The following is a 56,388-nucleotide window of genomic DNA, read 5'->3' as shown; positions in this document are numbered from 1 at the left end:
GCTCGTCACCGGCACGGCGCTGACGATCGGGTTCGCCGCGGCCAGCGTCCTTGTCGTGGCCCTGTACGGCGTCCCCGACGCGGCGACGTTCGTCGGGTTCGTGGCGGTCGGCGTCCTGCTCGGGCTGACGTTCACGGCCCTCGCGGTCGGCGGATCGGCCGCCGCGTCGACTCGGGGACGGGCGCGGACGCTCACCATCGGCTCGTTCGTGGGTATGGTGTTCTTCTGGAAACCGGTCGTCGTCGGGATCTACTACGCGGTTACCGGCTCGCTACCGGGGGTTCGGGCCGAATCCTGGTACTTCCTCCTGAAGCGACTCAATCCGCTCGAGGCCTACCGCGTCGTCGCCGGCGCGGTTCTCGACGAGCGGGTGGACGCGGTTCCCGAGTTTCCGCTGGAAGACGTTCCCGCGAACGCGCCCGCCGAGACACTCGAGCTCTCGAACCGGCTCGCGGGCGAGGTGCCGTTCTACCTCGCGGACTGGTTCTCGGTGGTCGTATTGCTCGCGTGGGGGCTCGTCCCCGTCCTCGCGGGCTACCGGCTGTTCGAAGACGCGGATCTCGGGTGAGCCGAACGGACTGCACGGAAAATCGGGAGTCGGGCGCTGATCGGGACTACGCGCTCGCGTCGTAGCCGGCCTCGTCGACCGCCTTGACGAGCGCCTGCGGGTCCGCGTCTCCGTCGACGGTGGCTTGCTCTGCTTCGCGGTCGACGTCGACCGACTCGACGCCCGAGACGCCCTCGAGCACGTCTTCGACGGTCTGTTCGCAGTGTTCGCAGGACATCCCTTCGACGGTGATCGTCTGACTCATAAGAGGGTATAGGGACGCCTGGTCTTTGTGCGTTACTCCTTTCGATGCCAGCGCGTCGACGGATCTGACTTCGGATTCCAAAGCCACCGTCGCTACTCTCTTTGGCGGCCGGTCCGAACGAAGCGTATGCGCGACCTCGACGAGACCGACATGGAAATCCTGCGGCTGCTGGGCGAGAACGCCCGGCGGCCGTTCAGCGAGATCGCCGACGAAGTCGACCTCTCCGGGCCCGCGGTTTCGGACCGCGTCCGGCGCCTCGAGGAGGCCGGAATCATCAACCGGTTCACCCTCGACGTGGACCAGTCCCAGCTTCGTGCTGGCGTTCCGGTGTTCGTGCAGGTGACCGCTCCCGCAGGCACGGTCGAGGACTGCCGGACGGCGGCCGCCGAGGCCGACGCCGTCGAGCACGTGTTCGTCACCGCCGACGGCGAGATCTGGTTCTACGCCCGCGCGCAAGTCCAGCGCGTCCGCGAGTGGCTCGAGGGACTGCTCCCCGACGGGGCGGACTGCGAGTACGACGTGACGCTGCTGGACGACGCCGAGTGGACGCCCTCGCTCGAGGGGACGCAGTTCGCGCTCACCTGCGCGGAGTGTGGGAACACCGTCGACAGCGAGGGAGAATCGACGCGGATCGACGGCGAGGTGTACCACTTCTGTTGTCCGTCCTGCTCGAGCCGGTTCGAAGGCCGATACGATCGGCTCGAGGAAGGCGTCTGAGTTTCGACTCGAAAGAAACCGCGGCCCGAAACTTTGCGTTCGAACCAATAAAGGGGGTAAGTCACCACCGCGTAGTAGCTAGTAATGAGCACCCGGACCGCACACCTGGATATCCGGGGCATGAGCTGTGCGAACTGTTCGCAGACGATCAGCGATGCCCTGGAGTCCAAAGACGGCGTCAGCGAGGCGACCATCAACTTCGCCACCGATGAAGGCACCGTCGAGTACGACCCCGACGCCGTCTCGCTCGCCGAGATTTACGCGGCGATCGACGAGGCCGGCTACGAGGCCGACCGCACGAGTCGGTCGATCGGGATCACGGACATGTCCTGTGCGAACTGCGCCGAAACGAACGAGTCGGCGCTCGAGTCCGTCCCCGGCGTCATCGACGCGGAGGTCAACTACGCGACCGACGAGGCCTCCGTCGCGTACAATCCCGCCGACGCCTCGTTCGGGGACCTCTACGCGGCGATCGAGGACGCCGGATACACGCCCGTTCGCGACGATGCGGACGGGAGCGACGAGTCGGATCGGGACCGTCGCGACGCAGCCCGCCAAGCCGAGATCCGCAAACAGCGCCGGTTGACGATCTTCGGCGCCGTGCTGTCGGCCCCGTTCCTGTTGTTCATGGCCGATCGGCTCCTGCTCGACGGGGCGATTCTGCCCGAGACGGTCCTCGGCGTCTCGTTCGGCTGGGTCGAGTTCCTGCTCGCGACGCCGGTCTACGTCCTGCTCGGACGGGAGTTCCTCGAGAACTCCTACACCGCGCTCGCGAGGAACCGGACCGCCAACATGGACGTGCTGATCGCGCTGGGGTCCTCGACGGCGTACCTCTACAGCCTCGTGGTCCTGCTGGGCCTGCTGGCGGGCAATCTCTACTTCGACACCGCTGCGATGATCCTCGTGTTCATCACGCTGGGCAACTACCTCGAGGCCCGCTCGAAGGGCCAGGCCGGCGAGGCCCTGCGGAAACTCCTCGAGATGGAGGCCGAGACGGCCACGCTGGTCGACGACGAGGGCGACGAGCGGGAGGTGCCACTCGAGGACGTCGCGGTCGGCGACCGGATGAAGGTCCGTCCGGGCGAGAAGGTGCCGACCGACGGCGTCGTCGTGGACGGCCAGTCGGCGGTCGACGAGTCGATGGTCACCGGCGAGTCTGTGCCGGTCGAGAAGGACGAGGGCGACGAGGTGATCGGCTCGACGATCAACGAGAACGGCGTGCTGGTCGTCGAGGCGACCAAGGTCGGCGAGGACACGGCGCTTCAGGGAATCGTCCAGACCGTCAAGGAGGCCCAGTCGCGCCAGCCCGAGATCCAGAACCTCGCCGACCGCATCTCGGCGTACTTCGTCCCCGCGGTCATCCTCAACGCGACCGTCTGGGGGCTGGTCTGGTTCCTCTTCCCCGAGGCGCTCGCGAGCGTCGTGGACGCGGTGCCCGTGCTGGGGCTGGTCGGCGGCGGCCCGGCCGCCCTCTCGACGTTCGAGTTCGCCGTCGTCGTCTTCGCCTCCGCGGTGCTGATCGCCTGTCCCTGCGCGCTCGGGCTGGCGACGCCCGCCGCGACGATGGTCGGCTCCACGCTGGGTGCCCAGAACGGCGTCCTGTTCAAGGGCGGTGACGTCTTAGAGCGCGCGAAGGACGTCGACACCGTCGTCTTCGACAAGACCGGGACGCTGACGACCGGCGAGATGACGCTGACCGACGTGGTCGCGCTCGAGGACGAGGGAGAAGGCGCTCGAGCGGCCGCCGACGGCGGTGACGCGGCCGCAGACGGTGGCGCGGTGGCGACTCGATCGCAACTCGACGAGAGCGAGGTGCTCCGACTGGCCGCCAGCGCCGAGCGCGACAGCGAACACCCGCTCGCCCAGGCCATCGTCGAGGGCGCCGCGGAGCGCGGCCTCGACCTCTCCGCTCCCGACTCCTTCGAGAACGTCCCCGGACAGGGCGTCCGGGCGACCGTCGACGGCCGCGAGGTGCTGGTCGGAAACCGGCGGCTGCTCGAGGGCGACGGCGTCGATCCCGCGCCCGCCGCCGACGAGATGGAACGCCTCGAGCGCGAGGGCAAGACCGCCATGCTGGTCGCGGTCGACGGCGCGGTCGCGGGCGTGGTGGCCGACGCCGACACGGTGAAAGAGAGCTCGGCCGACGCGGTCGCCGACCTGCGCGAGCGCGGACTGGACGTCATGCTGATCACCGGCGACAACGAGCGGACGGCCCGCGCGGTCGCCGAGCGGGTTGGCATCGACCCCGACGACGTCCGCGCCGGCGTGTTGCCCGAGGACAAGGCCGACGCCCTCGAGGACGTCCAATCGACGGGTCGCAAGGCGATGATGGTCGGCGACGGCGTCAACGACGCGCCCGCGCTGGCGGTCGCCCACGTCGGCACCGCTATCGGCTCCGGCACGGACGTGGCCATCGAGGCCGCGGACGTGACGCTAATGCGCGACGACCCGCTCGACGTGGTGAAGGCGATCCGGATCTCGGAGGCCACGCTGGCGAAGATCAAGCAGAACCTCGTCTGGGCGCTGGGGTACAACACCGCGATGATCCCGCTGGCTTCGCTCGGGCTGCTCCAGCCCGTGCTCGCGGCCGGCGCGATGGCGCTGTCGTCGGTGTCCGTGCTCTCGAACAGCCTGCTGTTCCGGCGGTACACGCCGGACCGCGACTACGAACTGCTCGGTCGGCTGCGACGCTAGTCGCGTGTGGTATCTGCGAATTCTACCTTCTGGCGGACTTCACCTGATTCGGTGACGAACCGTCGAGCAACGGCGAGCGTTCTGCATACCGTGGTAACGGGGAATTCCACACCCTCCCCAGCCGATTCGCTCACGCTCTTCGAGCGTTCGGTCATCCCTCGCACGATAGTTTCGGCTGGTCTCGGTATCACTCGACCAGCCGACAGCGCGCGCCACCGCACAGCAAAGTTAGTTCGAAGCGTCGAACGCCGGGTGTCGAGTTCTGCTCTCACAGCGGGACGAGCGCGTCCGCGAGGAGCAGCGTCACGTAGGCCTCGACGAACGCGGCGAGGACGAGCAGCAGCCAGCCGAAGACGACCAGCGCGGTCGTCCGCGCGAGGTAGGCTTTGGTGAACAGCGCGTCGCGGGAGCCGGCGATCCGCTGGCCGACCCGGTGGACGAACCGGAAGCCGACGCCGGCGGCGATAAACAGCGCCGGGAGCTCGAAGATCCCGTGGGGGCCGATCAGAGCGAGGATCAAAACCGGTCCGGTTTCGGCGCCGAGGACGGCCGCGACGTTGCCGATGAGGAGTCCGTTGAAGACCATGATCAGCAGCGTCGCGAGCCCCAGGGTGAGTCCGCCGGCGATCGCGGCCAGGAACGGCGGCGTGTTGTTCGCGATGAAAAACGACGCCGTGGGCTCGAACGTGATCTCGCCGACGGGATCGACGCCGCCGCCGGGCAGTTCGCCCTCGCCGAGATCCTCCGTGAGCATCTCGAGCAGCAGCTCGGTCAGGTCGACGCCGGCGGCGTACAGCGCGACGCCGAGCGCGATCCCGACGGCGAACAGCGCCGCCGAGAACCAGACGTACGGCCGGTGCTCGGCCCACCCGGACTCGAGAGTAGAGAGCAGCGACGGTGCGATCGTCCGACCGACGAGACCGGCCGCGCCCAGTCCGACGCCGAGCACGGCGGCGCCGGCGGCCGCCGTCGGCGCGTCGTGGGCGACGAGGATCGTCCCCGCGGTGCCGACGGCGACGACTGCGAGCGAGAGCAAGAGCGCGGCCCAGACTCGATTCCGCCGGGAGCCGGGAGCGGCCGGCGGCTCCGAGTCGCCGCGGTCCGGCTCCGGACTCGAGACGGCTCGCTCCCGATCGTCCTGCAGGTCGACCGCCGGCCGGTCGGTCCGCGAGTCGTTGCGGCGATCGGCCGGCGGCCGCTCCTCGCGGCCGGCCGTCGCTTCGGACCTGCCCGTTCGGTCGTCGTCGCTCCCGCTCATGATGGCGGTTCATCGAAATAACGGATAAATCTCCGGGCCGTCGGCGGAGTCCAGCGGCGGACCCGTCCCGGTCCCGGGTCGACAGTATAAGGCACCTCCGCGCGAAACGCCGAGCCATGACGACGCTGGCAATCACCGGCGGGCAGGTCTTGCTGCCCGACATCACGGTGACCCGTGCGGACGTACTGATCGACCAGGACGACGGCGAGATCCTCGAGATCGGCGACGACCTCGCCGCCGACGCCGACGAGACGCTCGACGCGGCGGACTCCCTGGTCACGCCGGGGTTCGTCAACGGCCACTGTCACGTCGCGATGACCCTGTTGCGCGGGTACGCCGACGACAAGCCCCTCGACGCCTGGCTGCGGGAGGACATCTGGCCCGTCGAGGCCGAACTGACCGCCGACACCGTCCGCGCGGGCACCGAACTCGGCGCCCTCGAGATGATCAAGTCGGGGACGACCGCCTTTGCGGACATGTACTTCTTCGTCCCGACGATCGCCGAGGCGGTCGCCGACGCGGGGCTGCGCGCCCGCCTCGGCCACGGCGTGATCTCCGTCGCCAAGGACGCGGACGCGGCCCGCGAGGACGCCCGCGAGGGCCTCGAGGTCGCGGCGGAGATCGACGGGATGGCCGACGGGCGCATCGCGTCGGCGTTCATGCCTCACTCGCTGACGACCGTCGACGGGGAGTACCTGGAGGAGTTCGTCCCGCAGGCCCGCGATCTGGGCGTCCCGATCCACTACCACGCCAACGAGACCGAGGACGAGGTCGTCCCGATCGTCGAGGAGGAGGGCGTGCGGCCGCTGGCCTACGCCGCGGAAAAGGGGATGCTCGAGGACGGCGACTTCGTCGCCCACGGCGTCCACGTCGACGAGAGCGAGATCGGCCTGCTCGCCGAGGCGGGGACGAGCGTGATCCACTGCCCGGCCTCGAACATGAAACTGGCCAGCGGGATGGCCCCCGTTCAGCGCATGCGCGAGGCCGGCGTCACCGTCGGCCTCGGCACCGACGGCGCGGCCTCGAACAACGACCTCTCGATGTTAGACGAGGCCCGCGACGCGGCCATGATCGGCAAACTCGCGGCCGACGACGCCAGTGCCGTCCCCGCGGAGGCGGTCGTCGAGATGATGACTCGGGGCAGCGCCGAGGCGATCGGTCTCGACACCGGCCGCCTCGAGGAAGGCGCCCCCGCCGACCTCGCGGTGATCGACCTCGAGGAGCCGCACCTGACGCCGCGTCACGACCTCGTGAGCCACCTCGCCTACGCTGCCGCGGCGGCGGACGTCCGCCACACCGTCTGCGACGGGCAGGTCCTCATGCGCGACCGCGAGGTGCTGACGCTCGAGGAGGATGCAGTTCGAGCGCGGGCGAGCGAGGCCGCCGAGACGCTGGTCACCGCGGCCGAAGAGTGAGGCGGTTCGCGGCCGGCGAGCGCCGACGTCCGTCTCAAAATCTGAACGTTCAGAACTAGTTATAAACGTTAAAACGGTCTCTTGATACGTTTCGGTGCGAAAGAAACGTCCCGAACCGCCGCGGGGGTTTATTCACGAAACCCTGAATGTATCGACCGGAATGAAGAGCTATCGACTGCTTGCGGCGGCACTGGCTGCCGTCATGGTCTGTACGGCGCTCGCACCGATGGGTGCGGCGGCCGCGACGACTGACCACGGCGACCTCTCGGTGTCCGTCTCGCAGGCGGATGACGTGATCGTAACGGTAGACGCGAACGAATCGACCGCGAACGCGACCGTCGACGTAGCGACGGTCGACGAGAACGCGACCTACGCGGGCGCAGGCGAGTACGACGTGGCCGACGACGGCACGGTCGTCCTCCCGACGCCCGAGGAGAACGTGACGGTGGCCGTCACCGCGACGCTCGGCAACGAGACGGCCGAAACGACGGCGACTCTCGAGGCCTCCGAAGAATCGGGTAGCACCGGGATCGACGTCGCGCAGGACGGCGCCGACGTCTCCGTCACGGTCACCGAGGACGGCGAGGGCGTCGCGACGGACGTCGCCGTCTCGACGGTCGACGAGAACGCCAGCTACGCGGACAGCGGCACGCACGCGACCGACGAGAACGGCACGCTGACGCTCTCGGCGCCGGACGGCAACGAGAGCGTCGAAGTCGCGTTCTCGGCGACGGTCGGGAACGAGAGCCTCGAGACGACGGCGACGCTCTCGCCGGCCGAGGAGACCAACGACGGCCTCCCGGGCAACTTCGGCGCGCTCGTCGGACAGTTCATGGAGGAGAACGCCTCCGACAACGAGAGCGACGAACCGTTCGGCGTCAGGCTGGCCGGCTTCGTCGTCGAGCACAACCCGGGTAACGCGCCCGATCACGCGGGCCCGCCGGGCCACGCCGGCCCGCCGAGCGACGACGGTAACGACGTCGACGACGACGACGAGAAGCGTCAGGGTCCGCCGGAACACGCCGGTCCGCCGGACGAGGACGATGAAGACGACGAGGAGGACGTTGAAGACGACGGAAACGGCGGCGGTCCGCCGGCCAACGCCGGTCCGGACAACTGACGACCGATCGACGGACGGCGGTCGACGGCGCGGCGTTCGGCTCGTCAGAGGCACGAACTCCGTCGTCGCCGTCCGCTTCGATCGAACGCGCTCGAGGCGGTTCGGGCGCCTTCGATCGTCGACCGACACCCTGTAGTTGCCGTTCGAACGACTTTTTCGACCGAAATCGATACTGATCGAGCGACAGTTCCCGATCGGGAGCCGCTCGTCGACCGATCGTTTCGCTTCGGATAGCCGTTCCGCGCCTGACATCACTTCGGTAGCGTTTTGGCGCCCCTTCCACTCAGTCGACGTATGACCGACACTGCGTATCCGCCGATCAGCGAGCAACTCGACGACCTCGAGTTTGCGCGCGAGGAGGGTCGTCGAAAGATGGACTGGGCCGCCCAGCACATGCCCATCCTCGAGTCCGTCCGCGAGGAGTTCGTCGCCAACCAGCCCTTCGAGGGCGAGCGCATCGGGATGGCGATGCACGTCGAGGCGAAGACGGCGATGCTCGTCGAGACGCTCGCGGAGGGCGGCGCCGAGGTGGCCGTCACCGGCTGTAACCCCCTCTCGACCCACGACGACGTCTCCGCCGCGCTCGACACCCACGAGAACATCACCAGCTACGCGAAACGCGGCGTCGACGACGAGGAGTACTACGCCGCCATCGAGGCCGTCATCGCCCACGAGCCGACGATCACCGTCGACGACGGGATGGACCTCGTCGCCGCGATCCACGAGGACTACCCCGAGCTGATCGACGGCATCGTCGGCGGCGCCGAGGAGACGACCACGGGCGTCCACCGCCTGCGCGCGATGGACGCCGACGGCGCCCTCGAGTACCCCGTCTTCGCGGTCAACGACACGCCGATGAAGCGGCTGTTCGACAACGTCCACGGCACCGGCGAGTCCTCGCTGGCTTCCATCGCGATGACCACGAACCTCTCGTGGGCCGGCAAGAACGTCGTCGTCGCGGGCTACGGCTACTGCGGGAAGGGCGTCGCGAAGAAGGCCGCCGGCCAGAACGCGAACGTCATCGTCACCGAGGTCGAGCCCCGGCGCGCCCTCGAGGCCCACATGGAGGGCTACGAGGTCATGCCGATGGCCGAGGCCGCCGAAGTCGGCGACGTCTTCCTGACGACGACTGGCAACCGCGACGTCATCGTCGAGGAGCACTTCGAGAAGATGCAGGACGGCGTCCTGCTGGCCAACGCGGGCCACTTCGACATCGAGATCGACCTCGAGGCGCTCGACGACCTCGCCGTCGACCGCTACGAGGCCCGTGACGGCGTCGAGGCCTACGAACTCGAGGACGGCCGCAAACTGAACGTCATCGCCGAGGGGCGACTCGTCAACCTCGCCGCGCCCGTCTCGCTGGGCCACCCCGTCGAAGTGATGGACCAGAGCTTCGGCGTCCAGGCCGTCTGCGTCCGTGAAATGCTCGAGAACGGCGACCAGTACGACGCGGGCGTCCACGACGTGCCCGACGAACTCGACAAGGAGATCGCCGAGATCAAACTCGAGGCCGAGGGCGTCGACCACGACTCGCTGACGGACACCCAGCGCGAGTACATGGACTCCTGGGACCACGGGACGTAAGCCGGAGTCGATACCGCGGTTTCAGTAGCCGTTTTGGAGGGTCCGTTACAACGCTCGCTATGACTGCTCGAGCCGTTACGACCCCGACGTCGCGTCTCCCGCCCAGTCCGGTTTCTCGACGTCGGTGCTCCCCACGTCGGACAGCGTGTACGACTGCGTAATCCTCCGGGTCGTGGATTCGGCCCAGACGAATTCGTACTCGTAGTGGCGGATGACGCCGTCCTCGTCGAGCAGGAGTGTCGCTGCGAACTCCTCGTACGTCGAACTCGCGTTCTCGCCTCCCGCCCACGAGTCGGACAGCGCGTCGACGCCGGTGGCTTCGTACCGCATCACCGGAACGCCCTGGAACGTCTCGACGCCTTCGCGCTGGTAGGTGGCGTCAATCGCAGCGTGATCGAGCTGGCGCATGCTGTCGTTGCTGAACAACCCCCGCCAGAGGTACCGGTCGCTCGATTCGTTGAACACCGACGCGGGGGAGAGTTCCCGCACCGTCGTGCGGTCGTCCTCGAACAGCACGTACTCCGCACTTCCGTTCGAGTAGGTGCTCCCGTTCCCCGAAAAGTAACCGGTGGTGTGTACGAGGTACTGCGAATTGCTGGGCTCGGCGAGAAACCGGCTCGTGTCGTTCATGTGCCTGACGTCCTTCTCCGAAGGGTGGAGAACGCGATCCGTTCGGTTTTTCTCGGTCGAGAGCGTGAAACTCGTGTTCGCCATCATGGTTGCGTGTCTATCGAACACCGACTGGTCGATGGCCGACGCGTTCGGGAACTCGTCAGGGGACACGTCGGGAGACGCGTTAGTCGACGGGCTCTCGTCTGCGCCTGGAAGTCCAATACATCCCGCGAAGACCAGGAGGACAACGACGGCGATCGCTGAGAGCGGAGACGTACGCATAGGACACTATTCAACAATCCCACATTTAACGCTGGGGAACTCCACCTCTCGGCCAAAGGGGATGCGACCCAAACCCGATGTTGTGACTCTCAGGAGGATCAGTCCCGAACCGATCGCAAGATACGCGCTCTGTACTCGGCACGCCGTTTCTGACCGCTATCGGGGACGCGAATGGCCACACTGGTAACGCCCTCGCCGCTACTGAGACGGAGAAGGCGTCGGAGACAGAACAGCGGGAAACCGACCTAGCTCGAGTCGCCCGCGCCGCCTTCCCGTTCGGCGTCCGTCTCGACGGGTTCGACGACGAATACCAGCCCCCCGTCCTCGGGACCGCCCAGGCGGACCCGAACCGGAAACGTCACCCCCGAGTTTCGACGGCCGGTACAGCTTCCAGTCCAGCGCCAGCCGTCCGCGACCGTCGGCACCGCGGCCGTCTCGAGGCGATCGACGCTGTCGTCGGTAAACAGCGTCCGCCACGAGCGTCCGGCGAGGTCGTCCCGGCTGTAGCCGAACTGCATCGCGAACCCGCGGTTCGCGAACTGGACGGTGCCGTCGGGCGCGACGATAGCAATCGCGTCCCCGGCGAGTTCGATGCCGGCCAGCGAGCGCCGGGTGAGTCCGGCGAGGCGCCGCCGCTCGACGAGCGACCGAATCCGGCGACGCAGCCGCTCGCCGTCCTCGATCGCCGCGGCGCGGTCCACCCAGTCGAGCCAGCCGTGAGCGCGCACCTCGTCGCCGATCGTCGCTCCCTCGTCGACGAGGAGGACGACCGGGAGGTCGATCGCCCCTTCGGTGACCCGCTCGATGAGGCCGGTGCCGTTTTCCGGCGGGTAAGAGCCGACGAAACAGTCGACGTCGTCGAGCTCCGGGAAGGCGTCCGCCACCGAGGGCGCGGTCCGAACCGCGATCCGATCGTCGTCGTCGACTGCGGCTTCGACCCGCTCGGTGTGCCGTCGATCGCCGACGGCGAGGGCCGTGAGCTCCCCGGCGATCGGCGACGGACCGTCGAGGGCGGGCGCGACCGTCGCCGGCGTCATCGGCGTCCCCTCGATCGATTCGCGCCGCCGGGCTCGGTGTTGGAGGGGTCGATCGGCCCCGTCGTTGTTCGACCGCACCGCTTACGGGCTCTCATGGACCGTTCCGTCGACCAGGATGGTTCCGTCGCCTCGAACTTCGACGGTGTGCTCGCCGTAGCTGAACTGGACGCGCGCGGTTGCCGGCGTGGTTCCCTGAAAGAGCTGATCGAGCGCCTCGGGGTCGACGACGTGGTACAGCGGCTCGAGGTCGACGGGGTCGGTGTCGGTCGCGTCGGCGATGGCCTCGATCACTGAGAGACTGAGCGAATCGTTGTGGTAGTCGAGCGTCGTTCCGGACATGTTAGTCGTTCAAAGAGCAGCGGTGGCTATCCGGCTATTCATTATACACGTAAACCCGCCGCGATCGAGACACTACACATATAGAAACCGGGCCGAATCGGCCGAGTTGGACCGCTCGAGGGGGCGTCTCGTCGGTCAGTCGATCCGATCGCGAGCGGTCGTCGTGCCCGAGTTGCCGGACGGCCGCTACGGAGCGCAGTCGCGCGGTAAATTTCGCCAGCGAACGGGCGATACGATCCCTGCAGATCATGTACGGTCCTCGCATACGTCGGTTATGGCCAGTCGTTCGTTACGCAGCGGCATCCTCGACGGATCTCTCGACCGGCGGTTGCCGGTCCTCCTCGGGGTGATTTTCGTCGGTGCGCTACTCCTCGGTCTTGGACCGCAACTCCACGACCCGCTGATCGTTCCGCTCCCGTTCGTCCTCGGACTCGCCGCTCGCGGCGGCGCCGATCGGGAGTCGACGCTCGCGCGCCTCGCGGGCGAACTCGAGACGTTCGTCTCGCGGATTCGCGACGGCGAGGTCGACGAAGCGATCGCCGGCCCCGAAGCGGACGCCGAAGCCGTCGACTTCGAACTCGACCGCGAGGACGCCCTCGGTCGCCTCTCGACGGCGATCGACGAACTGACGACGGCGGTCCGGGAGCGCGAACGGGAGCTCCGAGAGACGAACGAGCGCCTCGGGGCGGTGATCGAGGCCTCCCCGTCGGCGCTGGTCGCGCTCGACACCGACGAGACGGTGACGCTGTGGAACCCCGCCGCCGAACGTGTCTTCGGCTGGAGCGAGGACGAGGTACTCGGCGAACCGCTGCCGTTCGTTCCGGACGACCGGGCGGAAGACCACCGCGAGATCTTCGACCGACTGTTCGATGGCGAGTCGATCGCCGGGCTCGAGACCCGGCGGGTGACGAAAGACGGCGAGCGGATCGACGTGAGTATCTCCGCCGCCCCGATCCACGGCGCCGACGGCGAGATCGGCGGCACGATGGGCGCCCTCGAGGACATCACCGAGCGCAAGGACCGCGAACGCCGGTTGGAGTCGACGAGCGCGCGCCTCGAGGCGCTGTTCGAGAACTCCCCCGACATGATCGACGTGCTCGATACCGAGGGGACGATCGTCGAGGCGAACCACCGGTTCTGCGAGATGCTGGGGTACGAGGAGTCGGAGCTGGTCGGCACGAAGATCTGGGAGTACGAAGCGCTGTTCGACGCCGCCGACGTCGAGGCGCTGCTCGCGGAGCTCTCGGTCGGCGAGCGGCGCAAGTTCGAGGGCCGATACCGCCGCCGCGACGGCTCGACGTTCCCCGTCGAGGTCCACCTGATCCGGATCGATTTCGCCGACGAGAACCGGTTTCTGGCGATCAGTCGCGACGTGACCGACCGGAAGGCCGACGAGCGGCGGTTGCGTGAGCGCGAGCGGGAACTGCAGCGATACAAGGCCTACACCGACGACGTCCTCGACGCCATCGACGACGTGTTCTACGTGATCGACGAGGACGGGACCCTCCTGCGGTGGAACGAGTCGCTCGCCACGGTCAGCGGCTACGACGCCGACGAGATCGACTCGATGGACGCCATCGAGTTCTTCGCCGAGGCGGATCGGCCGGCCATCGACGAGACGATCGCCGAGGTCCTCGAGACCGGCACGGCTCGCGTGGAGGTGCCGATCCGGACCGCCGACGGAGAGTTGATTCCCTACGAGTTCGCCGCGACCCGACTCGAGGACCTCGAGGGCGAGACCGTCGTGACCGGCATCGGTCGCGACATCTCCGAACGGACCCGCTACGAGCGCGATCTCGAGCGGACAACCGAACTGCTCGAGCAGGCCCAGCGGCTGGCGTCGGTCGGCGGTGTGGAAATCGACGTCCGCGAGGACCCCTACGAGGTGACCGCCTCCGACGAGTTCTACCGACAACTCGGCCTCGAGCCGGGAACGACCCTGACGCCCGACAAGATGCTCGCGCAGTTCCGTCCGGACGATCGGCCGGCGATTCGGTCGGCACTCTCCGGCGCCGTCGAGGACGGCGAGACGTACGATCTCGAGGCGCGGCTCCGATCGACCGACGACGAGCCGCGCTGGGTTCGGGTGATCGGCGATCCCGTCCGCGAAGGCGAGGAAACCGTCGCCGTTCGGGGGTCGATGCAGGACGTCACCGACCGCAAACGGCGCGAGCGCGAACTCGAGCGCTACGAGACGATCGTCCAGTCGATCGGCGACCCGGTCTACACGCTCGACGAGGACGGGACGGTTCGGTTCATCAACGACGCCATCGAGACGCTGGCGGGGTACGATCCCGAGGCGTTGATCGGCGACGACGTCTCGGCGCTCCTGCCGCCCCCGGACCTCGAGCGGGCCCGCGAACAGGTACGGGAGCTGCTCCGTGAGGAGGAGGGACCGTACGCCACTGTCGAGACGGATTTCATGACGGCCGACGGCGACGTGATCGAGACCGAAACGCACATCGCTCTGTTGCCGTCCGAGGACGGCGAGTTCGCGGGGACGGCGGGGGTCGTCCGCGACATCACCGAGCGCAAGGAACGCGAGCGCGAACTCGAGCGCTACGAGACGATCATCCAGGCGATCGGCGACCCGGTCTACACGCTCGACGCGTCGGGAACGTTTCGGTTCGTCAACGACGCGATCGAGCCGCTGGCGGGGTACGAGCCCGAGACGCTGATCGGGTCGGACATCGAGGACGTGATCTCTCCGTCGAACCTCGAGACCGCCCGGGAGCTGGTCCGGGAGCTACTCCGGGAGGACAAGCTCTACGAGACCTTCGAGATGGACCTCGAGACCGCCGACGGCGACGTGATCGAGGCGGAAAACCACATGGCGCTGTTGCCGTCCGAGGACGGCGAGTTCGCGGGCACGGCGGGGGTCGTCCGCGACATCACCGAGCGCAAGGAACGCGAGCGCGAACTCGAGCGGACGACCGAGTTACTCGAGCAGGCCCAGCGGATCGCCGGCGTCGGCGGCTGGGAACTCGACGTGACGACCGATCCCTACGATCTGACCGTGAGCCCCCAGCTCCAGCGCCTGTTCGGTCGCGACCCGTCCGGCGCCACCCAACGGGACGTCTCGGCGGCGCTCGGGCGGTACCACCCCGACGATCGATCCCGCGTCCGCTCGGCCGTCGAGGCCGCTGTCGAGCGCGCCGAGAGCTACGATCTCGAGGTCCGGATGTACACGTACGACGACGAGTTGCGGTGGATGCGGACGATCGGCGAGCCGATCGTCGAGGACGGCGAGGTCGTCGCCGTCCGCGGCTCGATGCAGGACATCACCGACCGCAAGCGACGCGAACGCGAACTCGAGCGGACGACGGATCTGCTCGAGCGGGTCCAGCGGATGGCAGCGATCGGCGGCTGGGAAGTCGACCTCGAGCCCGAGACGCGGACCGGGGTCTGGACCGACGAGATGTATCGGCTTCACGATCTCCCTCCCGACGTCATGCCCGACCTCGAGCAGACGATCGAGTGCTACCATCCCGACGACCGGGCGTTCGTTCGCGAGCAAGTCCAGACGGCCCTCGAGACGGGGACGGGATACGATCTCGAGGGGCGGATCCGAACCCGCGAGGGCGAGATCAGGTGGGTCCGCGCGATCAGCGAACCGATCCGGAACGAGGACGGCGAACTCTACAAGTACCGGGGCACGGTGCAGGACATCTCCGACCGGAAGCGCCGGGAACTGGCCCTCGAGTCGCTCCACGAGACCGCACGCGGCCTGCTCAACGCGGAGACGGAGTCGACGGTTACCGACCTGGTCGTCGAGACGGCCGCTGAACTGCTCGAGACCGGCGACGTCAGCGCGGGCGTCTACCTGCTCGACTCCGAGACCAACCGGTTCGAACCGGTCTCGTCGACGGCCGGCTTCGCCGATCGGTCCGGCGGCGCACCGTCCGTCGCGGTCGGCGACGGCGACTCCGTGCTCTGGACGACCTACGTGACGGGCACCCAGACCGTCGTCGACGACGCCGAGATCGGCGACCGATCGCCGTTGTTCGGCGGCGACGCCTCCGGCGGGCTGCTCGTCCCGATCGGCGACTACGGCGTCTTCGTCCTGCTGGCCTCGCCCGCGACGATCGACGACGAAACCAGGCGGCTGTTCGAGACGCTCGTCGCGACCACCGAAGCGGCCTTCGACCGCCTCGAGAGCGAGGCGAACCTCCGGGAGCGCGACGCGGAGCTGGCGGCCCAGAACCGTCGGCTTCGCCGCCAGATTCAGATCACGGAGATCATCCGCGGGATCGACCGGTCGCTCATCGGCGCCGACGGCCGCGACGAGATCGAGCAAACCGTCCCCGAGCGACTCGTCGCGGCAGACAACGTCTCCTTCGCCTGGATCGGCGACCTCGACGCGAGCGGCTCGACCCTCGAGGCGCGCACCTGGGCCGGCGACGAGCCGGAGTACCTGGACGCGGTCGACTTCGGTCTCGACGGCGAGTCTCGGGAACCCGCGGTCCGGGCCGCTCGGTCGGGGACGCCGACGGTCGTCGAGAACGTCGTCGAGGGCCTCCAGGGTGAGGCGTGGCGAACGAACGCGCTCGACGCGGGGTTTCAGTCGGCCGTCGCCGTCCCGCTCACCTTCGAGGAGTACAGCTACGGCGTCCTGACGGTCTACGCCGACGAACCCGACGCGTTCACCGACTTAGAGCGCTCGGTGTTCGCCGAACTCGGCGAGGGGATCGCGAACGCGATCAACGCGGCCCAGACCCAGGAAGCCCTCCACGCCGAGACGCTCGTCGAACTGACCCTCGACCTCGAGACCGACGACGTCCTGTCGCGGATCGCGACGGCGACCGGCGCCGCGGTCACCTACGAGGGGCTCGGCACCCGCAGCGAGTCGGAGACGTCCCTGTTCTTCGAGACTCGAGGGGCGTCGTCGGAGGCCGTCCGCGACGCGCTCGACGGCCTCGTCTCCGTGACGTCCGCTCGCCTCGTCACCGAATCCGACTCGCGCTGTCTGTTCGAGGCGACCGTCACCGGCGACGTCCTCGCCTCGCGGCTGGTCCGCCACGGCGGGAGCCCGCGGTCGATCACGGCCGACGAGGGCCGGACCGAGGTCACCGTCGACGTCCCCGTGACGACCGACGTTCGCGAGTTCGTCGAGATGCTCCGGGATCGGTACGAGCGCGTCGACCTCCGGTCGCGCCGGCACGTCCAGCGGACGATGCACACCCGCCAGGAGCTGGTGACGTCGCTGTTCGAGGACCTGACCGACCGACAGCTCGAGGTGCTTCGGACGGCGTATCTGGCCGGTTTCTTCGAGTGGCCCCGCGAGAGCACCGGCGAGGAGATCGCCGAGATGCTCGAGGTGACCCAGCCGACGGTCAACCGCCACCTCCGGATCGGCCAGCAGCGGCTGTTGTCGCGCCTGTTCGACGACGAGACGCTCTCGATCGCCGACGGTTCGTAGCGACACTCTCGCGGGGTCTCGCCGCGTTGAAGCGGGACACGACGTGGTCGATGCTCCCGTCGGGGAACCAAGAGAGGAACGCCCAAGGGGCCGGCAGGTGAACGCCGTAGTATGGAAACGGCCCCACGGAAGCGGACGGACGGACCGATTCGGTCGACACTCGTTGGCCTCGGGCTCGCTCTGCTTGGCTTGCTCGCCGGACAGTTCGTCACCCTGCCGGCGTTCGCGATCGATCCCACGCTTCTGGAAACGCCGAGTGACGCATCGACCGTCGCAATCGTCGCCCTGCTCGCCCTGAACTTCGTCGGCTTCTTCCTCGTTGGCGGCGCGTATCTCCGGTTGACAGGTCGCGGCTGGGACTGGCTCGACCTCGAGGGGCCGTCGCGGCGCGGCTGGCGCTACGTCACCATCGGCGTCGTCGCCAGTATCGCGTTCGTGATGGTCGTCAACGGGGTTTCGTTACTGTTCGATTTGCCGTCCTCGGAGAATCAGGTGATGGAGTTGATCGGCGACGACCCGAACATGGTGTTGATTATGATCGTCATCGTGTTCTTCCTGAATGCCCCCGCTGAGGAATTTCTGTTCCGAAACGTGATCCAGAAGCGCCTGTACGCCGCGTTCGGTCGCACGCAGGCAGTCGTCGTCGCGAGCGCGATCTTCGCGTTGGTCCACATTCCGTCCTACGGGCTGGCTCCCGACGGCAGCATCGCTCCGCTGGGCGCAATCGGCGTTTCGCTCGCCGTCGTCTTCGGCGGCTCGATCATCTTCGGCTACCTCTACGCACGGACGGACAACATCATGGTCCCGATCGCGGCCCACGCCGCGTTCAACGCCATCCAGTTCGGCCTGCTCTATCTCGCGCTTCGGTTCGCCCCCGAAGACCTCGAGACCGAGACGGGGATGGCCGTCAGCGAGATCATCGTCGCGGCGCTGTCGCTCTAGTCGTCTCGTCATCGACTGCCCTCGCGACGCCCGCACGCCGCCGGCGGCTAGCACTTCGTCCAATTTAAGCGTCTCCCGGCCCGAACGATGCGTATGTCTCAGGCGAAGGGCGACCGCCGCGAGCGGGAACTCGTCAACGAACTCGACGCGGCCGGCTTCGCGGTGATGCGCGCGCCCGCCAGCGGCTCTGCGACCGAACGCGAACTCCCGGACGTCCTCGCGGGCGACGGCGAGGTGTTCTACGCGATCGAAGCGAAATCGAGCGCCGGCGACCCCATCTATCTCACCGGCGAAGAGGTCGAAGCGCTGATCTTCTTCGCGCAGAACTTCGGCGCGAAACCCCGTATCGGCGTCCGCTTCGACCGCGAGGACTGGTACTTCTTCCACCCCGGCGACCTCCACGTCACCGACGGCGGTAACTACCGCGTCAAGAAGGAGACCGCCATCGCCGACGGCACCGACTTCGACGAGTTCGTCGGCCGCTCCGAGAAGGTCACCCTCGAGGAAGTCGGCGACGGCGGCGACGACGGCCCCGACGAGGAGATTCTCCGCGTGCTCAACGCCGTCAAACAGGACGTCATGGACGTCGAGGAAGCCGCGGACCTGCTCGAATAGGGGCTCCCGCTCGAGCGCTATCGCCGCCCGCCGTCGTTCCCAACTAGTTGGGGTCAATCGACTTCCCGTCGATCGCGCTACACCACGACGATGACCGACTCGACGACAGTCGCACGCGGGACGGCGGTCTGCGAGAACTGTGGCTCCGTATTTGCGGCCCGCATCTGGCCGGACGGGCGGATTCGGCCGATCGGGTCGCCGGCGAACTGCCCCTGCGGCGGAACCGAGTTCCGTCGGCTCTCGTGAGCGGAGCCGTTTCCCCTGCTCGGCTCGATCGCTGCGCTCGAGCCGTCGCTGCGGGTCGTTCCCGCCGGCGTCCGTTCGTACTCGCGTCCGCTCGATCGTCTCCGCTCAGTCGTCCGCCGGAGCCGTCGCCGAGAGAATCTCCGGGTCGACCGGCCCGCCGCGGACGATCGGCTCGAAGGCCTCGAGGACGTCCCGATCGCCGCTCGTGATTCCGCGGGCCGGCCGCTCCTCGAGTTCGGTCGCGACGAACCGTCGTGCGATCAGCGCGATCCGGCCGTTCTGGGTGTTCTCGCCGCTCTCCTCACGTTCCGTCTCGCCGTCGGCCCCGAGACCTGTCTGCGCTTGCGCGAGCAGCAACGCGGCGGTGAAGACGTCGAAGACGTAGTGGGCGAGACGCTTGGCCGACAGCTGTGCGTACTCGCCGTCCTCGGCCGCCAGCGTCGCGAGGGCGGCCGCGAGTTGCTCGTACTCGGCTTCGACGGTCTCGGCGGCGTCCGCGAGCGCCGGGTGGGAGACCGTCTCGAGTCGCTCCTCGATCGTCTCGAGCAGCGGTTCGTGGGCGTCCTCGCGCTCGAGGGCCCGGAGAACGTCCAGCGAGAGGACGTTCTCGGTTCCCTCCCAGATCGGCAGCACCTGCGCGTCCCGGAGCAGGCGGTTGGTGACGAAGTCGTTCACGTAGCCGTTGCCGCCGTGGACCTCCATCGCGTAGGAGGCGGTGTCGACGGCCATCCGACCCGTTCGGAGCTTGGCGATGGGGATCAGCAGTCGCATGAGTCGGGAGGCGTCGTCGGCGGTTTCGTCCGTAGTCGCGCTCAGGGCCTTCTCGTTTGCGTTCGCGGCGGCGTCGGAGCGAGCGCGCCGTTCCGCCGCTTCGCGCTCGGAGAACAGCCGCGCCGCTTCGAAGGTGAACGCCGCCGCGGCCTCGTGGGCGACCGTCATGTCCACGAGATCCGCACGCATCAGGGGATACTGATCGATGGTGTCGCCGAACGCCTCCCGGTTGGCGGCGTAGATCGTGCTCTCGAGCACTGCACGGCCCATCAGTCCGCAGGCAGCCGCGGCGTTCGAGAGCCGCTCGAGAGTGAGCATCTCGGTCATCTGTTTGAAACCGTTTTCCTCCTCGCCGACGAGGACGGCCTTCGCGCCGGTGAACTCCACCTCGCCGGTCGGGACCGCCGTGGTACCGAGTTTGTCCTTCAGCCGCCGGTAGAACTGGTCGTTGACGGCGTCGGGCTCGAGCGGGCCGTCCTCGAGGCGATCGCCCTTCGTGTACGGCCCGTCGCTCGGCGTCTCGTCGGACGCGGGATCCGAGTGGGGGACGAGGAACATCGAGAGGCCGGCGGTTCCCTCCGGCGCGTCCGGGGTTCGAGCGAGCGCGAGGGTGCCCTCAGCGTCGATATTGGAACAGAACCATTTCTCGCCGGAGAGGCGCCAGTATCCGACGCCTTCATCGTACTCGGCACGACTCTCGTTCGCTCCGACGTCGCTGCCGCCCTGCTTCTCGGTGAGGAACATCGCCCCCTCGATCAGGTCGTTGTAGTCGCGGCTCGTCAGGGCTTCGTCGTACTCGGCGAGCGAGCCGTCGTCGAACTTTTCGAGGACGAGCGCGGCGCCGGCGGTCATCGCGACCGGACAGTCAAAGCCCACGTCGGCGTAGCTCAGCAGGTACTGCATCGCGAGGGTGTGGGCCAGCGGCATCGGCTCGTCGCGGCCGGGCGGCGCCTCGAACGCGTCGGCGACGATCCCCCGCTCGTAGGCCAGTCGGTCGTTCTCGAGTTGTTCGGCCGGGTAGCGGACGCGGTTCCAAATCTCTCCGTGGGCGTCGTAGGGCTCGAGTTCCGGTCCGTGATCGTCGACGTAGTCGGCGTTGTCCGCGATCGCGTGGCCGACGACCGCGCCGAACTCGGCCAGCCGCGACTCGGCCCACTCGAACGCCTCGCCCGTATAGATTCGACGGAGTTCGCGCTCGAGGGGCCGATCGAGGGTCCAGTAGTTGACCGCCCGTCCCTCCTCGAACCGGCCGTGATCGATCCCTGTGCTCATGGCTTGGTGGTTGTTGACGAACGGCAATAAAACGGCCGTGAGTGAACGCGGCGTCGATTCTCGAGCGTTTCCGGGACTCGAGGATCGACCGCTCTCCCATCGGCGTTGGTGAACCGCTGTGTAGTGGCGCGCGCTGGGCCGCGGTGAACCGCTGGTGAACTGTGGCTCGAAGCCGTGCGAGGTCTTCGTGAACGGAGTGAACGAAGGCGTGTCAGCACTCGTTCTGACAGTGGATGAGTGAGCGACCAGCGGGAGCGATTGAATCGGCTGGGGAGGGTGTGGAAACCATAGTCGCCACGATAGGAGCGGAGGTTCTGTTCTCCTCGGCAGTACTGACAGAAGAGAGCGTCCTGCTCACATGGCAACGGGGAAATACCACGCCCTCCCCAGCCGATTCGCTCGCTCCTATTGTCGCTCACTCATCCCTCGCGCGTCTTTTTATCGCGCCTCGCTATCGCTCGTCGCGCTTCAGCGCGCGCCACTGCACGCTGATACCGTAAACTGGCGGCGCTCGTCGATCGATCGACCGCTCGAAAATGGAGTGGACCGCTTCGGTCGCTTACGTCGCTTTCTCGAGTCGAGTTCGCGGGAAGACGTAGACCTTCAGCGAGCCGGGGACGACGCCGTTCGTCGCGACGGTGGCGTGGGGGTAGACGGCGCCGACGACGGGCACGTCGGGGTCGTAGTCCTTGTTGGTCGCGTAGTCGGCGACGGTAGTGTCGCTCCCGCCGATCGTCACGGCGTCGGCCCGCAGGTCGGAGACGTCGACGACCGTGAGCCGATCGCCGGTCTCGCGGTCGCGGACGGCGTCGCCGGCGTGGAGTTCGTGGGCCTCGCAGTAGAACGGCCCGCTGGCGTCTTCGTCGACGAAGGCCGTCTCGCCGCAGTCGTGGCACGCGACGGCGATTTCGCCCGGCGGCGGCGTTCGGCCGTGGGTGATTTCGATCGCGACGCGGCGGATGTGCTTGCAACGGGCCTTCCGGAAGACGTAATCCGGACAGGTACAGCGACCCGCCTCGAGGTCGACGAGGTAGGTGTGGTCGCTGGCCGACTCGACCTCGTAGAGGCCGTCGCCCAGCGCCAGCACGGACATCGGTTCGCTGCGAGCGCGGCGCGAGCGCTCCTCGAGGTGGTCGCTTGACGGTACTGGCAGAGCTGTTTTCGGTGACGCTGTTGTGTTCATAGGTGCGTCAGAGGGATCGCAACTGGTCGGCTGACTATTCGACGATAGTAGGGGATCGAGCGATATAACGGGTGCGCCGGCGGTTGCAGGCCGCCGGTTTATCAATCCCGGCTGCGCTGTGGATTGCACAGCGGGCTCGAGTAGCCCCCGATCTACGACCTGTTCGCGTCGGTGAACGCCAGAATCTCGTTTTTCGCCTCAGTCAGATCCGCTTCGACGGTGTCGTCGTCGGCCTCCGCCTCGACCGTTTCCGTCGCGGGGTCGCCGGTGTACACCGTCCCGTTGACTTCGATCGCGTTCCCGGCGCCGCTGACGCTGATCGGCCCGAACGGATTCTCCTCTGCGGTGTTGCCGCGGCCGCTGTTCCGATCGGATCCCGATAAGTTGAAGCCCGAACCGCCTCCCACGGCGATGTTCTCGTTCGCGGCGTTCAGGTCGAGGCGATTGTCGTTCGAGCCCACGAGGGAGATCCCAATGGCGTTCAGCGTCGCGATGTTTTGCAGGAGGTGGTTCCCGTTCGACCGCTGGAGGAGGATGCCGACTCCGTCGACGCTGGTGACGGTGTTCCCGACGAGCGTATTCCCGTCCGATTCGAGGAGATCGAGACCGGGGAAAAACGTATTGGCTGTGGAATTACCAACTAAAACGTTCTCGTTCGCGTTGATGAGGTATATTCCCGATCCACCGCGCTCGAGGTCGTTGTCGACGAGCACGTTTCGGTCGGCGTCGATCAGGACGAAGCTGGTGCCGGCGATCGTCGTCATCTCGCTCGTGACTGCTTTGATCACGCCGTCCGTCACGTCGTCGAAAATGACCCCGGTACGGAGGCGCTCGAGGGTGAGGTCCGTGACCGTCACGTTCGAAATCGATTCGTCGCCCGGCGGCTGGACCAACACGCCGACGCCCTCGACCCCCTGTCCGTTCGGACCGGTGATCGAGTGGCCCCGTCCGTCGATCAGTACGTCGCTGGCCCGAACGGTGATACAGGCCGACTCCGGCGCCGTCTCGAGGTCGTCCGCGAGCACGTAGGAGCCGGATTCGGTGATCGTCGTGCACTCGGTGATCTCGGTTCGCTCCCCGTCCGCGGAATCGTGGTTTCCCTTTTTCTTCCCGTCACCAGCGGCCGCGATTCCGGACCCCATCGAGAGGGCACTCAGTGCTACGGCGCTTCCGGCGAGGTACGATCGTCGGTCAACCGCCTCCTGATGATTACCATTTGACATTCCACTGCAACTCAGCGGCGGCTACGGCTTTGGTATGAGCGGCTTTGGTCCCTCGTCGAACGGTTCTCTCTCGCCGACGAACGGTGTTGATAGTTCGTACGCGATACGGGATTCGGGCGCCCTCGGAACTCATCGCCGGACTCGGCCGGTGTCCGAGCCAGTCTCGTCCGCCTCCGCAGAGGGCAGTAACACGGCGAGGTGATTACGAGACCGAAGAGCCGTACGCATCGCTTATAGCGCGTTCAACAGGCCTACCGATCGTTCCCGACACCGTACAGCCGCGACGTTCGTTCCAAGTTCGGTATCGGTAGCGCGCCCTTCGAAGCGCTTTTGCTTCGGCCGCCGAAAGCAACGAATCAATGCTCGACCGCGAACAGATCATCGAAATTGGCGTCTCCGTCTCGATGGTCGTGCTGATGCTCGGCACCATGATTGCTATCGGGACCCAGTACGGCGGGTCCAGCGGCACACTCTCTCCCGAAGGCGGCGAACTGCTCGTCGGCGCCATCACCGGCTTTATCATNTGATGCTCGCGGTCGGCATCGGTCTCGCGTACTTCCTGAACGACCCCGAGGACGGTCTCGAGGCCGACGACGAGACGGACGCCGACACCGGTAGCGCGATCTGACGGCGGAACAACACTTTTTGCAGTTGCCGCGTTGATGTGATATATGAGCAGTCCCGACGCCGCTCTCGACCCCGAATCGACGCGGTCTCGCTCGAGGTGGTCGGCGATCGCCGCCGTCATCGGGACCCTCGTGTTCGGGTCGGCGATTGTCGGTCTCTCGGCGTCGGTCCTCGAGGCGCCCGTCGCCGTCGGCGCGGTCGCGGTGCTGGTGCTGCTCGCGGTCGCCCTCGCGTGGCGTCGCGCCGCGACGGCCGGCGAGACCGCCGCCGACGACGAGGAGATCCGAGACGTCTGGAATGCGATTCCGCCCTGGCAGTACGACGGCCGGCACGCCGAATCCGGCGGCCTCACGCGCGGCGAACAGGAGAGCACGCTCCGGGAGATTCAGCAACGGGCCGACGATCTCGAGGAGCGAGAGCGCAACTAACGCGGAATCAGTCGCCGCTGGCCGACTGCTCCTCGCGATCGGCTTCCCGCCAGTCCTCGATCTCGTCGTCGTCGGCGTCGTCGATCCGCTCCTCGTAGTAGGCCATCGGGTGGGGAATGCGTTCGCAGAGGTCGTCCTTGTTCACGCAGTCGCCGTAGGACTGCATCGTCGCACAGGAGGGCGGCGAGTACTCCGTCGGCGAGCTGTCGCCGCGGATGTGGTCGGTCTGGTAGCGGGTCATCTCCTCGCCGAACGACGAGTTGACCCGGTAGAGTTCGACGATTTCGTCAGTCGTCATCCCGATGCTCGTCAGGAAGGCGGTGATCGCGAACCGCGAGTGGTGGGGCAGGTGTTCGCCCTTCTGGATGTCGTCGAGCAGGGCCTTCATACACGGCGGGAACAGGTCGGGGACGACGGTGTCGATGTCCTGGGTGAGCTCGAGGTCGGCGAGCACCTCGCGGATCTCGGCGGCCTCGTCCTCGAGGGCGGCGGCGATGACGTCGGGGACGTCGAATGGGAGGCCGTCCTCGATGCGGCTCCGGATGGCCTCTCGGAGCAGGGTCAGCAGTTCGTCGTCGTCGACCGGCACCTCGCCGTCGGTCAGCGCGCGGTTGACCAGGTGCCACTCGTCGCCCCACAGATCCTCGGCGAGGGGGAGGTAGGTGCCGACGTCGATCCGGTAGCCGTCGGCGGTCTCCCGGACCGCACCGTCGAGGTCGAACTCCGCGAGGAGGGCCTCGAGGTCCAGCCCGGTCGACTCGACGCTTTTCAGCTCCGTGGTGTTCTCGAAGTCGGTCGTGAAGCGATCGTAGGCGGTCGCGGCCTCGGCGCGGGCGTACTTGCGAACGAGGACGCGCTCTTCGACCATCGAGACGAGGACGCGCGCGACGGGATAGGAAAGCAGTTCGACGCGCGTGTCTCGTCGCGGCTCGCCCGTCTCGCCGTCCTCGAGGGCCGCCACCACGCGCTCGCGGGCGCGGTCGACGACCGCCCGATCCTGGTCGACGACGGTGGCCAGATCGACGGCCTCCGTCGCCACGGCGTCGCGGGCGGTCTCGAGGAACGGGTACCGGGCGTGCAGTCGCTGCATCGGTAATGGGATGTTACTGCGCGGGGTTAAAGCCGCTGATTGTTCGACGGGGGGCGGCCGGGAGTAAGCCGGGATTGGATCGCCGCTCGAGCGGCGACAGAAGCGGCCCTGACCGACGTTTTGGTTAGCGTTCGAGGATCGATTTAAAGGGCGTTCGATACGTCTCCCCGAGTATGCCACGGGCCACTCGAGACGGCGTGTCGATCTACTACGAGTACGACGAGAGCGAGGGCGACGGCACACCGGTCGTCTTCGTGCAGGGGCTGGGCTACGGGCGCTGGATGTGGCGCTGGCAGCGCGAGGCCGTCGCGGACGATCGAGACGTGATCGCGCCCGACAACCGCGGGACGGGTCGGTCCGACGCCGGCCTCCCGCCGCTGCTCCCGCGCCTGCCGCGGAAACTCCGCGTGCCCCTCATCTTCAAACTGGCCGGCTACTCGATCGGCGGCCTCGCCGCGGACCTCGAGGCAGTCCTCGAGGACGCCGGCATCCGCCGGGCCCACATCGTCGGCGCGAGCATGGGCGGGATGATCGCCCAACGCTACGCGCTCGAGTATACGCGGGCGGAGACGCTGACGCTGTGCTGTACGAGCCATGGCGGTCCCGACGCGGTTCCGGTCCCCGACGAGACCCAGGAGTTCATCTTCGACGTCCCCGACGGCGCGAGCGAGCGCGAGACGATCCGTCACCGGATGCGTCCCGCCTTCACCGAGCGCTTCACGAACCGGAACCCCCACCTGATGGATCGGATCATCGAGTGGCGACTCGAGCAGGACGCCGACGATCCCGCTCGCGAGGCCCAGGCCGCGGCCGTTCTCGACTTCGACGTCAGCGACCGGCTCGAGTCGCTTCGCGTGCCGACGCTGGTGCTCCACGGGACCGACGACCGCGTCGTCCCCTTCGAGAACGGGCTGTTACTCGATGAGGCGATTCCGAACGCGCGACTCGAGCGGTTCGAGGGCGGCTCGCACTGCTTTTTCATCGAGCAGTCCGATCGGGTGAACGAGGAGCTGCGGGCGTTTCTCGCGGACCACGACTGATCGCCTGCGGCGGCCGCGTGAACTCCGGATCTACGCGGTCGGGGCGGCGCCGTCGTAGAACTGGATCCGGCCGTCGCTTCGCACGCCGATCTCGTATCCCGCGTAGGGGAACCAGAGTTCGTGGGTGCCGGCGTCCGCTCGCCGGGCGTGGTCGACCAGCGAGTCCAGCGCGTCCGGATCGATGGCCTCGTAGAGGGGCTCGAGGTCGACCGGTCGATTGCCGGTAAGCGCCGCGACCGCCGTGATGACGGCCTCGCTGGCTCGCTCGCCGACGTCCGGATCGAACGTCGTCGTGAACGTCGGCTCGTTCGCGTCGCTGGTGTCCGTTGGACCGTCTGTGGAGGGCATGGCCCGGACTACTCGAGAGAGACTGGTAGCCTCCCACCTTCCCATATGATATTTTTAAGTAACGGGGTTCACTCGCGATCGCTGTCGCAATAGGCGACTATCGCCGTCGACGGCCAACCGAGCCGAACGGCGGTTCGATTCAGTCGCTCTGGATGCGCGGTGCGAGCATGTAGGTGACCTGTCCCTGCCCCTCCGCGAAGCCGAAGTAGATCTTCACCGGGAACTCCTCGCCGAGGTGGAGCGTGACCTCCGTGTCCGAGGGAATCGCCTTGTTCATGTCCTTCAGGTAGTCCAGCGAGAACAGCGAGTGGGCTGGACCGACCTGCAGGTCGATCAGATCCGCTTCGGTGAGCTCGAGGTGGACGTCGTCGGTGTCGCCCTCCGCGTCGACGTAGAAGTACTCCTCGCCCTCGTCGACGCCCAGCGCGATGTGGTCGGAGACCATGTCGGCGGCCTTGACCGATCGGTTGACGTCTTTCCCCTCGAGGACGACCTCCGCGGGCAGATCGAGGTCCGGAATGTCCGGCTCCTGGCGGATCGAATCGGGGTCGATCAGCGCCAGGGTGTACTCGAGCCCTTCGATCTGAATCTGTAGCTTCCGCGTCTCTTCGTCGAGTTCGAGCTGGACGAGCTGGCCGGACTCGGCCATGCTCGCGATATCCTCGAGCCGCGAGAGGTCGACGCCGATCAGCCCGCCGTCGGCCTCGTAGGATTCGAACGCCGAGGCATCGAGCGAGAGGTCGACCATGCCGACGTTGGCGGGATCGACGGCCCGGATTTCGAGGCCGTCCTCCTCGAGGTGGATCTTGCACTCGTCGACCAGCACGCTGATCGAATCGAGCGCGCTGGTGAGCGTTTCCGCGCTCACGATGGCCTTGAACATATACGCCGGGCTACGGACGGTTGCCATAAAAAGGCACCCTTTACGCGCGGCTCCGCGGGCGGCGATCGTTCGCGGCCGCGGACCCGGTCAGTACTCCTCGCGTAACCGGATCGCCTCGTCGGTGATCTCGGCGATCGCGTCGTGGCGGAGCGGGTACTGGCTCTGGGCGTCCTGCCCCCAGCCTAGCCGGCTCTTGAGGTCGCCGCTGAGTTTCGCCTGCTCGGGTTCGACGGACTACCTGCTGGCCCGGAGTTCGCAACCGGGCCGATCGGAGGCTGGTCGCGGATCGCGGACCGTGGACCGCTCGCCCCCGTCAGGACTCGATCTTCTCGACGATCTCTTTCGCCTCTTCCTCGGCTTTGTCCTCGCCGACGCTTTTCTTGATGAGTACGCTGGTTACTTCCCAGTCGTCCTCCCCCTCGACCTTCCCGGTACGGACCTCGCTCCCCTCGGAGACGGACTCCGCCGGATCCTCCGCCCAGTCCGGCGTCCGGACCTCGTCGTACTCGTCCGGATCGCGGAACCGAACGTGGATGTAGCCGTCCTCGGTTTCCACCTTGTTGACGTCTGGTACGTCTGCCATACGCGGACGTCCGTCGGCCGCGCGCCTAACGGTACGCCCTGAATACGCTCCGTCCCGAGGCGGTACCCGTATGCCAAGCGAGGGGCGACGAGTCCGTTCGCGACTCACTCGAGGTGGGTCGCGAACCAGTCGGCGGCGCGGTCGGCGACGGCCTCGAGTTCGCCCTCGCCCTCGAAGAGGTGGCCGGCGCCCTCGACGATCCGGAGGTCCCGCTCGCAGGCCAGCGCGTCTGAGACCTCGCGGTTCACCTGCAGGACCGACTCGTCCTCGCCGCCGACGATCAGCAGCGTCGGCGCGCGGACGTCGTCGACGACCTCGGCCGCCAGATCGACGCGGCCGCCCCGAGAGACGACCGCGCCGATCTCGGTCTCCGGGCGGGCCGCTCCGCGAAGCGCCGCCGCGGCGCCCGTGCTCGCGCCGAAGTAGCCGACCGCGCGGCCGCCGCTCTCCGGTCGCTCGCGGAGCCACTCGGTCGTCGCGACGAGCCGATCGGTCAACAGCGGAACGTCGAACCGGTTCTCCCGGTCCCGGTCTTCGCGTTCGGTGAGCAGATCGAACAGGAGCGTTCCCAGCCCCCGCTCGCGCAACCGCTCCGCCACGAAGTTGTTCCGCGGGCTGTGCCTGCTGCTGCCGCTCCCGTGGGCGAAGACGACTAGCCCGTTCGATCCCTCCGGGACGGCGAGTTCTCCCTCGAGGGTCGCGTCGGGCAACTCGATGTCGGTCACGGTGGGCGATCCGTCGGCCGGCATACGCGTCGCTCCACCGAGGACGGGGTTGAGTGTTGGGGGCGGCGTCGCCGCCGATCGCTCGGCGCGGCGGCCGCCGCTCGTACCGAACGCGCTCGTGACCGACGCTCGGATCGAAAGCGGTCGCGCTCGAGACCGCTCGCAGGGTGCGCACGCAAGGAAACGGTGTTTTCCGCGGCGGCCGTAGCCCGCCACCATGAGCGACTCGGACACCGACTGGACGTTCGCGGACGTCTTCGCCGACGCGCTCGAGGCGGTGCCCGACGAGCACCGCGATCCGGAACGGTTCGTCCCCGGCGTCGGGCCGCTGTCGGCCGACGTGATGCTCGTCGGCGAGGCGCCGGGCGGTCGGGAAGTCGAGCAGGGCGAGCCGTTCGTCGGTCAGGCCGGCCAGCAACTGGATCGGGCCCTCGAGTCGATCGGCCACGACCGGCGAGAGCTGTACATCACCAACCTCGTCAAGATTCGGCCGCCGGAGAACCGCGATCCTCACGTCGACGAGATCGAAGCCTGGTGGCCGGTGCTCGAGGGCGAACTCGAGCGCGTCGACCCTTCGGTCGTCGTCCCGATGGGGAGTTTCGCGACGGCCGAACTCCTCGAGACCGACGAGACGATCACGGACCTGCACGGCGAGGAATTCGAGCGCGAGGTGCCGCCCGCTTCGCACGCCTCGAACGAGGAAAGTCCCGACTCCTCGAGCGAGGACGGAGCCGACGCGCATGAGCGGACGGAACGGATCGTCCGCCCGTCGTTTCACCCGGCCGCGGCGCTGTACGACCGGAGTAAGGTCGACGCGATCGAGTCGGATCTGCGGGCGGCCCTCGAGTCGGCGTGAGGGCTCGCGTCCGATAACCGGCGGCGTCGGTCGGTGAGCGCCCGAGCACCTGCAGGCAGGAAGGGCTTTTTCCGGCCGGGCGAACCCCGAGGAGATGAGCCCGAGCTTCACCAGCGACGACGTCGGAAAGCCGGTCGAGACGGCCGACGGCGAACGGATCGGCGTCGTCGCCGACGTCGATCCGGAGACCGCCTACGTGGAACCAGCGTCGGACGTCGGCGACTCGACGCGGGCCGCTCTCGACTGGGGGAGCGGCGAGGAGGCCGTCCCGCTGGCCGACAGCGCCGTCGGCGAGTGGGCCGGGAACGCGATCCGACTCGAGGCCGAGGTCGCGGCGGACGCCGTCACGTCGGGCGACGAGCCGAGCGAGGACGCGTCGTCGGACGACGGGGCCGCCGAGATCGATCGCCAGGATGCCGACTACGACCCCGGCGAGCCGGTGGCCTCGAACCCCACCGAAGCGCCGCCCGACGAGCCCGGGACGACGCTGGATAACGAGATCGGCAACCGCGAGGGAACGGACCCGATGGTCGAAGACGACGAGTTCTAGACTCCCCGGAGGACGGGCCGCGGGTCGATCCCGACGACCGGATGGAGCCGCCGGCGGAGACCGAATCGGCGCAGGAGACGGCGGACCGGGTCGAGGAGACGACCGCCGACGACGACGACCACGACCGCGACGACGTCGACGTCGATCCCGACGAGGTGACCGACGGCGAGCCGGAGGCCGAGATCGATTCCGAGGAGGACGTCGCCCGCCGGAGCGACCCCGGCGACTCGAGCGACTGATCAGTTCGTAATCGTCAGGATTCCGTCGTTGACCGTCACGTCGCTCGCGCCGGCGGGGATGTCGAACTCGAACTGTTGGTCCTCTTCGGGCGGGTCGTCGCCGCCCGAACGGTCCGCGGAACTTCGTTCCGCGCGGTCGACCACGACGATCGCCGTCCCCTCGACGACGTCGAGCGACGGCTTGGCGCCGGTCGGGCCGAAATCGACGGCGATGACCTGCTCGGTGCCGTACTCGCGTTTCGTGATCGTGACGTCGTCGCGATCGTCGACCGCGGCTTCCAGTTCTGGTGGCGTGTCCATGTGCGAGCGGTCGCAGCCGCTCACCGTAAGCAGCATGCACGAAACTGCTACCTTCCGGTTCCGCGAGCGCTCCGGTTTTCGGGCCGTCGACTGGTCTCCACCGGTCTCGATGGCGTTTCCGGCCGTCATCTCGCCACACCTATCCGTACCGGGCCACTAGCGATGTCACAACTCGATCATGGCTCGCAAAGACGACTACTACAACAGGGCGAAACAGCAGGGCTACCGGAGTCGGGCGGCCTACAAGCTCAAACAGCTCGACGACCTCGAGAACGTTATCTCCGGACACGACACGGTCGTCGACCTCGGCGCCGCTCCCGGCGGCTGGCTGCAGGTCGCCGCCGAGAAGGTCGGCCCACAGGGAACCGTCATCGGCGTCGACCTCCAGCGGATCAAGGACTTAGAGGACGAGACGCTGAACGAGCGCGTCGAGACGATCCGCGGCGACATGACCGAGGAGAAGACCCGCGACCGCGTCACCGACGCCGCGGGCGGCTCCGTGGACGTGGTCGTCTCGGACATGGCGCCCAACATGTCCGGCGAGTACTCGCTGGACCAGGCCCGCTCGCTGTATCTCGCGCGTCAGGCCTTCGAGACCGCGCTCGAACTCCTCGAGTCCGGCGGCAACTTCGTCGTGAAGGTCTTCGAGGGGCCCGACGTCGACGACCTCCGGGCCGACATCGACGACGAGTTCCAGTACGTCCGCGCGACCGCGCCGAAGGCCAGCCGCGAGGAGTCCTCCGAGATCTACCTGATCGGGAAGGGCCGGCTCACCGCCCCCGTCCGGGAAGGCGACGAACTCGAGGTCGAGATCGTCGACGTCGGCAGCGAGGGCGACGGGATCGCGAGCGTCGACGGCTACCGCCTGTTCGTCTCCGACGCCGAACCCGGCGACGTCGTCGACGTCCGCGTCGAGGATGTCAAGCCGAACTTCGGATTCGCACAGCCTCTCGAGGAGTGAGGACACCGTTCGGGACGACGTAAGATAACTCGGTTCGTCCCGCGCTCGAATCCTGCTGTTGGCGCCGTTTTTCGCGACACTGACGCCGTGTCGCACCGCTACTTGGCCGTTTCTCTCGTACCCGCGGATCCGTCGCGACGACCCGCTTACTCCCGCTCGTCGGCCTCGAGTCGGTCGTGTCGCTCGTCGATCTCGTCTAACAGGTCGAGGGTCTTGCGAACCGACGCGCGGATCGCGTCGCTGCGGTTGACGAACTTGCCGTCGTCGCCGACGTGATCGTCCAGATCGTCCAGCAGTTCCTGCGGAATTTCGACGCTGATCTTCGGCATTTGCGTGATCGTTTGCAGGCGGCCGTCTTAACAGTCGTCGTCACGACGGCGGCGACCGACTACTCTGGGGTCGCGCCCGATTCGGGCTCGGGGTCCGGATCGGCCGGGTCGCCGCCGCTCCCGCCGCCGCCGAACAGGCGGCCGCCGGCGGTGAGCACGTAGAGGACGGCGAGCCCGAGCAGGTACGTCAGCGCCAGCGGGATCGCCAGCATCAGCATCGTCAGGACGCCCTTCGGGCTAGCGAAGGCGGCCAGCGTGAAGATGCCGACGACGACGGGTCGCCAGCGCCCGAGCATCGTCCGGTAGCTGACGATGCCACCGACGTGGAACAGCGCCATCGTGACGACGATGTTGAAGAGGAAGCCGACGCCGAGGGTCGTGTAGATCACCAGCCAGGAGAAGCTGTTGATCCGGAAGGAGACGACCATGCCGTTCTGGAGGGCGTCGGTGATGAGATACGAGATGATCGACGGGGCGATCCAGTAGAACCCGACGAACAGCCCGGCGCCGAAGCCGAGGAATATCGCGAGTCCCCAGACGAGGAACACCCGCGGGTCGCCCCGGACCAGCCCGCGCTCTCTGGCTGCCGGCCAGCCCCAGTACATGATCAGGGGGACGACGGCGATGAACCCGAGGATCGTACTCACCTTCACCATGAAGATCAGCACTTCGACGGGGTGTAAGGCGACGACCAGCCCGAGCTCTTCGATCACCGCCGGCGTCACCTGACTCGTCTCGCCCGCGTTCTCGGTGACTTCATTGAGGACTTCCGGCGGGACGCGATCGACGAACTGGGCGAGGATGAATCCGAATCCGCCCTGATACATCGCGAGGAACGAACCACCGAGAACAGCCATGAAGACGCCGACGATGTAGATCGCTTTCGACGTGAGGCTGTCAACGATGAAGGCCAGATCGTAGGCGTAGCCGCCGATGTCATCCTCGGTGGTCTCGTCTTCGGTGAACGCGTCGAGCATTCCCGCGGCGGTGCTCGAGAAGACGCTCTCGTCGTCGTCGTCACCGCCGGCTCCGCCGGCCGCCCCGCCGGCCGCGTCGGCGGCTGCGGCGCCGCCCTCGCCGTCCGCGTCGTCGCCCGCCTGCTGTTCCTGCAGCGTGTCGAACCGGTCGAGGATCGTCTGGGCCTTCTCCCGGTTATCGTCGTACATCGCCTGTCGGGAGTGGTCGAGGGCCTCCTCCTCGTCCATCGAGAGGAAGACCGTCGCCGGAATCTCCCCGATGTCCTCGGCCGAGAGCGTCTCGAAGTCGACGTCCTCGGGGTCTTCCGCGTTCCGAAGGTCGTCCTCCCGAGGGTAGATCGGCGCCTGTAACACGTGGATCGTGTAGACGAGGAGGGCGAGGAACCCGACCGCGGCAGCGACTATGCCACCGACGGCGGCGTCACCCAGCAGGCCGTGTTCGGCCGCGTACGTCTCGAGACCGAGCGTTCCCTCGGGACGAATCGGTGCCGGGAGCAGCGGAAAGACGGCTTCGTCGAGTCGATCGAACCCGTCGCGATTGACGAAGACGGTCGTCCCGGCGGCGACGAGCACCAGTACGCCGACGAACTGGAAGAGGCGCCGTTTCATAAACGCGGTGCCCGTCTCGAGTTCGGCCGCGCCGCGCCGGCGGATGTTGGCGACGACCTTCGCGAGGCCGAGACTGAAGCCGTAGAGGGCCATCAGCGGCAGCGCCCACATGACCTGCGTGAACGGGTCCGGTGGAGAGAAGAACGCGCCGAAGACCGTGATCGCGACGATCGCATGGCGCCACTTGTCCCGGAACGTCTCGTAGGAAACGATTTCGGTGTACGAGAGGACGCTCATCGCCAGCGGCAGTTGCGCCGCCAGACCGAACGAGAGGGTCAACAGGGCGACGAACTCGGTGAACTCGGTGATGCCCCAGCTCGGCGTGACGCCGGTGTCGTAGGCGATCGAGCCGAGGAAGGAGAAGGTGAACGGGAAGAAGACGCCGTACGCGTACGCGACGCCGATCCAGAACAGCGCGAACGACATCAGCGCGAAGGCGGCGATGTATCCGCGCGAGACGGGAAACGCCGACTGGAAACCGCGCTCGCGAAGCGTGTCCCGCGAGAAGAACAGCAGCGCCGGAATCGCGACGATGACGCCGATCAGCATCCCGATCTTCGCCTGCAAGAGGATGACCTCGAACGGCGTACGGGTGATGATATTCGTCGCTTCGGCGATTTCTTCGTTCATCTGCGCTTTCGCCGTCGCCTCGAGGAAGTCCCAAATGAAAACGCGAAGGGCGTAGAAGGACCCGATGAAGCCGATGACGAAGACGATGAATACCTTCTGGAGATGCGTCTGCGCGGTCGAGAGCATCGTACCGATCGTCTCCCGACCGGCGTTGATGGCTTTGGCCGTATCTTCGTCGACGGCAGAACTCATTTATCGTCTGTGGCTAACTGACATCCAGTTATCAACCTTTCGTGTGCTGGGGCCGGCTACGGGCGCGTACTCGACCTTCATCGCTTTGGCAGGATGTCCGTAAGAAAAAGGCCTATAACCGGGGGCACGTCATACCTCTATAGATGTCGGACGAGCCGGCGAACCGTAGGGACGTCGAGGGGTCCACGGAGCCGCGGGAATCGCCCAGCGTGGACCCGCCGATCGACGGCGGGAGCGACGACGCCCCGCCGGTCGTGACTGACGGCGGAGAGGAGCCCGATTCCGACGACCGGCCGATCGAAACCGACGGCGAGGGCGTCGTCGGCGACCACGCCGATCACGGCGAGGCCGACTACCCCGACCCCGATATCGGCGGCATCTCGACGCCCCCGGACGACGAGGAGATGCCGTTGGCCGACCACATCGAGGAGATGGTGCTTCGGTTCGCGGTCGTCCTCCTGTTCGGGGCGACCGGGACCGCGATCGGACTGCTGGGGGCGTCCGAGGCCCTCGAGTTCATCTGGCTCGACGTCTTCCCGGCCCAGGCCGAGGAAGTGCCGCCACCGCATATCTACCACCCGCTCGAGCTGTGGATGACGCGGATCAAGCTCTCGGCGCTGCTGGGCATCATGGTAGCCCTGCCGACGTTCGTCTACGAGTGTTACAAGTTCATGAAGCCGGGGCTGTACCCCCACGAGCGCAAGTACTACCTTGCGTCCGTTCCGATGAGCGTCGTTCTCGCCGCGCTCGGCATGCTGTTCTCGTACGTGCTCGTCTTACCCGTCCTCTTCCAGTACTTCACGTACTACGCGGAGGGCAGCGCCGATATCGCGTACGCGCTCGGCGAAACGTTCGACCTGATCATCACGCTGACCGGCTTCCTCGCGATCGTCTTCCAGATTCCGCTGTTCATCATGCTCGCGATCATGATGGGCGTGACGACCCGCCGCTGGTTGGCCCAGAAGCGCCTCTACTTCTGGGCGGGCTTTGCGGGACTGTCCTTCATGTTCACGATGGACCCGACAGGGATGGCGCCAATCATCGTCGCCGTCACGATGATCCTGCTGTTCGAGGGGACTCTCCTCGTCCTGAAGTGGGTCGGGCGGGACTGACCGCTCGGTCGACGATTCTCGCGACGCGACCGAATTTTCCTGCGATCGTTTCGTCCGAGAGCGACCGCGGTCGCGAGGGCTCGATCCCATCCCCCGGTCAGTATGTCAGTGGTTCCCACCATATGACCCGTCGATTCGTGGACGCCCGTCCGATCGCTCCCCTCGTCCGATGATTTCACATCCTTATATTCTCCCTATCCATCCGTAGATTGATGGATAGGACGCTTTATCGGGGGAATAGTCACAGTTTGTAAACGATTACCGTTTAGTAGCACCATACGTTCCCTATTCCTGTGAAAGAGTTCATGAAGTTGGGTCAAACTCCCGCTGCGGAGTGTGATTGTAAATCACACGCTGGTCGTCTCGGGTCGTGCCGGAGGTGGACGGCGTGACTGATCTGGTATCGACGACGTGTATGCGGTGTGCCGTCGGCTGCGGTCACGTCCACCGGCCCGTTGAACAGGGATACGGCCTCGACGTCGTCCGCGGCGACGCCGCCCACCCGATCAACAACGGGCTGGCCTGTCAGCGCGGCATCACCGAGTCCGTCGATCCCGGCGCCGAGTGGCTCACGCGCCCGCTCGTCCGCCGGAACGGCGAACTGGTACCGACGACCTGGGAGACCGCCTTAGAGCGCGCCGCCGAAGGGCTCGACGCGGCCCTCGAGCGCGGCGACGGCGGTGAAGGGGTCGCCGTCCTCGGTAGCGGCCAGCAGACCAACGAGGCCGCCTACGCGCTGGGCAAACTCGCCCGCGGCGGCTTCGGCACGCCGTACTACGACGCCAACACGACGCTGTGTATGGCCTCGGCCGTCACGGCCTACTACGACGCCTTCGGGAGCGACGCGCCGCCGCCGACCTACGACGACATTCCCGAAGCGAAGACCCACCTCGTCTGGGGGGCGAACCCCGCCGCCGCCCACCCAGTCATGTTCCGGTGGATCAACCAATCGGCCGACGACGACGATTCGGAACTGATCGTCGTCGACCCCATCGAGAGCGAGACCGCCGAGGTCGCAGACCACCACGTGCCCCTCTCGCCCGGCGGTGACCTCGACCTCGCCCGCGCCGTCCTCGCGCGCGTCGTCGAGACCGACCGCGTCGACGAGGCGTTCGTCGCTGAGGCGACCGACGGTTTCGACGCCCTCCGCGAGGACCTCCCGGACGCCGCCGAGGCCGCCGCGGCCGCCGGCGTCTCCCTCGAGGACGTCGACCGAATCGCCGCGGCGCTCGAGGACCCCACGCTGGTCTACTGGGGGATGGGAATCAACCAGAGCGTCAACGGCACCGCGGCGTCGGGCGCGCTGATCGACCTCTGTCTGGCGACGGGGAACCTCCGGCCCGGTTCGGGCCCGTTCTCGCTGACCGGCCAGGCCAACTCGATGGGGACGCGCGTCTGTTCCTCGAAGGGCTCTTGGCCCGGTCAGCGGACCTTCACCGATCCCGACCACCGCCGCGAGGTCGCCGAGACGTGGGACGTTCCCGAGTCCCGCCTGCCCGACGACCCCGGCCCCGGCCCGGTCGGCATCGTCGACGAGATCGGCGACGACGTCTCCGCCGTCTACGCCGTCGCGACCAACCCCGTCGCCGGCATGCCCGACGCCAACCGCGTCCGCGAACGGCTCGCGGACGCCTTCCTCGTCGTACAGGACGCCTTCCGCAGCGAGACGGTCGAACTCGCCGACGTCGTGTTCCCCGCCGCGACGTGGGGCGAGTCGGAGGGGACGACGACCAACATGGAACGAACGGTCTCGCGCGTGCGCGCCGCGACGGAGACGCCGTCGGGCGTCAAGACCGACCTCGAACTGATCGGCGACCTCGCCGACCGACTCGTCCCCGACCTCTTCGACGACTCGCTCGAGCCCGACGCGGTCTTCGACGAACTGGCGGCNGGCGACCTCGCCGACCGACTCGTCCCCGACCTCTTCGACGACTCGCTCGAGCCCGACGCGGTCTTCGACGAACTGGCGGCGCTGACCGAGGGAACCCCCGCCGACCTCTCGGGGATCAGCTACGACCGCCTCGAGGAGGAGATGGCGGTTCGCTGGCCCGCGCCGGAACCGGACGTCTCGGGCGGCTACCGCTACTACGAGGGGCCGGCGGCCGCCGACGAGTGCGGGGACGACGCCGAGACCGACCGCGAGGAGTCGTGGTCGTTCCCGACCCCCACCGGCCGCGCGCAGTTCTCGACGGGCGAGGCCCGGCCCCTGCCGGAGTCGACCGACGAGGAGTACCCGTTCACCCTGACGACGGCCCGACGTCCCGACGCGTACAACTCCGGCGTCCGTGCGCGCGACGACGACCCCGTCGCCAGGGTCAGCCCCGCGACGGCCGCCGCGCTGGCCGACGAACTCGAGGCCCGTCCCGGCGAGTCCGACGAGGACGATCCCGCCGAGTACGCTCACGTCGTCTCCCGCCGGAGCTCGATCACCGTCCGCGTCGAGCGCGACGAGTCGATCCCCGACGGCGTGGTCTGGCTCCCGATCCACCAGCCTGAAGTCAACGAACTCACGCTCTCGGACGTCGACCCGCGCTCGAAGGAGCCCAACTTCAAACAGTGTGCGGTCCGCCTCGAGGCGCCTCGCGAGCGGAAGGCGCGGGCGGTTGCGGAAGCGAGTGCCTGACGATGGCGGCCGTTTTCGGGTGTTCGATCGATGCGTGAACGACCGCCGGAGCCGACCGACGCCACCGATGCGTCGACACCAACCGTCCGAGGGACGCCGAGACAGGGCGTCGCCTCCGCGACCCTCGGGTTTTTCGTCGGCTTCGCCGGCGTCGTCTGCTACGGGCCCGTCGCCTCGGAGTTCGAAGGAGCGATGGGGCTCTCCGGACTGTTGCTCGGGCTGCTCGTCGCCGCCCCTCAGCTGACCGGCTCCTTGCTCCGGATCCCCTTCGGAGCGTGGGTCGAGGACGTCGGCGCGAAGAAGCCGTTTCTGGTCCTGCTCGGGCTGTCGATCGTCGGGATGGGCGGCCTATCAGCACTCCTGCTGACGGCTTACCCGGACGGGCTCACGATGGCCCACTACCCGATCGTGTTCTTCTTCGGGGCGCTGTCGGGCTGTGGCATCGCGACGTTCTCCGTCGGGTCCACCCAGACGTCGTACTGGTACCCCTCGGAGAAACAGGGAACGGTGCTCGCAGCGTTCGGCGGACTCGGGAACACGTCACCGGGGCTGTTCACGCTCGCCCTCCCCGTCGCGCTGGCCGCGCTCGGCCTCACCGGCGCGTACCTCGCGTGGTTCGCGTTCCTGATCGTCGGGACCGTCGCCTACGCGTCCTCCGCCGTCGACGCTCCCTACTTCCAGTTCGTCAAACGGGGCGTCGACGAGCGCGAGGCCCGGCGGCGCGCCGAGGCCTGCGGGCAGGAGCTCTTTCCCGGCGGCGACGCGATGGCCTCGATTCGAGGTGCGGCGAGCATCCCCCGGACGTGGGTCCTCGTCGCGCTGTTCTTCACCTCGTTCGGCGGCTTCCTCGCGCTGACGACCTGGCTCCCGTCGTACTGGCAGGCCGTCCACGGCGTCGACGTGCGAACCGCCGGCGCGCTCACGGCCGTCGCCTTCACGCTGCTCGCGGCGGTGATCCGCGTTCCGGGCGGGATCGTCAGCGACCGGCTCGGCGGCGAGCCGACCGCGATCGCCAGCTTCGGCGCGATCGTACTCGCGACGCTGGTGCTCGTCGTCACCCGCGAGTTCGCCGTCGCCGTCGCCGCGACGATTCTGCTCGGCGCGGGCATGGGCGTCGCCAGCGCGGCCGTCTTCCAGCTGGTGCCGACGTACGTCCCCGATGCCGTCGGCGGCGCCTCGGGGCTGGTCGGCGGCATCGGCGCCTTCGGCGGCTTCACCATCCCGCCAATCCTCGGCCTCTTCGTCGACCTGCAGGGGACGCCGGGCTACGCGACCGGCTTCGTCGTCTTCCTCGTCCTCGGGGTCGTCTCGATCTGCCTCTCGAGCGGGCTCTACCGAACTCGATCGGCGCTCGTTTCTGTCGATTCGTCGGCGCCAACCGACGACTGACCGGGCGCGTCTCNCCGCTCAGAGATGTGTATAAGAGACAGGATTTCGTCACTCGGAGTGGGGTGTGAAACTCGGGCTCAGTAGAGGCGATTAAACCATCACTCAATGATGGGTGTTGTGGACCGTCGAATCTGCCTTCGATGGACACTCGACGTGAAATAGTACTGGTTCACGCGTGCGAACGAATTAGATTCGATTAATTCGGAGACCAATATTATGTGGCTCCACAAACGATTGGAGCAGTGTATATGAATAACAGCGGGATGACACCACAGACGATTCTGTTCGATCTCGATTTAACACTCTGTCAGCCCCGCTGCGCTCCCGATAAGCTAGTTGCAGAAGCATTTGACCGAGCAAACGTCAACCAATACTGTACTGCCGCCGATCTTAGTACTGTGGAGAGTGAAAGTTTAGCGGCTGACGCCAACAGTGAACTCGACTACTATCGGCTCTGTTTCGAAGCCACTGCACAGCAAACTGGAGTTGACTCCGAGGACGCACTAGGGGTTGCCCGTGCATATCAGGCAATTGGCGGTCACTCCGATGTTGAGTTTTTACCTGGTGCCGAGACTATTCTCTCTGATCTCAAGGAGGGATATTCACTGGGTCTTGTGACGAATGGACTCCAAGAAATCCAACAACAGAAGGTTAACACACTGGGTATTGACGGTGTCTTTGACGCAGTCGTCTTCGCGACCCCTGAAATCGGCTACAAACCTGACCCAGCCCCGTTCCGACGGGCACTTTCTGCTCTCGAGACGGCTCCTGAAAACGCCCTTCATATTGGTGATTCCTATGCAACGGATGTAGCAGGTGCACATGCTATCGGGACCGATTCGATATGGATCCCTTCTGCTCCTTCGGATGAAGGACAGGCCGATACTGTTCCGGAACCCGACCGGGTGTTCAATTCACTATGTGATTTGAGAGAGGTACTATGAGATCTCACTCCGTGAGACATCATTCAGTTCGCACGTGTACTTAGCGAACCGCTCGGCTCCGCTTCGGGTATACTTCCGAATAACGAACCACGCTACTATCTACCGATACCGAACTGTACACCGTTCGTCCGCTCGAGACGGCGCAGTTCGTGGGAACGGTCCATCGCCGACCCCGACGAACCGAAACGGCATCTCGCGCGCGACGGGGCTCCCGTTCGCGCACCGATCGGCGCTCGCCGCTGGCTCTTACTCGGCCTCGAACCCGATTCGCCGTTTCGAATCGATCAATTGTCACGTCGCTCGAGCCGGATATACACCCTAATACACATCATATCCGATTGGAGATGCTACGTTCGACGCTGGAATTGGTGGAAAAATTAGTTATTTGTAAACGATTACCGTTATATGGTTTAGAGACATGACGTAGAAACGTGAATTACGTCATGTTTGGTGAGGGACTTCGCGCATTCGGATCCGATCGTCCGATCGAGGTGGTCTCCAATGGTGCATAAGAAAGAAGAACAGAAGGAGGACTGCTACGGCGACGAGGTGCGGGAACACATCGAGCGCTTCGCCGCGAACGGCGGTTTCGAGGCCATCCCGGACGACGAGGTCGACGAGTGGACCACCCGCTTCAAGTTCTGGGGCGTGTTCCAGCAGCGCTCCGGGCAGGAGGAGTACTTCATGATGCGGCTGACCAACGCCAGCGGCATCTTAGAGCCGGGGCAGCTGCGCCGCATCGGCGAAGTCGCGAAGGAGTACGCGAAGGGTCCCGTCGCCAACCCCGAGTTCGGGAACGGCTGGATCGATCTGACGACCCGCCAGTCCGTCCAACTCCACTGGCTTAAACTCGAGGACATCCCCGAGATTTGGGAGCAACTCGAGGAAGTCGGCGTTCACTCCCGCTCGGCGGGCGGCGACACGATGCGCAACATCTCCGGCTGCCCGCTCCACGGCAAGGCCGAGGAGTTCGTCGAAGCCGGCCCGCTGCTCGAGCGCTTCGAGGAGGACCTGCGCAAGGACGACGCGCTGGCGAACATGCCCCGGAAGTTCAACATCAGTGCGTCGGGCTGTACGGTCGGCTGCGCACAGGACTCGCTCAACGACATCGGGTTCGAGCCGGCGACCAAGGAGGTAGACGGCGAAGAGGTTCGCGGCTTTAACGTCTGTATCGGCGGCGGGCTCGGCGGTCGCCAGCCCCGCGCCGCGACGCCGCTGGACGTCTTCGTCCGGCCCGAGAACGCCTACGAAGTCGGCCGCGGCTTCGTCGAACTCTACCACGACTACGGCGACCGCCAGAACCGCTCGAAGAACCGCGCTCGGTTCTTCGCCGAGGACTGGGGGATGGAGAAGATCCGCGAGACGCTCCAGGAGGAGTACGTCGACTTCGAAATGCACACCGCTGGGGAGAACTTCCGCGAGGAGTACACCTACAACGCCGGTCGCCCCGTCGAAGCGGGTCAGCACGACCACGTCGGTGTCGGCGACCAGAAGGACGGACAGAACTACGTCGGTCTGAGCGTTCCCGTCGGCCGACTCCCGGCCGAGGACGCGATCGAACTCGCCGATCTGGCCGACGAGTACGGCTCCGGCGAGGTCCGGCTCACTCGTCGCCAGAACCCCGTCATCGTCGACGTCGCGGACGACGACCTCGAGGCCCTGCTCGAGGAGCCCTTGCTCGAGGAGTACCCCGCCGAGCCGAGCCCCTTCGAGCGCGGGGCGATGGCCTGTACCGGCACCGAGTTCTGCTCGATCGCGCTGACCGAGACGAAGGGGCGGATGGCCCGCATGCTGCGCTGGTTCAACAAGAACGTCGACCTGCCCGAGGATGTCGGCAAGATCAAGATGCACTACTCCGGCTGTACGGCCGACTGCGGCCAGGCGATGACCGCCGACATCGGCCTGCAGGGCATGCGCGCGCGCAAGAACGGCGAGATGGTCGAGGCCTTCGACATCGGCGTCGGCGGCGGCGTCGGCGAGGACCCCTCCTTCATCGACTGGATCCAACAGCGCGTCCCGGCCGACGAGGCCCCCGGCGCGATCCGGAACCTGCTCGAGGCCTACGCGGCTCATCGCAGCGAGGGCCAGACCTTCCGCGAGTGGGTCGAGGCGACGGGCGAGGAACAGCTCGTCGAGTTCTGCGAACCCGAGGAGACCGACTTCGAGGCCCCGTACATGGGTGACGCCAAGCAGTCCTGGTACCCCTTCGCCGAGAGCGAGTCCGCGGCGGCCGCCGCCGGCGAGGGATCCGTGGCCCCGTCCGACGACTGACTCGAGCATCGCCGCGACTCCGGTCGTACGAGCGTCGATCGACGATATTCGTTTCTTCGCGTCCCGCGCCTACGGCACCGGGCACTGCTGAGAGGTAATTTTACGTTTATGTAGGCACAATAATATTGCATGGCCGCCGCGGACCGAACGACCGCGAGTCGCGATCGCTCCCTGGCGACGTTCGCGGGACTCGCAATTGCGCTGTTCGGACTCCCCTCACTTTCCGGCGCGACTCGAGCGCTCCGGATCGATCTCCATCCGCTGGTGACGATCGCTGCCCAATGGGCGCTCCTCGGACTCGTCGTCGGAATCGCGATCGGGATCGAGGGGCGATCGCTCCGGTCGCTCGGCGTCCGGCGACCGTCTCGACGCGACGCGGTCCCCCTGCTCGTCGCGGCGGTGTTCGGGTTCCTCGCGCTGGCGGCGACCGGGCCGCTGATCGACGCGCTCGGCCTTCCGGAGCGACGGGTGACGGGACTGGACATCGATCGAGTCGGCGTCGAGGTCGCCGTCGCGTCCGCGATCACGATCGGCGTCGTCGAGGAGGCGCTGTACCGCGGCTACGCAATCGAGCGCCTCGCCGAGTACACCGGAAGCGCGCGGCTGGCCGGCGGGCTCTCGGTGGCGGCGTTTACCCTCTCTCATGCCGTCGGCTGGCGCCTCGGCGACCTCCTGCAGGTCTCGCTGGCCGCGCTCGTCTTCACCCTCGTCTACCTGTATCGGCGTTCGCTGGTTCCCGTCGTCGGGGCCCACATCGCGATTTGGCTGTTCGGTGTTCTCGGCGCGGTCTACGGCTAACGATTCCGGACCGTGGTGGGGGCGAGGACGCCGATCGTCAGCGGTGTTCCCGCGTTCGCTCGTACGCGTAGTCGAGCGCGTCCTCGAGCGATCCGGGGCCGTCGTAGTTGGCCGAGAAGAGTTCCATGAAGTCGCGAGCGATGCTGTTGCAGCGTTCGAACGTGAGGACGGTCCGGACGCGGATCGTCTCGGAGAGGTCGAGCCCGGGGTAGCTCGTCGCGGTCAGCGCGTATCCGGGGTGATCCTCTCCGTCGAGCGACGCCGGGGCGACCTTTAGCCGGAGATCACCTGATTCGTGACGATACGTCCGATACTGCAGTTCCCGATCGGTGTCGACCGGGGAATAGGTCCGACTCTCTTCCGTGTTCCACGCAGACGGCACGTCGGCGTCCATCATCCAACGATACCGACCCGAGTGCTACGTCCGTATCGAAATAAGCAATATTCCCGGACGTTAGTTCATAGACCGGACTAATGACGGGTTCGATGCGCCAAATAGGATTATATTCTGAAAGTGCGTGCAATAATGTCTCAGTAATACGGATAATATCGAAATCAACTCCGGTACCCGGGACGGAACTGCACTCGAGCGCGAGAGCGGACAGCATTTGACAGCCGATAGCACGCCCCGAATCGCCGCCGGTCGTCAGTCGTCGCTCCGGGAGCGCGAGTCCGCGGCGAAGACATCCTCGACGAGCGGTTCGTCGCCGTCGCGAGTTCCGTCGGTCTCGGACTCCGTCTCGCTCTCGGGACTGACACTGCCCGTCCGATAGCCGTGTAAGTCGAGCGTGATGTGGTCGAATCCCAGTTCCGACAGCTCCTCGCGGACCGTCTCCGCGAACTCGCGGGTCAGCGCCCGCTCGAGTTCCTCCGGCGCGACCTCGATCCGGGCCAGCCCGTCGTGGTCGCGGACGCGGAACTGGTCGAACCCCCACTGGCGCAGCAGGGCTTCGGCGTGCTCCACGCGAGTCAGCCGCTCCTCGGTGACCTCGAGGCCCGTCGGGATCCGCGAGGAGAGGCAGGCCATCGACGGTTTGTCGGCGACCGAGAGGTCGTAGCGGTCGGCGATCTCGCGGACCTCTTCCTTGGTGATGTCGTGGGCTAACAGCGGCGAGTGGACCTCGAGTTCCTCGACGGCCTGCAGGCCGGGACGGTGCCCCGCGCCCGGATCGTCGGCGTTGGTGCCGTCACAGACCGTCTCGATCCCGAACTCGCGGGCCGTTTCGAGCATCTCGCCCAGCCGCATCGTCCGGCAGTGATAGCAGCGGTCGTCGTCGTTCTCGACGAAGTCGTCGCTCTCGAGTTCGGAGAAGGCGACGACCTCGTGGCGGACTCCGATCTCGTCGGCGACTCGCTTGGCGTCCTCGAGTTCCGCCTCGGGGAGCGTCTCGCTTTTGGCGGTGCAGGCGACCGCGTCCTCCCCGAGCGCGTCGTGGGCGAGCGCGGCCACGACGCTCGAGTCGACCCCGCCGGAGAACGCGACCAGCACGCCGTCGCGGTCCGCGAGGTCCTCGCGCGCGGCCTCGAGCTTCGCCTCGAGCGTTGTCATGGCCCGTGGTTCGCACCCGAGGGGCAAAAGCGCGTTGTCGTCGGCTCGGCCCCGACGCTCGGAGCGCAGCCGTGATCAGACGTCGACCGGGCGGCCCCGCTCGGCGCTCTTCGCCAGCGCGTCGATGACGCGCATGTTCGCGATCGCCTCCTCGCCGTCGGTCCGCGGCGGCCGGTCGTTCTCGACGCTCGAGGCGAATTCCTCGATCTCGAGGCGATACTGGTCGATCGCATCGAACGTTTCGACGGCGTGTCGGCCATCGATCCGGTACTCGAGTTCTAGGGGCTCGTCCGTCGGCGCGTCGAAGGCGTCGCGGACCTCGAGCCACCCGTTGGCCGCTTCGACGCGGTACCGCTGCACCTTCTGCGTGTCGAATCCGGACGCGACGCGCGCGGACGAGCCGTCGTCGTACTCCAAGATTCCGGCCAGTTCCGTGTCCACGCCAGCCCCGCGGGAGTCGTCCGCGTGCGCGTAGGCGCGCTCGGGCTCGCCGAGGATCTGTCGAACCAGCGAAACCGGGTAACAGCCGACGTCCATCAGGCTCCCCCCGTCGAGGTCTGGCGAGAGCCGCACGTCGTCCGGGCGGTCGAACAGCGGGAACTTGAACGCGGCCGTCACGGAACGGACGTCCTCGAGTTCGTCTCGAGCCAGTTCGATCGCTCGCTCGGTCCGCGGGTGATACAGGTACATGAATCCCTCCATCAGGGTCACGTCTCGATCCTCGCAGTGTTCGACGACCTCGCGGGCCTCCCCGGCGTCGACCGTCAGCGGTTTCTCGCAGAGGACGTCGAGGTCGGCGTCGGCCGCGCGCTTCGTCCACTGGCCGTGCAGGCCGTTCGGGAGCGGGATGTAGACGGCGTCGATGTTCGCGTCTGCGATGAGGTCGTCGTAGCCCTCGTATGACTCGTCGATCCCGTGGTCGTCCGCGAACGCCCGCGCGCGGTCGCCGTCGCGGGAGGCGACGGCCGTGACCTCGTGGTCGGTGGCCTCGATGGCGGGGAGAAACGCTTTCCGGGCGATACCGGCCGTACTGAGTACGCCGAAATCCATACGCCACGTTGCCGGACCGGTCCCAAATATCCCCGCATTGGCAGCGATCGCGGTTTCCTTATCGGTTCGTCGCCGGATCGACGGCCGCCCGCATCGCCTCGCGAGCGTCCGGCGGTACCTCGGCAGCGGCCATCCGTTCGTCGAGCCGCCAGCGACGCTCGAGGACGATCGCCTCCTCGGTTTCGCGGAGCCCGTCGAACCGCTCCCACGGGAGGTACTGGGTACTCACCGTACCGATATCGGCATATTTGAGGCCGTTTTCGCAGGCCTCGTACTCCCGCGGTCGACGGGCGTTGATCTGCATCGTAATGAACGCCGCGAGCAGCCCACTCAGGAGAAACGAGGGGGCACCGTAGAGCGTGCCGATGAACGCGGCGACGGTTCCGAGACCGAGCAGCAAGCCCCAGCGGCGGTGTTGCCGCCGTCGACCCGGATCCGGTTTTGCAATCCAGTACGCGCGCAGTTCGCCCGCCGCCCGGGCGGCGTAGGCCCCGTTTCCGAGCAGCCAGATCACGAGGCCGAGGACCGCGAGTCCACAGAGACAGAGCAGGAGCGACAGCGATGCATCGAACGCGCCGAACTCCGTTCCGAAGACGAGCACGAGCAACGGTCCCGTCGCGACGACCATCGGCACTGCGAGCAGTCGCCGACTGCCCAGCGAGACCCACAGCGCCGGCCGACTACCGACCGCCAGGGCGACGATCAGCCAGACGAGACCACAGCCGGTGAGCAACCCCGTATCTGCACCGTCGATGCCGACGATCGTTCCGACGAGGTAGCCACTCAGTCCGACGTAAGCGCCGACCGCAATCGACGGGCCGTCGAGCGGAACCGTTCGCATTCCTATTAGGATTCTATCCATTATCGGTAGAAAATACTGTCGATGAACCGAGCATTCCCGCGGTCGTCGACCGTCGGTACTTCGAGCGCCCGTCCACTGCACGCCGGGCGGTTAAGGAGCCGTTCGTGGTAGACACACGGACATACGATGTCCGTATCCGACCGCCTACGATCGATCGCCGAGACCGAGGGGGACACGGAGGCCACCGACAGACACTCGCGACAGGAGCACCTCGCCGGCGCCGTCCTCCGTGGGATTCAGGCCGGGTTCGTCGCGACGATCATCATGACGGCGTTCCGGCTGCCGATCCTGCGGTCGCTGCCGCCGTCGGCGAACTTCTGGGCGCAGTACGTCACCGGCGACGACCCCGAGGAGCACACGTTCATGGGGCTCGTCCTCCACTTCGTCTACGGGATTCAGGCGGGGGCGATCTTCGGCGGCCTGTTCGCCCTCCAGGACGCCGAGCGGGCGATCGAACCCGAGCAACGCGGGCTCGTCTGGGGCTCGATCTACGGGATGGTCCTCTCGGCGTTCGGCTCGCAGTTCATGCTGAAGGAACTGCTGGACATCCGACTCGAGGCCGACGAACTCGCGTTGTTCCACGCGGGTCACCTCGTCTACGGGCTCTCGCTCGGCGCCTGGGTCGGCTCCCGGACCGAGGGCGTCGAGGACCCCGAAGCCGAGTACGAGTACGACGACGGAAACTGAGATCGGTCCTGTCGTGGATCGGTATCGGTAGATAGTAGCGCGATTTCTTTATTCATACCCATGCTTGAAACTGAGTCAGGCAGTTTGGTAACTACGTATGCGAGTGTCTCATGACTGCCTACTCAGGCGTACCGCACGCACAAGCAGGTAGCCAGCTACCGCGAACCACACGACTGCCCATACGTTTGATGGAATGGGGTCCTCGATAGTGTCGGACAATATCACCACACCGTACACGAAACTAATCAGTGCAAGTCCGATTTTCACACCCCACGGGAGTCGGACAAACAGACTATCGCCCGAATCTGTCGTGTTAGCCGCCATGATTTATTTTTGGCTGATTCGAGGGATAAGATTTCTCCTCCAACGAATTCTGAATCAGTTTCTTCGGTGCGTAGTTCTTATCCGCTACTAACCCAATTTTCACTCACACTCTCGTGGCACCGACGAGCGTCAGACGCCCACCGTCTCGACCAGTTCGTCGACGTCCTCCTCGAGCCGGTTCGCGTACTCCAGGCGGAGGTCCCGCGCGTCACCTCGCGTCACGTACTGGCGGCCGTCGATCCGCGTCGAGATCGGGTGGTAGTCGTCGACGGAGAACCCCATCCGGTCGAGGTAGCCGACGACGTCGGCCGACTCGAGGCCGTCGTCGATCGCCGATTCGGCGAAGTCACAGGCGGTCTCAAACGTGGGGAGCCTGATGCCGTCGTCGGTGACGTGGCCGGCGTGGCGACTATCGCTTACGGACTCGATTGCGACGTTCGTGTGGTGAACGCGTTCCATCACGGTCTCGAGGTCGTCGGCCAGTCGGAGCAACTGGCTCGGCAGGGCCGCGTCGGGCGAGCGCCACTCGACGGTCGGCATCTCGTCGCGCAGCCTGATCGGCGTCCAGACGATATCATCGGTCGAGAACTGCGCCTCGACCGCGTCCTCGTCGATTCCCTTCTCGAGGGCGGCCCGTTTGAACTCCTCGTAGCGATCCTCGAGCCGGCGGTGCCACTCGCCGACGGTGTCGACGTAGTGCCAGAGCTGGCCGTGTTTCGGGAAGTCGCCGTAGCACTTCTTCCGGTAGCAATGGGCGCGGGCGCTGTTGGCCACCCGTTCGCCGTCGAGATACGGCGAGGAGTTGACCAGCGCCAGCGCCGCGTCCAGGGCGATCAGCGTGTTGAGCTGATCGGTGACGTTGCGCTTCTCGACGTGGATGTGGGTCCCGGCGCAGTACTTCGCGTAGGCAAAATCCTCGCCGAGGACCTCCTTCTGGATGCGTCCGCGTTCGCCGGGCCGGCGGTCGATCGCGCCGCAGTTGATCGGCGTCCCCAGCGGGACGAGTCGCTTCTCCTCGGCCGCCGCCGTCGAGAGGACGTCCTCGAGTTGCTCGGCGAAGGTCGCCCGCAGTTCGTCGATCGTCTCGCAGGGGGGCGTCTTCAACTCGAACAGCGGTTCGACGAACTCCCGCTCGGTTCGCTCGGAGATCTCCGCGAGCGCGCCCGGTTCGGTGAGTTCGCCGTCCGCGTCGACGACCCAGTACTCGACTTCGATGCTCGTGTTCATACTCAGGAGGGAGTTCGGCCGTCGGTGCGTCACAGCGGTCGCTGTCGGCGCCCGGTCAGGCGGGCCGACGAGAGGGTTCCCGCCGCTGTGCCACTAGTCGGTTCGGCGACGGCGCGTTCGTCGGCGTCCGTACCGACGCCGCCGTCGCGGTTCGATACGGTCCCTATCACGCGATTGGTTGAAGTGACGGTGCCTGCAGCCGCCTGCCACGCTTCTAGCTCGACGCCCGTGCCACACAGCATCGGCACGCGCGTTCGTATCGGCGGCGCTGACACTCCGCCGTCCGTCGATAAGCGCTTTCCCTCGCACCGGCGAAGCCCGACCGTGACTTCGCTATCGACGGCGGCCGCCATCTCGAACCCGGTCACCGGCGAACGGATCGCGTTTCGAGAGCGAACGGAGGCGGGGCTGCGATTCGAGTACGCGCTCGAGCCCGACGGGTTCGCCGTCGGCAAGGTCGATCACGTCCACCCCGGCCAGCGGGAACGGATCGCGGTCGAAGCCGGTAGACTCGGCGTTCGCATCGGGGGCGACGAGTGGACGGCGACGCCGGGGACTCGCTTCGCGGTGCCGCCCGGCTCCGACCACACGATCTGGAACGACGGCGACGAGCCGGTTCGAATGACCATCGAACTGCGGCCCGCACTCGAGTCCCACCGGCTCTTCGAGACGCTGTTCGGACTCGCTCGAGAGGGGAAGACCAACGACTGGGGGCTGCCGGGGCCGCTGCAACTCGCCGTGATCGCCGACGCCTATCGCGACGAGTTCGCCCTCGCGCGCGTTCCGCTCGCGCTCCAGCGGGCGCTCGCGAGGACGACCGCACCCGCCGGTCGGCTGGCGGGCTACCAGGCCCACTACGATCGGTTCAGTACCGAGTAGCGCCCGCGCCGAGGCGACCGCTCCTTATCCCTCCTCGATCGCGAGGGTTTTCAGAATCGATTCCGCCGTTTCGACCTCCTCGAGCGCTTCGACCGCCGCCCGTTCCTCGGCCAACGTCGTCTCGAGCGGCTCGACGACGTCGTCGGCGTAGGCCAGTCGACCGGCGAGGGTCAGCAGCGATTCGTAGGCGCGGATCTCGAGTCGCTCGCCCGTGAGCGCGATCTCGAGGGCGCTCGGGACCGCGGGATCGCCGCCCGACCCCGATCGGTGCTCGTGCCACGACTCGATCAGCCCGTCGATCGACCGCGTTCGACTCGTCCGCGGGTGTCGACCGAGCGCCGCGAAGACGTCCTCGAGCCGGTCGATCTGGGCGTCGGTCTCCGCGCGGTGGTCGGCGAGCACCTCGCGGAGGTCGTCGGTCGGCGCCGCGTCGGCCATCTCCGAGAGCAGTTCGACGTGCGCCCGTTCGGCGTAGTAGGCGTGCTGAAGCTGCAGACCGAACAGGTCCTCGAGCGTTTCAACGTTCATGGATCGGTCGCTCCGCGTCGGTCTCCGTGCGATCGCTCCCGCCGGGATCGATCGAGCGATTCTCGGGGCGCGTCGGCGATCGGACTCGCGGCCAGCAGCGTCTCGACGGCCTCGCCGTCGGCGAGCTCCTCTACGTCCGTCCGCATCCGCCGCTCATCGTCGTAGTTGTGCTCGAGCGCGTCGACGACGGCATCGCCAACATCGGCCGTCTCGGCGCCTTCCTCGCCGTCCTCGAGCGCGCCGGCCAGCGCCATCGTCGTCTCGTAGGCCGTACACTCGATAGCTTCCAACTGGAGCGTCGTTTGGATGTAGAACAGCGGTCGGAGCCCGTCGTTCAGGACGACGTTGTTGAACGCCTCCTTGTCGGCCAGCAGCCCCTCGAGTTCCGGAACCGGGCGGGTGTCGGGCTCGGTGCCGAGAGCGTCGAAGGCGCGCTCGATCCGGTCGATGTGTGTCTCGGTCTCCTCGCGGTGTTGATCGATGACGTACTGGAGCTGCTCGCGACACTCCAGGGCGCGTATCTCGTCGAGCGTGTCGATCGAGACGTCGGTCGACAGCGTCTCGAGGGCCGATTGCAGCTCCCGTTCGATGGCGTACAGTCGTTCGAGTTGGGCCGTCAGTGCGTCGCGTGCTGTGGTCGCTGTGGTACTCATGGGTTCTCGATGGCTCTCGCTCGCGTCGTCGGCCCATCAGAACGACTGCTGCATCCGCATCTGTTCGTCGGTCTCGTGGGGGCTGTCCCCGCGGTCGCTGTAACGGGGCCGCCCGACCGCGTCGCGCCGGACGCCGTTCAAGATCGCCAGCTCGAGTTCGTCGGCTGTCTCGTAGGTCTCGTGACCCGAGGTCTCGAGGATCACTCGGAGCGGCTCCGACCGGCGCGGATAGGCGATCTCGACGTCGGCGAACTCCGCCAGAACTTCCTCGGTCGTCATCGGGAACGTCGTCTCCTCGAACAGCCGGCTCACGGCTCCGATCTCGAGCGATCTGACCTCGTCGGCGGTGTCGTCGGTGTGGCTCATCGGGCCCTCCTACCGGCATGGGCGGCAAAGAGCTACACCCTGCAGTCGACGACCGCTCGCGTGCGGCGCGCGTGAGCCTCGCGGCGTCGGGCGGTTCGCGGGGACGCCCGCGTTCGGCGTCCGTTCGGCGCTCGATTTCGGCGCGCAAGCCGTTCCGATTGTTCCACCTTGACTCCCCGCCCGAATCGGTTCGCACGTTTTTCCACTCCGTAGGAATTGCAGCGCTACTTGAGGGGGTGGCGGTTCGATCACCGCTTGTCATGCACGTCTCCAGAAAGCAACTGGCCACGTTCCTCGCGGTGATCTTCGTCGCGAACCTCGTCGTGATGGGCGGCGGGGCGTGGCTCTCCTACGAGAACGAACCCGAGATACCGGAGACGATCGTCGGCCCGGACGGCGAGACCGTCGCGACCAGTGACGACGTCCAGTCCGGGAAGATGGTCTTCCAGGAGAACGGATTGATGAACCAGGGCTCGATGCTCGGTCGCGGTAGTTACTACGACGTCGACTACACCGCCGACGCCCTCGAGTCGAAGACCGAGCATATGCGCGACTACTACGCGCAGGAAGAGCACGATACGGCCTACGAGGACCTCGAGTCGTCCGAACAGGCCGCGATCGACGCGCAGGTCCGGGAGGAGCTGCAGTCGAGCGAATACACCGACGGCGAGCGGGTCGAGTACTCCGCCGCGGAAGCGTACGCCCACGAGCAGGTGCGTCAGGACTACGTCGAGCGGTACCACGAGGGCGACCGCGAGCGCGGGATTCAGGAGGGGCTGATCCCGACCGAAGAAGAGGCTGAACAGTTCGCGGACTTCGCGCTGTGGACCGCCTGGATCTCCCACACCGATCGGCCCGGTTCGGACGTCTCCTTTACGAACGACTTCCCGTACTCGCCGGCCGCGGGTAACGACGCCGGCGGCGCGGTGATGACCTGGAGCGTCATCGCGATGGTGTTGCTGGTCGCCGGCGCCGGGGTCGCCATCTGGCTCTACCAGGCCGTCGAACTCCCAGAACCGGAGGCCGCGGGCGTCTCGATCCCCCACCCGAGGGAGATCGATCTCACCCCGAGCCAGCTGCTGAGCACCAGATTCGTCCTCATCGGCGCCGTGCTGTTCGTCCTCCAGACGTTCATGGGCGGGCTGCTCGCCCACTACTACGTCGAGCGCGACGACTTCTTCGGCCTCCACGAGGTCCTCGGCGTCGACATCCTCGAGTACCTCCCGTGGACGATCGCCCGAACCTGGCACGTCGACCTGGGGATCCTCTGGATCGCCACGATGTGGCTCGGCGCCGGCCTCTTCCTCGCGCCGCTGCTGACGGGCCGCGAGCCGCGCAAGCAGGCGCTGTACATCAAGGGCCTGATCGCCGCGTTACTGGTCGTCGCCGTCGGCGGCCTCGCGGGCATCTGGCTCGGCGTCAACAACGTCTTCGACGGACAGCTGTGGTGGCTGCTGGGTAACGAGGGCCTGGAGTACTTGGAGATCGGTCGCGTCTGGCAGGCCGGCCTGCTGGTCGGCTTCCTCGGCTGGACCGCGCTCGTGGCCCGTGGGTTCAAACCGCTGCTGGACCGCGAACCACGCTACGGGCTCGCCCACATGATCGTCTACGCGGGCGGCTCGATCGGCCTGCTGTTCGCGGCCGGCTTCCTCTACACGCCGAAGACGAACTTCGTCATCACGGAGTTCTGGCGCTGGTGGGTCGTCCACATGTGGGTCGAGGGCGTCTTCGAGTTCTTCATCATCGTCGTCATCGCCCTGACGCTGGTCTCGATGAACCTCCTGACGAAGAAATCGGCCGAGAAGGCCGTCATCTTCCAGGCCGCGCTTGTCATGGGCAGCGGCATCATCGGCGTCTCCCACCACTACTGGTGGGCCGGCCTCCCCGAGGTCTGGCTGCCGATCGGCAGCGTCTTCTCGACGCTCGAGTTCATCCCGCTCCTCTTTATCCTCTACGAGGCGCTGGGGCAGTACCGCGCGATGGACACCGCCGGGACGGACTTCCCCTACCGGATGGCGTTCTACTTCATCGTCGCCTCGTCCGTCTGGAACTTCTTCGGGGCCGGCGTCATCGGCTTCTTCATCAACCTGCCGGTGATCAGCTACTTCGAGAGCGGGACCTACCTCACGGTCGCCCACGCCCACGGCGCGATGTTCGGCGCCTTCGGCTTCCTCGCGATGGGGATGGCCGTCTACATCCTCCGGGTGACCACCCGCGACGCACACTGGTCCGACCGACGGCTGCGCTGGTCGTTCTGGCTGTGCAACGCCGGGCTGGCGCTGATGCTGTTCCTCTCGCTGCTGCCCGTCGGCTTCCTGCAGCTCGAGACCGCGTTCACGCAGGGGTACGCCGCCTCGCGCAGCCTCGAGTTCTACAACGGCGGGCTCATCCAGACGCTGTTCTGGCTGCGCATGCCTGGCGACACCCTCCTGATCGCCGGCGCGATCGTCTTCGCCTGGGACGTCGCCGTGAAGCTCCTCTTCCAGCGGAAGGCGACCGCCGAGGAGATCCGCAGCCACGTCATCGCTGACCGAGTCTTCGGCGACGACGCCGTCGATCCCGTCGACCCGGCCAGCGACGACGACTGACGCCGCGGTCGGCGCTCTTTTCGTTCCGCCGGACACCGATACCTGGACCGGGTGCCGTCGAACGGGCCGATACTGCTAACAAAACCGAACCTGATTACCAGTATATGCGCTGGCCCGCGGACGTTGATCTTGTCTCTCCCGACCGCATCCCGCAGTACGTGACGGGGTTCGGAGTGGCGCTGCTGTTCGTCGTGATCGCCGAGATCACTGTCCTCCTCGCCGTCGGGTCACCGGCCGTCACGGACGGACAGTTTCTCGTCGGCGTCGTCACGACGATTCCCTTCCTCGTCGGGATCGCCTTCGGTGGTCGCTGGCTCCGGACCACCGACCTCACACCGTCTCGCTACCCGCGGATCGTCGGCTGGATACTCGGCTCCTTGATCTCGTTTCTGCTCATCAATCTCGCGCTCATGGCTGTAATGCCGCCCGATTCAACGGGGCTCGTCGTCGGCTGGATTCGGTGGTCCGTCTCCCTCGGCGCCGGCGTTGGCCTGTTAGTCGGCTGTCTCGAGGGTCGAGCCATCGAACGCACCCTGGCCGCCGAACGCGCCTCGCTCCGAGCAGAGCACTTAGCGGAGCAACGGGAGTACCTCGACTACCTCAACGGCATCCTCCGCCACGAGGTGTTGAACACCGCGACGATCATCAACGGGTACGCGTCGCTGCTCCGCGAGGAAGCGGCGACGACCGACCAACAGCGCCGGTGGGCCGAAATCGTGATCGACGAGTCCGAGGAGATGTCGACGGTGATCGACGACGTGCGCATCCTGTTGCAGTCGACCGACGACGAGGTGCAACTCGAGGGAGTCGACCTCTCCCGACTGCTGACCGACGAAGTGCGGAAGCTGGAACACAAGTGGGGCCCCGTCGACGTGGAGACGTCGATTCCGTCGGGCGTCTCCGTTCGGGCCGACCCCCTAGTCGCTCGCGTCTTCGGAAACCTCCTCTCGAACGCGGTCGAACACAACGACGCCGCGACGCCGCGCGTCTCGATCGCGGTCGACCCCGGCCCCGACACCGTCCGCATCGAAATCGCGGATAACGGGCCCGGAATCTCCGACTCGGCGCTCGAGACGCTCTTCGAACGCACCCAGAGTCGCGGAAGCTCCCACGGGATCGGGCTGTACCTGGTTCGCCAACTCGTGACCAGATACGACGGCGCGGTCGACGTGGTCGAGACGGGGCCGGACGGAACCACGTTTGCGGTCGAGCTGCCGGCGGCCAGCGAGTCGCAGTCGACCGCGTCCTCGAACGCCCGCTCGACGTCGCCGCCGTAACGGAGACGCGGTCGTCCTCGAGGGGACGCCTCGTTCGTGCACTCGACACGTCCGGGCGCTACCGCGGACGTTCACGGTCGGCCGACCGCGTTGCGCCGACGGACGAGGTAGTAGCCCGCCACGATCGGCTGGAGCGGCGGCACGAACAGACTCAGAAAGGCGATCCCGAGGTAGAGCGCCGGGTTCGGTCGCCACGAGCGGGTTCGCGTGCAGACATAGGCCGCGTCCCGGTGGATCGCGACCGGGAACGAGCCGACGGCGACGGTTCCCGCGAGCCCGACGGCGGCCGCCAGCAGCCCCGGAATCGTGAAGACGATCGCGACGGCTGCGGCGACGAACCCGAACAGCGTCGT

At 66.8% G+C, this 56,388-nt stretch carries 51 protein-coding genes and 1 pseudogene (2 of these 52 cut by a window edge); 27 read left to right on the top strand and 25 right to left on the bottom strand.

Annotated elements, in window-relative coordinates; genetic code table 11:
- On the top strand, window positions 1-568 hold the 3' portion of the coding sequence (locus C477_RS03685) for an ABC transporter permease subunit (protein ID WP_008893094.1). 329 nt of this gene lie to the left of the window's left edge; the window shows 568 of its 897 coding nt (coding positions 330-897); the start codon falls outside the window, past its left edge; the stop codon is at window positions 566-568.
- A gap of 46 nt (window positions 569-614) precedes the next feature.
- Here the strand turns inward: C477_RS03685 and C477_RS03680 are convergent, their stop codons facing one another.
- Window positions 615-812 carry a CopZ family metallochaperone gene (locus tag C477_RS03680; protein WP_008893093.1) on the bottom strand — a complete coding sequence of 66 codons (198 nt, stop codon included), beginning with the start codon at window positions 810-812 and terminating at the stop codon, window positions 615-617.
- Window positions 813-938: 126 nt separating this feature from the next.
- Between C477_RS03680 and C477_RS03675 the strand changes: the two genes are divergently transcribed.
- Both C477_RS03675 and C477_RS03670 read left to right on the top strand, forming a co-directional pair.
- Window positions 939-1,529 (top strand): AsnC family transcriptional regulator, encoded by a 591-nt coding sequence (locus C477_RS03675; protein WP_008893092.1) that lies wholly within the window; start codon window positions 939-941, stop codon window positions 1,527-1,529.
- A gap of 84 nt (window positions 1,530-1,613) precedes the next feature.
- Window positions 1,614-4,223: a heavy metal translocating P-type ATPase gene (locus C477_RS03670; RefSeq protein ID WP_008893091.1), complete on the top strand. Its 2,610-nt coding sequence runs from the start codon at window positions 1,614-1,616 to the stop codon at window positions 4,221-4,223.
- 268 nt (window positions 4,224-4,491) lie between these two features.
- Here C477_RS03670 and C477_RS03665 read toward each other — a convergent pair whose 3' ends face one another.
- The gene (locus tag C477_RS03665) at window positions 4,492-5,481 is read right to left on the bottom strand and encodes a stage II sporulation protein M (protein ID WP_008893090.1); all 990 of its coding nucleotides are present in this window, start codon (window positions 5,479-5,481) and stop codon (window positions 4,492-4,494) included.
- Between the two features lie 116 nt (window positions 5,482-5,597).
- Here C477_RS03665 and C477_RS03660 point away from each other — a divergent pair, with 116 nt between their 5' ends.
- The 3 genes from C477_RS03660 to C477_RS03650 all read left to right on the top strand — a co-directional run bounded on the left by C477_RS03660 (window position 5,598) and on the right by C477_RS03650 (window position 9,600).
- Complete coding sequence (locus C477_RS03660; RefSeq protein WP_008893089.1) at window positions 5,598-6,896, top strand: amidohydrolase; 1,299 nt, start codon at window positions 5,598-5,600, stop codon at window positions 6,894-6,896.
- A 160-nt stretch (window positions 6,897-7,056) separates the two neighbouring features.
- Window positions 7,057-8,016 (top strand): hypothetical protein, encoded by a 960-nt coding sequence (locus C477_RS03655; RefSeq protein ID WP_008893088.1) that lies wholly within the window; start codon window positions 7,057-7,059, stop codon window positions 8,014-8,016.
- Window positions 8,017-8,310: 294 nt separating this feature from the next.
- The gene (locus C477_RS03650; protein ID WP_008893086.1) at window positions 8,311-9,600 is read left to right on the top strand and encodes an adenosylhomocysteinase; all 1,290 of its coding nucleotides are present in this window, start codon (window positions 8,311-8,313) and stop codon (window positions 9,598-9,600) included.
- Between the two features lie 75 nt (window positions 9,601-9,675).
- Here C477_RS03650 and C477_RS03645 read toward each other — a convergent pair whose 3' ends face one another.
- The 3 genes from C477_RS03645 to C477_RS03635 form a co-directional block, all read right to left on the bottom strand.
- A complete protein-coding gene (locus C477_RS03645) occupies window positions 9,676-10,494 on the bottom strand; it encodes a DUF7537 family lipoprotein (protein ID WP_049914210.1) in 819 nt (272 codons plus the stop codon).
- A 245-nt stretch (window positions 10,495-10,739) separates the two neighbouring features.
- A complete protein-coding gene (locus tag C477_RS03640) occupies window positions 10,740-11,531 on the bottom strand; it encodes a PAS domain-containing protein (RefSeq protein WP_049914218.1) in 792 nt (263 codons plus the stop codon).
- An 81-nt stretch (window positions 11,532-11,612) separates the two neighbouring features.
- On the bottom strand, window positions 11,613-11,870 hold the full coding sequence (locus C477_RS03635; RefSeq protein ID WP_008893083.1) for a HalOD1 output domain-containing protein: 258 nt from the start codon (window positions 11,868-11,870) through the stop codon (window positions 11,613-11,615).
- 274 nt (window positions 11,871-12,144) lie between these two features.
- Here C477_RS03635 and C477_RS03630 point away from each other — a divergent pair, with 274 nt between their 5' ends.
- The 4 genes from C477_RS03630 to C477_RS23965 all read left to right on the top strand — a co-directional run bounded on the left by C477_RS03630 (window position 12,145) and on the right by C477_RS23965 (window position 19,092).
- Window positions 12,145-17,289 (top strand): PAS domain S-box protein, encoded by a 5,145-nt coding sequence (locus C477_RS03630; RefSeq protein ID WP_008893082.1) that lies wholly within the window; start codon window positions 12,145-12,147, stop codon window positions 17,287-17,289.
- A gap of 111 nt (window positions 17,290-17,400) precedes the next feature.
- Window positions 17,401-18,231: a CPBP family intramembrane glutamic endopeptidase gene (locus tag C477_RS03625; RefSeq protein WP_008893081.1), complete on the top strand. Its 831-nt coding sequence runs from the start codon at window positions 17,401-17,403 to the stop codon at window positions 18,229-18,231.
- 93 nt (window positions 18,232-18,324) lie between these two features.
- Window positions 18,325-18,846: a Holliday junction resolvase Hjc gene (hjc, locus tag C477_RS03620; protein WP_008893080.1), complete on the top strand. Its 522-nt coding sequence runs from the start codon at window positions 18,325-18,327 to the stop codon at window positions 18,844-18,846.
- 90 nt (window positions 18,847-18,936) lie between these two features.
- Window positions 18,937-19,092 carry a zinc ribbon-containing protein gene (locus C477_RS23965; RefSeq protein ID WP_008893079.1) on the top strand — a complete coding sequence of 52 codons (156 nt, stop codon included), beginning with the start codon at window positions 18,937-18,939 and terminating at the stop codon, window positions 19,090-19,092.
- 105 nt (window positions 19,093-19,197) lie between these two features.
- Here the strand turns inward: C477_RS23965 and C477_RS03615 are convergent, their stop codons facing one another.
- From C477_RS03615 to C477_RS03605, 3 genes are all read right to left on the bottom strand, one after another.
- Entirely contained in the window at window positions 19,198-21,135 is a 1,938-nt protein-coding gene (locus C477_RS03615) for an acyl-CoA dehydrogenase family protein (protein ID WP_008893078.1), read from the bottom strand.
- Between the two features lie 559 nt (window positions 21,136-21,694).
- Window positions 21,695-22,318, bottom strand: a complete 624-nt coding sequence (locus C477_RS03610; RefSeq protein WP_083870237.1) for an SWIM zinc finger family protein — start codon at window positions 22,316-22,318, stop codon at window positions 21,695-21,697.
- A 152-nt stretch (window positions 22,319-22,470) separates the two neighbouring features.
- A complete protein-coding gene (locus C477_RS03605; RefSeq protein ID WP_008893076.1) occupies window positions 22,471-23,460 on the bottom strand; it encodes a right-handed parallel beta-helix repeat-containing protein in 990 nt (329 codons plus the stop codon).
- Window positions 23,461-23,900: 440 nt separating this feature from the next.
- Between C477_RS03605 and C477_RS03600 the strand changes: the two are divergent.
- Both C477_RS03600 and C477_RS03595 read left to right on the top strand, forming a co-directional pair.
- Window positions 23,901-24,169 (top strand): annotated as a pseudogene (locus C477_RS03600) (DUF7472 family protein).
- Between the two features lie 43 nt (window positions 24,170-24,212).
- Window positions 24,213-24,596: a hypothetical protein gene (locus C477_RS03595; protein ID WP_008893073.1), complete on the top strand. Its 384-nt coding sequence runs from the start codon at window positions 24,213-24,215 to the stop codon at window positions 24,594-24,596.
- A 7-nt stretch (window positions 24,597-24,603) separates the two neighbouring features.
- On the opposite strand, the gene priL is transcribed toward C477_RS03595, so the two are convergent.
- Window positions 24,604-25,686, bottom strand: a complete 1,083-nt coding sequence (priL, locus tag C477_RS03590) for a DNA primase regulatory subunit PriL (protein ID WP_008893072.1) — start codon at window positions 25,684-25,686, stop codon at window positions 24,604-24,606.
- 173 nt (window positions 25,687-25,859) lie between these two features.
- On the opposite strand from priL, the gene C477_RS03585 reads away from it, so the two are divergent.
- A complete protein-coding gene (locus tag C477_RS03585) occupies window positions 25,860-26,726 on the top strand; it encodes an alpha/beta fold hydrolase (RefSeq protein WP_008893071.1) in 867 nt (288 codons plus the stop codon).
- 30 nt (window positions 26,727-26,756) lie between these two features.
- Here C477_RS03585 and C477_RS03580 read toward each other — a convergent pair whose 3' ends face one another.
- From C477_RS03580 to C477_RS03565, 4 genes are all read right to left on the bottom strand, one after another.
- A complete protein-coding gene (locus tag C477_RS03580; protein ID WP_008893070.1) occupies window positions 26,757-27,074 on the bottom strand; it encodes a HalOD1 output domain-containing protein in 318 nt (105 codons plus the stop codon).
- Between the two features lie 139 nt (window positions 27,075-27,213).
- A complete protein-coding gene (locus C477_RS03575; RefSeq protein ID WP_008893069.1) occupies window positions 27,214-27,957 on the bottom strand; it encodes a DNA polymerase sliding clamp in 744 nt (247 codons plus the stop codon).
- A gap of 313 nt (window positions 27,958-28,270) precedes the next feature.
- Window positions 28,271-28,540, bottom strand: coding sequence for a hypothetical protein (locus C477_RS03570; protein WP_008893068.1), 270 nt, complete (start codon window positions 28,538-28,540; stop codon window positions 28,271-28,273).
- A 104-nt stretch (window positions 28,541-28,644) separates the two neighbouring features.
- Entirely contained in the window at window positions 28,645-29,289 is a 645-nt protein-coding gene (locus C477_RS03565) for a dienelactone hydrolase family protein (RefSeq protein WP_008893067.1), read from the bottom strand.
- Window positions 29,290-29,482: 193 nt separating this feature from the next.
- On the opposite strand from C477_RS03565, the gene C477_RS03560 reads away from it, so the two are divergent.
- From C477_RS03560 to C477_RS03550, 3 genes are all read left to right on the top strand, one after another.
- Window positions 29,483-30,121: a uracil-DNA glycosylase gene (locus C477_RS03560; RefSeq protein ID WP_008893066.1), complete on the top strand. Its 639-nt coding sequence runs from the start codon at window positions 29,483-29,485 to the stop codon at window positions 30,119-30,121.
- A gap of 94 nt (window positions 30,122-30,215) precedes the next feature.
- The gene (locus C477_RS03555; RefSeq protein ID WP_008893065.1) at window positions 30,216-30,671 is read left to right on the top strand and encodes a hypothetical protein; all 456 of its coding nucleotides are present in this window, start codon (window positions 30,216-30,218) and stop codon (window positions 30,669-30,671) included.
- A gap of 41 nt (window positions 30,672-30,712) precedes the next feature.
- Window positions 30,713-30,910: a hypothetical protein gene (locus C477_RS03550; protein ID WP_008893064.1), complete on the top strand. Its 198-nt coding sequence runs from the start codon at window positions 30,713-30,715 to the stop codon at window positions 30,908-30,910.
- Here C477_RS03550 and C477_RS03545 read toward each other — a convergent pair whose 3' ends face one another.
- Complete coding sequence (locus C477_RS03545; protein WP_049914217.1) at window positions 30,911-31,210, bottom strand: DUF7127 family protein; 300 nt, start codon at window positions 31,208-31,210, stop codon at window positions 30,911-30,913.
- Window positions 31,211-31,388: 178 nt separating this feature from the next.
- On the opposite strand from C477_RS03545, the gene C477_RS03540 reads away from it, so the two are divergent.
- Window positions 31,389-32,171 carry a 23S rRNA (uridine(2552)-2'-O)-methyltransferase gene (locus tag C477_RS03540; RefSeq protein WP_008893062.1) on the top strand — a complete coding sequence of 261 codons (783 nt, stop codon included), beginning with the start codon at window positions 31,389-31,391 and terminating at the stop codon, window positions 32,169-32,171.
- 146 nt (window positions 32,172-32,317) lie between these two features.
- Here C477_RS03540 and C477_RS03535 read toward each other — a convergent pair whose 3' ends face one another.
- Window positions 32,318-32,500 (bottom strand): hypothetical protein, encoded by a 183-nt coding sequence (locus C477_RS03535; RefSeq protein WP_008893061.1) that lies wholly within the window; start codon window positions 32,498-32,500, stop codon window positions 32,318-32,320.
- 59 nt (window positions 32,501-32,559) lie between these two features.
- Window positions 32,560-34,908 carry a twin-arginine translocase subunit TatC gene (locus C477_RS03530; protein ID WP_008893060.1) on the bottom strand — a complete coding sequence of 783 codons (2,349 nt, stop codon included), beginning with the start codon at window positions 34,906-34,908 and terminating at the stop codon, window positions 32,560-32,562.
- Between the two features lie 143 nt (window positions 34,909-35,051).
- Here C477_RS03530 and tatC point away from each other — a divergent pair, with 143 nt between their 5' ends.
- From tatC to C477_RS03500, 6 genes are all read left to right on the top strand, one after another.
- The gene (tatC, locus tag C477_RS03525; protein WP_008893059.1) at window positions 35,052-36,020 is read left to right on the top strand and encodes a twin-arginine translocase subunit TatC; all 969 of its coding nucleotides are present in this window, start codon (window positions 35,052-35,054) and stop codon (window positions 36,018-36,020) included.
- Between the two features lie 415 nt (window positions 36,021-36,435).
- A complete protein-coding gene (locus C477_RS03520; protein ID WP_008893058.1) occupies window positions 36,436-38,643 on the top strand; it encodes a molybdopterin-dependent oxidoreductase in 2,208 nt (735 codons plus the stop codon).
- Between the two features lie 30 nt (window positions 38,644-38,673).
- A complete protein-coding gene (locus C477_RS03515; protein WP_008893057.1) occupies window positions 38,674-40,032 on the top strand; it encodes an MFS transporter in 1,359 nt (452 codons plus the stop codon).
- A gap of 248 nt (window positions 40,033-40,280) precedes the next feature.
- On the top strand, window positions 40,281-40,976 hold the full coding sequence (locus tag C477_RS22765) for an HAD family hydrolase (protein WP_083870235.1): 696 nt from the start codon (window positions 40,281-40,283) through the stop codon (window positions 40,974-40,976).
- Window positions 40,977-41,477: 501 nt separating this feature from the next.
- Entirely contained in the window at window positions 41,478-43,247 is a 1,770-nt protein-coding gene (locus tag C477_RS03505) for a nitrite/sulfite reductase (protein ID WP_008893055.1), read from the top strand.
- Between the two features lie 129 nt (window positions 43,248-43,376).
- Window positions 43,377-44,045: a CPBP family intramembrane glutamic endopeptidase gene (locus C477_RS03500; RefSeq protein WP_008893054.1), complete on the top strand. Its 669-nt coding sequence runs from the start codon at window positions 43,377-43,379 to the stop codon at window positions 44,043-44,045.
- A gap of 37 nt (window positions 44,046-44,082) precedes the next feature.
- Here C477_RS03500 and C477_RS03495 read toward each other — a convergent pair whose 3' ends face one another.
- The 4 genes from C477_RS03495 to C477_RS03480 all read right to left on the bottom strand — a co-directional run bounded on the left by C477_RS03495 (window position 44,083) and on the right by C477_RS03480 (window position 47,485).
- Window positions 44,083-44,439, bottom strand: a complete 357-nt coding sequence (locus C477_RS03495) for a hypothetical protein (protein ID WP_049914204.1) — start codon at window positions 44,437-44,439, stop codon at window positions 44,083-44,085.
- 252 nt (window positions 44,440-44,691) lie between these two features.
- Window positions 44,692-45,594, bottom strand: coding sequence for an ATP-dependent sacrificial sulfur transferase LarE (larE, locus tag C477_RS03490; RefSeq protein WP_008893052.1), 903 nt, complete (start codon window positions 45,592-45,594; stop codon window positions 44,692-44,694).
- 75 nt (window positions 45,595-45,669) lie between these two features.
- Window positions 45,670-46,644, bottom strand: coding sequence for a Gfo/Idh/MocA family protein (locus tag C477_RS03485; RefSeq protein WP_008893051.1), 975 nt, complete (start codon window positions 46,642-46,644; stop codon window positions 45,670-45,672).
- Window positions 46,645-46,702: 58 nt separating this feature from the next.
- A complete protein-coding gene (locus tag C477_RS03480; RefSeq protein ID WP_008893050.1) occupies window positions 46,703-47,485 on the bottom strand; it encodes a hypothetical protein in 783 nt (260 codons plus the stop codon).
- A gap of 147 nt (window positions 47,486-47,632) precedes the next feature.
- On the opposite strand from C477_RS03480, the gene C477_RS03475 reads away from it, so the two are divergent.
- Window positions 47,633-48,193 carry a DUF6789 family protein gene (locus C477_RS03475; protein ID WP_008893049.1) on the top strand — a complete coding sequence of 187 codons (561 nt, stop codon included), beginning with the start codon at window positions 47,633-47,635 and terminating at the stop codon, window positions 48,191-48,193.
- A gap of 453 nt (window positions 48,194-48,646) precedes the next feature.
- On the opposite strand, the gene C477_RS03470 is transcribed toward C477_RS03475, so the two are convergent.
- Window positions 48,647-49,744 carry a glutamate-cysteine ligase family protein gene (locus C477_RS03470; RefSeq protein ID WP_008893048.1) on the bottom strand — a complete coding sequence of 366 codons (1,098 nt, stop codon included), beginning with the start codon at window positions 49,742-49,744 and terminating at the stop codon, window positions 48,647-48,649.
- A 324-nt stretch (window positions 49,745-50,068) separates the two neighbouring features.
- On the opposite strand from C477_RS03470, the gene C477_RS03465 reads away from it, so the two are divergent.
- Window positions 50,069-50,623, top strand: coding sequence for a cupin domain-containing protein (locus C477_RS03465; protein WP_008893046.1), 555 nt, complete (start codon window positions 50,069-50,071; stop codon window positions 50,621-50,623).
- 24 nt (window positions 50,624-50,647) lie between these two features.
- Here the strand turns inward: C477_RS03465 and C477_RS03460 are convergent, their stop codons facing one another.
- From C477_RS03460 to C477_RS03450, 3 genes are read right to left on the bottom strand one after another with little or no spacing between them, the layout of a single operon-like run.
- The gene (locus tag C477_RS03460; RefSeq protein WP_008893045.1) at window positions 50,648-51,151 is read right to left on the bottom strand and encodes a YciE/YciF ferroxidase family protein; all 504 of its coding nucleotides are present in this window, start codon (window positions 51,149-51,151) and stop codon (window positions 50,648-50,650) included.
- Window positions 51,148-51,804, bottom strand: a complete 657-nt coding sequence (locus tag C477_RS03455; RefSeq protein ID WP_008893044.1) for a YciE/YciF ferroxidase family protein — start codon at window positions 51,802-51,804, stop codon at window positions 51,148-51,150. The genes C477_RS03460 and C477_RS03455 overlap by 4 nt, the downstream gene beginning before the upstream one ends.
- A 36-nt stretch (window positions 51,805-51,840) precedes the next feature.
- Window positions 51,841-52,170: a DUF5789 family protein gene (locus C477_RS03450; protein WP_008893043.1), complete on the bottom strand. Its 330-nt coding sequence runs from the start codon at window positions 52,168-52,170 to the stop codon at window positions 51,841-51,843.
- A gap of 260 nt (window positions 52,171-52,430) precedes the next feature.
- Between C477_RS03450 and C477_RS03445 the strand changes: the two genes are divergently transcribed.
- Window positions 52,431-54,758 (top strand): nitric-oxide reductase large subunit, encoded by a 2,328-nt coding sequence (locus C477_RS03445; protein ID WP_008893042.1) that lies wholly within the window; start codon window positions 52,431-52,433, stop codon window positions 54,756-54,758.
- A gap of 104 nt (window positions 54,759-54,862) precedes the next feature.
- Window positions 54,863-56,035: a sensor histidine kinase gene (locus C477_RS03440; RefSeq protein ID WP_008893041.1), complete on the top strand. Its 1,173-nt coding sequence runs from the start codon at window positions 54,863-54,865 to the stop codon at window positions 56,033-56,035.
- Between the two features lie 71 nt (window positions 56,036-56,106).
- Here C477_RS03440 and C477_RS03435 read toward each other — a convergent pair whose 3' ends face one another.
- Window positions 56,107-56,388: the 3' end of a hypothetical protein gene (locus tag C477_RS03435; protein ID WP_008893040.1), read on the bottom strand. Its footprint extends 393 nt past the window's final position; 282 of the gene's 675 nt are visible here — the last part of the coding sequence; its start codon lies off the right edge, out of view; its stop codon occupies window positions 56,107-56,109.

The organism is Haloterrigena salina JCM 13891, from assembly GCF_000337495.1.
In the GTDB taxonomy this organism is placed as follows: Archaea; Halobacteriota; Halobacteria; order Halobacteriales; family Natrialbaceae; genus Haloterrigena; species Haloterrigena salina.
Note: the sequence above shows the minus strand (reverse complement) of the source record. Positions and strands in the feature narration are given on the sequence as shown.

Excerpts from the sequence above, each read along its gene's own strand:
- C477_RS03680 (WP_008893093.1), bottom strand. The coding sequence starts at position 812 with ATGAGTCAGACGATCACCGTCGAAGGGATGTCCTGCGAACACTGCGAA.
- C477_RS03675 (WP_008893092.1), top strand. The coding sequence starts at position 939 with ATGCGCGACCTCGACGAGACCGACATGGAAATCCTGCGGCTGCTGGGC.
- C477_RS03670 (WP_008893091.1), top strand. The coding sequence starts at position 1,614 with ATGAGCACCCGGACCGCACACCTGGATATCCGGGGCATGAGCTGTGCG.
- C477_RS03665 (WP_008893090.1), bottom strand. The coding sequence starts at position 5,481 with ATGAGCGGGAGCGACGACGACCGAACGGGCAGGTCCGAAGCGACGGCC.
- C477_RS03660 (WP_008893089.1), top strand. The coding sequence starts at position 5,598 with ATGACGACGCTGGCAATCACCGGCGGGCAGGTCTTGCTGCCCGACATC.
- C477_RS03655 (WP_008893088.1), top strand. The coding sequence starts at position 7,057 with ATGAAGAGCTATCGACTGCTTGCGGCGGCACTGGCTGCCGTCATGGTC.
- C477_RS03650 (WP_008893086.1), top strand. The coding sequence starts at position 8,311 with ATGACCGACACTGCGTATCCGCCGATCAGCGAGCAACTCGACGACCTC.
- C477_RS03645 (WP_049914210.1), bottom strand. The coding sequence starts at position 10,494 with ATGCGTACGTCTCCGCTCTCAGCGATCGCCGTCGTTGTCCTCCTGGTC.
- C477_RS03640 (WP_049914218.1), bottom strand. The coding sequence starts at position 11,531 with ATGACGCCGGCGACGGTCGCGCCCGCCCTCGACGGTCCGTCGCCGATC.
- C477_RS03635 (WP_008893083.1), bottom strand. The coding sequence starts at position 11,870 with ATGTCCGGAACGACGCTCGACTACCACAACGATTCGCTCAGTCTCTCA.
- C477_RS03630 (WP_008893082.1), top strand. The coding sequence starts at position 12,145 with ATGGCCAGTCGTTCGTTACGCAGCGGCATCCTCGACGGATCTCTCGAC.
- C477_RS03625 (WP_008893081.1), top strand. The coding sequence starts at position 17,401 with ATGGAAACGGCCCCACGGAAGCGGACGGACGGACCGATTCGGTCGACA.
- hjc (WP_008893080.1), top strand. The coding sequence starts at position 18,325 with ATGTCTCAGGCGAAGGGCGACCGCCGCGAGCGGGAACTCGTCAACGAA.
- C477_RS23965 (WP_008893079.1), top strand. The coding sequence starts at position 18,937 with ATGACCGACTCGACGACAGTCGCACGCGGGACGGCGGTCTGCGAGAAC.
- C477_RS03615 (WP_008893078.1), bottom strand. The coding sequence starts at position 21,135 with ATGAGCACAGGGATCGATCACGGCCGGTTCGAGGAGGGACGGGCGGTC.
- C477_RS03610 (WP_083870237.1), bottom strand. The coding sequence starts at position 22,318 with ATGAACACAACAGCGTCACCGAAAACAGCTCTGCCAGTACCGTCAAGC.
- C477_RS03605 (WP_008893076.1), bottom strand. The coding sequence starts at position 23,460 with ATGGGGTCCGGAATCGCGGCCGCTGGTGACGGGAAGAAAAAGGGAAAC.
- C477_RS03595 (WP_008893073.1), top strand. The coding sequence starts at position 24,213 with ATGAGCAGTCCCGACGCCGCTCTCGACCCCGAATCGACGCGGTCTCGC.
- priL (WP_008893072.1), bottom strand. The coding sequence starts at position 25,686 with ATGCAGCGACTGCACGCCCGGTACCCGTTCCTCGAGACCGCCCGCGAC.
- C477_RS03585 (WP_008893071.1), top strand. The coding sequence starts at position 25,860 with ATGCCACGGGCCACTCGAGACGGCGTGTCGATCTACTACGAGTACGAC.
- C477_RS03580 (WP_008893070.1), bottom strand. The coding sequence starts at position 27,074 with ATGCCCTCCACAGACGGTCCAACGGACACCAGCGACGCGAACGAGCCG.
- C477_RS03575 (WP_008893069.1), bottom strand. The coding sequence starts at position 27,957 with ATGTTCAAGGCCATCGTGAGCGCGGAAACGCTCACCAGCGCGCTCGAT.
- C477_RS03570 (WP_008893068.1), bottom strand. The coding sequence starts at position 28,540 with ATGGCAGACGTACCAGACGTCAACAAGGTGGAAACCGAGGACGGCTAC.
- C477_RS03565 (WP_008893067.1), bottom strand. The coding sequence starts at position 29,289 with ATGCCGGCCGACGGATCGCCCACCGTGACCGACATCGAGTTGCCCGAC.
- C477_RS03560 (WP_008893066.1), top strand. The coding sequence starts at position 29,483 with ATGAGCGACTCGGACACCGACTGGACGTTCGCGGACGTCTTCGCCGAC.
- C477_RS03555 (WP_008893065.1), top strand. The coding sequence starts at position 30,216 with ATGAGCCCGAGCTTCACCAGCGACGACGTCGGAAAGCCGGTCGAGACG.
- C477_RS03550 (WP_008893064.1), top strand. The coding sequence starts at position 30,713 with ATGGAGCCGCCGGCGGAGACCGAATCGGCGCAGGAGACGGCGGACCGG.
- C477_RS03545 (WP_049914217.1), bottom strand. The coding sequence starts at position 31,210 with ATGGACACGCCACCAGAACTGGAAGCCGCGGTCGACGATCGCGACGAC.
- C477_RS03540 (WP_008893062.1), top strand. The coding sequence starts at position 31,389 with ATGGCTCGCAAAGACGACTACTACAACAGGGCGAAACAGCAGGGCTAC.
- C477_RS03535 (WP_008893061.1), bottom strand. The coding sequence starts at position 32,500 with ATGCCGAAGATCAGCGTCGAAATTCCGCAGGAACTGCTGGACGATCTG.
- C477_RS03530 (WP_008893060.1), bottom strand. The coding sequence starts at position 34,908 with ATGAGTTCTGCCGTCGACGAAGATACGGCCAAAGCCATCAACGCCGGT.
- tatC (WP_008893059.1), top strand. The coding sequence starts at position 35,052 with ATGTCGGACGAGCCGGCGAACCGTAGGGACGTCGAGGGGTCCACGGAG.
- C477_RS03515 (WP_008893057.1), top strand. The coding sequence starts at position 38,674 with ATGCGTGAACGACCGCCGGAGCCGACCGACGCCACCGATGCGTCGACA.
- C477_RS22765 (WP_083870235.1), top strand. The coding sequence starts at position 40,281 with ATGAATAACAGCGGGATGACACCACAGACGATTCTGTTCGATCTCGAT.
- C477_RS03505 (WP_008893055.1), top strand. The coding sequence starts at position 41,478 with ATGGTGCATAAGAAAGAAGAACAGAAGGAGGACTGCTACGGCGACGAG.
- C477_RS03500 (WP_008893054.1), top strand. The coding sequence starts at position 43,377 with ATGGCCGCCGCGGACCGAACGACCGCGAGTCGCGATCGCTCCCTGGCG.
- C477_RS03495 (WP_049914204.1), bottom strand. The coding sequence starts at position 44,439 with ATGGACGCCGACGTGCCGTCTGCGTGGAACACGGAAGAGAGTCGGACC.
- larE (WP_008893052.1), bottom strand. The coding sequence starts at position 45,594 with ATGACAACGCTCGAGGCGAAGCTCGAGGCCGCGCGCGAGGACCTCGCG.
- C477_RS03485 (WP_008893051.1), bottom strand. The coding sequence starts at position 46,644 with ATGGATTTCGGCGTACTCAGTACGGCCGGTATCGCCCGGAAAGCGTTT.
- C477_RS03480 (WP_008893050.1), bottom strand. The coding sequence starts at position 47,485 with ATGCGAACGGTTCCGCTCGACGGCCCGTCGATTGCGGTCGGCGCTTAC.
- C477_RS03475 (WP_008893049.1), top strand. The coding sequence starts at position 47,633 with ATGTCCGTATCCGACCGCCTACGATCGATCGCCGAGACCGAGGGGGAC.
- C477_RS03470 (WP_008893048.1), bottom strand. The coding sequence starts at position 49,744 with ATGAACACGAGCATCGAAGTCGAGTACTGGGTCGTCGACGCGGACGGC.
- C477_RS03460 (WP_008893045.1), bottom strand. The coding sequence starts at position 51,151 with ATGAACGTTGAAACGCTCGAGGACCTGTTCGGTCTGCAGCTTCAGCAC.
- C477_RS03455 (WP_008893044.1), bottom strand. The coding sequence starts at position 51,804 with ATGAGTACCACAGCGACCACAGCACGCGACGCACTGACGGCCCAACTC.
- C477_RS03450 (WP_008893043.1), bottom strand. The coding sequence starts at position 52,170 with ATGAGCCACACCGACGACACCGCCGACGAGGTCAGATCGCTCGAGATC.
- C477_RS03445 (WP_008893042.1), top strand. The coding sequence starts at position 52,431 with ATGCACGTCTCCAGAAAGCAACTGGCCACGTTCCTCGCGGTGATCTTC.
- C477_RS03440 (WP_008893041.1), top strand. The coding sequence starts at position 54,863 with ATGCGCTGGCCCGCGGACGTTGATCTTGTCTCTCCCGACCGCATCCCG.